A 57671-nucleotide genomic window follows, 5' to 3' on the forward strand; every position below is an offset into this window, starting at 1 on the left:
GAATCGTTAAGCTGCCGCCTTCTTCAATATTACGGGCAGCCCCGAAGAAACGCTTTGGACGGTGGAATGCTGCCGGGTCAATCCCCCCGGAAAGTGTCCGGCCGCTTGGCGGAATTACTAAGTTATAGGCACGCGCAAGACGCGTAATACTATCCATCAGGATGACCACATCACGCTTATGTTCGACCAAACGCATCGCACGGTCGAGTACAAGTTCCGCCACTTTAATATGGTTTTCCGGCACTTCATCAAATGTCGAACTAACCACATCCCCAGCAACCGAACGTTCAATATCGGTTACTTCCTCTGGACGTTCGTCAATCAACAGCATAATTAATTCGACTTCCGGATGATTCGTGGTAATGCTGTTGGCAATTTCTTTTAAGAGCATCGTTTTACCAGCCTTTGGAGGTGCAACGATCAATCCACGCTGCCCAAAACCAACCGGTGCGATGACATCCATAATCCTTGTCGAAAGATATTTTGGATTAGTCTCCAATTTCATCTGGCGGTTAGGATAAAGCGGTGTCAGGCCTGGGAAGTATACCCGTTCCTTCGCCGATTCCGGATCTTCCCCGTTCACGGCTTCTACGTGCAATAGTCCATAATAACGCTCATTTTCTTTCGGAGGTCGTACCTTACCGGAAACTTTATCCCCATTACGAAGGTCGAAGCGGCGGATTTGCGATGCAGAAATGTAGATATCTTCTGAGCTTGGCGAGTAATTGATTGGTCGTAGGAATCCAAATCCTTCTGACTGGATAATTTCTAAGACGCCTTCCATGAAAAAGTATCCCTGCTGTTCCGCGCGGGATTTCAGGATGGCAAAAATTAATTCTTTTTTTGTTAATTTGCTGTAGTAGGTCACTTTGTATTCGCGTGCCAGCTCATAAAGTTCCTTCAGCTTCATATTTTCTAAACTTGAAATTGTTAATTCCATTTGTGCACCACACTTTTATTTTTTTCAATCCGATGTTATTAAGAGAGTTGAGGAATAATGATAGAAGTAGAAATGAAATGAATAGAATTGCAGATATAATGCATAATAAAACAATTACTATTTTACCCTCTATGCAAAAAATTAATCAACTTATTTTTCTATTTTCGTTCATTGGGAATTTCTTCTTGTAGGATAATCCCTAATGGAGTGTAATAGGAGTTATTGGCAGTATTAAACTTGTCTTTTGATTTCCGTTCCAAGCGCGAGCGGTTCGCGGGCGTTCTAACACAGCCTGTAATTTAAGTGATGATGCCATGAAGGGTGCCTGACACCCAATTGGTGTCAGGCACCCTTACTTTTGGCACCATTTATTTAATCACTAGGTTTGGTTTTTTCTTTAAGCTGTGACGGCCTTCGACGAAGCGGACGGTGCCTGATTTGGCACGCATGACGATGGAGTGTGTTGAGCCGTATGAGCCTTTGAATTGAACACCGCGCAGTAATTCGCCGTCTGTGACCCCGGTTGCAGCAAAAATAGCGTCATCACCTTTTACCAGGTCTTCCATCCGGAGGACACGATTAACATCGAGTCCCATTTTGATGCAGCGCTCGAGTTCCGCATCACTTTGCGGCAGTAATTTTCCGATGATTTCACCGCCAAGACATTTTAACGCCACCGCTGAAAGAACGCCTTCAGGAGCACCGCCAGAGCCAAAGAGAATATCGACGCCGGTATTGTCAAAGGCAGTATTAATCGCACCTGCCACGTCACCATCGTTAATCAATTTGATCCGTGCGCCAGCCTCACGAAGCTGGGCAATGATATGCTCATGACGCGGACGATTTAAGACAGTCGCCACAACATCCTCAATATCTTTATTCTTCGCTTTGGCCACAGCTTTTAAGTTATCAAGAACAGACGCATTGATATCAATATGTCCGACTGCTTCAGGGCCAACCGCAATTTTTTCCATATACATATCAGGAGCATGAAGAAGATTTCCATGGTCTGCGACCGCTAGAACCGCTAAGGCATTCCAGCCGCCTGATGCTAAAATATTGGTGCCTTCGAGCGGATCAACCGCAACGTCAACACGCGGACCATAGCCTGTCCCTAGTTTCTCGCCAATATAAAGCATCGGTGCTTCATCCATTTCCCCTTCACCGATTACGACAGTCCCCTTCATTGGCACGGTGTCAAACACATCACGCATGGCCGAAGTCGCTGCACCGTCTGCCTCATCTTTCTTCCCACGGCCCATCCAGCGGGCTGAAGCAAGTGCTGCGGCTTCTGTAACACGGACAAGCTCCATCGTTAAACTTCTTTCCATCGTCTCCATCTCCCTTAAGTCTCTTTAGATGTCTCTTCAATTTCAGTAGCTTATAGTCAACGCCTAAGCTTTATCCATATGGTAAAAATCAATTATTTTTCATCTGTTCTACTTCTTCCTTCGTTAACGCTTCCCGCCAAACTGTGGCGCCGAGTCCATTTAGTTTTCCAACGAGGTCGCTGTAGCCGCGGTCAATGTGCTCGAGCCCGGTTACTTCGGTAATTCCCTCTGCCATCAGGCCTGCAATGAACAGTGCTGCTCCTGCCCTGAGATCACTTGCCTTCACTTTCGCCCCCTGCAATTGAACTGGACCATTGATGATGGCAGAACGACCTTCAACCTTAATGTTGCCGTTCATTCTACGCAGTTCATCAATATGCTTGAAACGGGCACCGTATATCGTGTCAGTAACGACACTTGAGCCGGTCGCTCTTGTCAAAAGGGTGGTAAATGGCTGCTGAAGGTCGGTCGGAAATCCAGGATAGACGAGCGTCTTGATATCGACGGCCTTCAATTTCGAAGACCCATCCACAAACACTTGGTCATCGCCAGACTCCACATGGACACCCATTTCTCGCAATTTGGCAATCAATGATTCTAAATGCTGCGGGATAACGTTGTCGATGAGGACACCCTCGCCCACTGCGGCCCCCAAAATCATATACGTGCCAGCTTCAATCCGGTCTGGAATAATCGTGTGACGGCAGCCATGAAGCGCTTCCACACCATCGATACGAATGACGTCCGTTCCAGCCCCTTTAATCTTCGCACCCATACTCGTTAACAATGTCGCGACATCAATGATTTCCGGTTCTTTCGCCGCATTTTCAATGACCGTCCGCCCTTTGGCGCGAACCGCTGCCAGCATGATATTAATGGTCGCACCCACACTGACCACATCAAGGTAAATACGGGCACCGCGAAGCTCGTCCGCACGCAAATAAATCGCACCCTGCTCATTGGTAATTTGAGCCCCGAGTGCTTCGAAACCTTTAATATGTTGATCAATCGGTCTTGGACCTAAATAGCATCCGCCAGGAAGGCCAATGACTGCCTTTTTAAAACGGCCAAGCATAGCACCCATTAAGTAATAAGAAGCACGGAGCTTTTTTACTTTCCCGTTTGGCAGGGGCATGGAAATCATGGTCGATGGGTCAACCGTCATCTCGTTATCAGAAAGCTGAACGTTACCGCCGATTTCTTCAAGGAGGTCCTTCAAGATTTCAACGTCTAAAATGTCCGGCAATCCCTCAATTGTCACTGGTGATTCCGCTAAAATGGTTGCAGGGATTAACGCAACAGCACTATTTTTCGCCCCGCTGATCCGAACCGTTCCCTTTAACGGATAGCCACCCGCAATTTTAAGTTTTTCCATATTCGACTCCCTTCTAAGCCCTGTAAGTCAAACGGTACAATCCGCTTATTACGAAATGAGGCTCTAGGTATATTTTTCCTGCATTAAAAGTCAAAATCCGACAACTTGTCTATCCTTTAGTTTACACCAAATTTTTATTTTCATGTATGGCAATTAAAAAAATTTACACGAAATGGGAATAATTATGCTTCTGTTCGGGAATTCCAATCTTTTAAGAAGCCTTCAATCCCTTTATCTGTTAATGGATGATGGAATAATCCCATTAATACTTTGTATGGAATGGTTGCAATATGAGCGCCTCGTAACGCTGCTTCTGTGACGTGAATTGGATTACGAATGGAGGCTGCAATGATTTCTGATTCAATGCCATGCACGTTGAAGATGTCTGAAATCGTTGAAATTAGATCTAAACCGTTTTGGCCGATATCATCTAATCTGCCTAGGAATGGAGAAACATAGGTGGCTCCAGCTCTTGCCGCAAGTAAGGCCTGGTTCGGACTAAAAATGAGGGTTACGTTTGTTTTGATTCCTTCTTGTGCAAAAGCATGAGTCGCTTTTAACCCATCTGGAGTCATTGGAACTTTTACGGTAATATTCGGAGCGATGGCTGCAAGCTCTCGGCCTTCTCGAATCATGCCTTCTGCATCAAGTGCAATAACTTCTGCACTAACAGAACCAGGGACAAGTGCCGTAATTTCTCTTAAGCGGTCGTGAAAAGAAACACCTTTTTCTCTAGCGACTAATGATGGATTAGTAGTTACACCTGCAAGTAATCCAAGGTCATGGGCTTCGCGGATCTCGTCTAAATTAGCTGTATCAATAAAAAATTTCATAATTAATCCCTCCATTTTCCGACTAAATATTCAAATTTCTTTTTACAGAATGAAACCGTCCTAATAGTACTACCAGGACGGTTTACATTTTATCATATTCTAGAACAAATATGAAATGTGGTTAGACATTTGCCATTGTTCGATTAAGCTTTACCTGCAGAACCGAATTCGCGGATTTTGCCGATAACTGTTTTTTTGATTGCATCGCGAGCTGGTCCTAAATATTTACGTGGATCGTACTCTTCTGGCTTCGCAGCTAATGTTTCACGTACTGCTTTTGCAGATGCGATTTGGTTTTCAGTGTTCACGTTGATTTTCGCTGTTCCAAGAGAAACAGATTTTTGGATATCTTTTAATGGGATACCAGTTCCGCCGTGAAGGACTAATGGAAGGTCAGTAATGTTTCCGATTTCTTCCATTTCAGCAAAACCAAGGTTTGGTTCACCCTTGTAAGGACCATGAACAGAACCTAAAGCAGGTGCAAGACAGTCGATACCTGTGCGTTTTACTAACTCTTCACATTCTTTAGGATCTGCGTAGATAACGCCATCAGCAACAACGTCGTCTTCCTGGCCGCCAACAGTTCCTAATTCCGCTTCAACAGACACACCTTTTGAATGTGCATAATCAACTACTTTTGAAGTAATTTCAATATTTTCTTCAAATGGGTGGTGGGAAGCATCGATCATAACAGATGTGAAACCTGCATCAATCGCTTCTTTACACTTATCAAAGCTTGAACCGTGGTCAAGGTGAATTGCTACAGGAACGGTAATTTTCAAATCTTCCATTAAGCCTTCAACCATTTTTACAACTGTTTTGAAGCCGGACATATAACGAGCTGCCCCTTCAGAAACACCAAGAATTACAGGTGAATTCTCAGCTTGAGCAGCTTGAAGAATCGCTTGTGTAAATTCTAAGTTATTTAAGTTAAATTGCCCAACCGCATAGCCTTCAGCTTTGGCTTTAATGAGCATTTCTTTCATGGAAACTAATGGCATTTCTATTCCTCCTTAAATTAGGCAGATATCTTTTCAATTCTAGTATTCCATATTAAGGTTTTCCCTCAATTTTACGGATTATGTATTCCTTGAAAAAGATAAACAACCAGTAAAAAGTTCATATGTATCATATCAAACCAGGGGGCGAAATGCCATTATTTAAATGCAGTTTTGTAAACTGTCATAATGAAAGCGCGCCCATTTTCACTGTAAGCACTTTCTTTATATTTCAAGGCCAAAAAACGAAATTTAATTCATTTTTTGGGGAATGTGTTTCCTAACAGCTGCGCGTATATCATCAATATCAAACGGCTTAGCAAAATGGGTAATCGCACCAAGATCCTTGGCCTCTTGAATCATATCCAGTTCACCATAAGCTGTCATAATAATGACGCGGATATCCGGGTCAATTACCTTCATTCGTTTTAAAATTTCAATTCCATCCATTCCAGGGATTTTCATATCCAATAGGACAAGGTCGGGGTCATGTTTTGTCACAATTTCAAGGGCCTGAATGCCATTGGCTGCCTGATATGTTTGATACCCCTCTTTTTGAAACACTTCATTTAGTAAAATTCTAATGCCAAACTGATCATCAACGATTAAAATTTTCTCTTTCATAACTCCACCTCTTCCTTGTTTACTTGATGCATTTTTATTATCCCACTTTTTATCACTTGTTATATTTCTCTATTTGGAAAATAATCTCCTGCAAAATTTCTCGGATTTTGTTAATATTTTTGCAATATCGAAAAAACGCTTATAATAAAAGGGTGAAAAGGAGGGTTTTTATGTTAAAAATGTTTACTACCCAATTAACCGGTTTGTTTAAACGGCTTGAAGAAAAAGAAGAATATTCGTTTGAAGATGGAGCCCGCTTGCTTGCCCAGGCACCGGTTGGCGATGGGTCTATATATATTTTTACTACAAAGGAAATGAAAGCGGTCGAGTTCGAGGCTTTGGAAGGGGCAGAACCGTTTTCGGGTGCCAAGATTTTTGACAGCGTTGAGGAATTAACCGAATCCGATCGTGTGTTGATGTTCACGCGTTATTCTAATGATGAGTCTGGACTTAAGCTTGCCGAACAGCTTCGCGAAAAAGGAATTCCATTTGTTGCGGTGGCGACCTCCGTTCCGGGTGGTGAACTCTTACAGGAATCAGCGGATCTCCTGATCGATTTGCGGATGACCAAAGCCTTGCTCCCAGATGATGAAGGAAATCGGTACGGATATCCCTCTTCGATGGCAGCTTTGTTCGTTTATTACGGCTTGAAATTTACGATTGAAGAGATTTTGGCAGAATATGAAGAGTAAAAGCGGGTTTTGAACCCGTTTTTTTATTGCCCTCGATTATTTCCCGGGGGGTAAACCTGGGGTTGTTCGACTTTTAAGGAATTTTGTACCATTTTGAGAACCTTTAGTTGATTTTTTGCAAGGTTATGTACAAGTTTTCCATACTTTTGTACAAATATTGAGGTGTTTTGTACAAATAGACAATTTTTGGAAATACACTTACTGGTGCCTGACACCAAAAAATGATACCAAAAAAATAAGGACCAGATAACTGGTCCTGAACACTACCTTATTTTTGCAATGATGCTTTAATAAAGTCACGGAATAACGGCTGTGGACGATTTGGTCTTGAGACAAACTCCGGATGGAATTGTGATGCCACAAACCACGGATGGTCCTTCAACTCAACAATTTCCACTAAGCGGCCGTCTGGGCTCGTGCCTGAGAAAATGAAGCCTGCTGCTTCCATGTCTTTACGGAAATGATTGTTAAATTCATAGCGATGACGGTGACGCTCATAAACAACCTCTTCGTCATACGCTTCAAACGCCTTCGTACCCTCAACAATACGAGCAGGATATAGACCTAGACGCAATGTTCCGCCCAAATCCTCCACATCTTTCTGTTCAGGGAGTAAATCAATGATTGGATAAGCTGTTTCCGGTACAAATTCTGCGGAATGCGCCCCTTCCAATCCAAGCACATTACGGGCAAATTCAATGGTTGCCAGCTGCATTCCTAAACAAATACCAAGGAACGGCTTCTTCTGCTCACGAGCATAACGAGTTGCTTCAATTTTCCCTTCAATCCCGCGGTCACCAAAGCCGCCTGGAACAAGAACTCCATCCACATCATCCAAAAGTTCCGCTACATTTTCACGGGTCACATCTTCTGAATTAATCCATTTGATTTCCACATCGGCATCAAACGCATAGCCTGCATGTTTCATTGCTTCAACCACAGAAATATAAGCATCTTGAAGTTCCACATATTTTCCGACTAGACCAATGCGTGTCTTGCTGGAAAGATGAGTTACGCGGTCTACGAGTATTTTCCACTCGGTCATATCCGCTTCTTTTACGGATAATTTCAAATGGTCACACACGATTTGATCCATGTTTTGCTCTTGAAGGGCAAGTGGAATCGAATACAGCGTGTCTGCGTCCATACATTCAATCACGGCCTTTGAATCAATGTCACAGAACAAGGCAATTTTATCCTTCATGTCCTGTGAAACCGGCATTTCTGTACGCACAACAATAATGTTTGGCTGAATACCAAGACTGCGCAGTTCTTTCACGCTATGCTGGGTCGGCTTTGTTTTCATTTCGCCCGCTGCCTTGATGTACGGAATTAATGTACAGTGAATGTACATTACATTTTCGGAACCGATATCGCTCTTGATTTGGCGAATCGCTTCAAGGAATGGAAGAGATTCAATGTCCCCTACCGTTCCGCCGATTTCCGTGATCACGACATCAGCATTTGTTTCTTTCCCGGCACGGAAGCAGCGTTCCTTAATTTCATTGGTGATATGCGGAATAACCTGAACTGTTGCCCCTAAATAATCACCGCGGCGCTCTTTCCGTAAAACCGTTGAATAAATTTTCCCGGTTGTTACGTTTGAATACTTGTTTAAGTTGATGTCGATAAAACGCTCATAGTGGCCTAAGTCCAAATCGGTTTCAGCGCCATCACCTGTTACGAACACTTCACCGTGCTGATAAGGACTCATCGTTCCCGGGTCGACGTTAATGTATGGGTCGAATTTTTGAATGGTTACATTCACGCCCCGATTTTTCAATAAACGGCCTAATGATGCTGCCGTAATTCCTTTTCCTAGTGATGACACCACACCACCAGTTACAAAAATATATTTTGTCATAAATATTTCCCCCTCTTATACAGTTTGTACATTATTCAGTTTGTTTAAGGGTTTTTGTAAAAAAATATTTTCCTTACGCCCGTAAAAAATGAAAAAACTCCGTGAAACATGAGTTTTTTGAACAATAAAAAACGCTCGCCTACTTGTGGTAGGGAGCGTATTATGAGTAAATAATGTATCGTCCTCTTTTTAAGGAGCCCAAAAAAGATAATACAAGGGCGTGAAAAAAAAGTCAAGTGGATTAATCTTTTTCGACTTCTTCCTCATCATCAAATTCTTCTTCTTCATCCTCAAGGTCATCGTCTAGATCATCTTCTTCATCCAATTCAATGTCAAGATCATCCTCAATGGCATCATCATCGTCGTCAAGATCAAGATCATCATCTTCATCGATATCAAGATCTTCTTCATCATCAAGTAGATCATCTTCATCGTCAAAGTCATCAAAGTCATCTTCAATCTCATCGACTTCATCGAAATCTTCGAGATCGTCTTCATCGACAACCTTCTTCGCCTTCTTCTTCTTCGGTTTCACAACGGCAACCACTTCTTCTTCAGCTGTATCGACTGGATACCAGACACGAAGTCCCCAGCGGTTACTTCCTAATGAAAGGAAACGGCCATCCACATTGATGTCGGTGTAAAATTGAGCAAGTCGGGAACGAACTTCATCATCAGAAATCCCTGAAGCTTGTTTAATTTCTTCTACTAGTTCATTAAAGGCAATCGGCTGTTTACTATTTTTCAAGTATTCATAAGCCATTTCCATTAGGGAAAATTCTTGTAATTCCTCTTTTGAGTATTGTGCTAAACTCAATATCGGCACTTCCTTTCTCTATTTAACACTCTTAAATGAGTGAATAACGGACTATCAATAAATTGATATATGATAGAAATGGAGAACTGTCTAGCTCCAGCTCCCTGCGACTAGTGTACTTCGCCCTCCTCCTACGATAAGTCAACATCGAATCGCTTACGCTCTTCGTGTTTCCTTTATCTCGTTCGGAGTGCTCCAGTCCATACGTCGCAAAACGGTCGCTTCCGCTTTTCTCGTAAAATTTGCATATTCTTCATTATAAACAAATTCTTCCGGTTTATGCTAGTGCTAGTGAGTTGTTTCATCTGAATTTTTATGGACGAGGTCTTTTTCCATCTTTTTTCTTTGCCTGCTTCTGCTTTTTCATCTCTTTCAGCGCTATCACTAGAAAGAAGATTGCTAGCAAGAAGAACGAGACTGCTCCCAACTGACGTTGATAGAGATAATTTAGCGGCCAGGCAAACACAACTAAAATGATTAAAATATAACTAAACCTCATTTGCTCCACCTGCCCAAATCCCTCGAAGTATGTACGCTAAATCATTATATAAGATTACCGCAAATAATAATATCTCATAAAAGGAGTTTTATTACAAAAATTGGTGTCAGGCACCATGTGTGCCTGACACCCTAAATGATAAGAAATAATTTTCGACTTTAAAAATTGGCCAGCTCCAGTGCCCTCGCGCTTTTCTTACATATTCCTGCGATATTGCCCGCCTACTTCGTAAAGGGCTCTGGTGATTTGGCCGAGGCTGGCGACTTGGACGGTTTCCATTAACTCGGCGAAGATATTGCCATTTTTGACGGCAGCTTCTTTCAAACGTTGCAATGCTTCTCCCGCCGACGCTGCATGACGCTCCTGGAAGGCACGCAGATTTTGAATTTGCAATTCTTTCTCCTCGTAAGACGCGCGCGCTAATTCCATATTATTAACATCTTCTTCTGACGGAGGATTTGGATTCAAATACGTATTCACACCGATAATCGGTAATTCACCTGTGTGTTTTTTCATTTCATAATACATCGATTCATCCTGAATTTTGCCGCGCTGATACTGGGTTTCCATGGACCCAAGCACACCGCCGCGATCATTCAAGCGTTCAAATTCCTGTAATACCGCTTCCTCCACTAAATCCGTTAACTCCTCCACAATAAATGATCCTTGGAGCGGATTTTCATTTTTGGATAAACCATGCTCTTTCGTAATAATCATCTGAATCGCCATCGCGCGGCGTACTGATTCCTCAGTTGGCGTGGTAATCGCCTCATCATAAGCATTCGTATGAAGGGAATTACAATTATCTTGCAACGCCATTAACGCCTGCAGTGTCGTCCGAATATCATTAAAGTCAATTTCCTGTGCATGCAGCGAACGCCCCGACGTCTGAACATGGTATTTTAATTTTTGACTTCGTTCGTTTGCCCCATATTTATCGCGCATCACTGTCGCCCAAATACGGCGGGCCACCCGGCCAATTACGGTATACTCCGGATCCAGGCCATTTGAGAAGAAGAAGGACAAGTTCGGTGCAAAATCATCAATCTTCATGCCGCGGCTCAAATAGTACTCGACATACGTAAACCCATTCGACAACGTAAACGCTAGCTGTGAAATCGGATTGGCGCCTGCTTCGGCAATATGATACCCCGAAATCGAGACGGAATAATAGTTGCGCACTTGATGGTCAATGAAATATTGCTGAATATCGCCCATCATCCGCAGTGCAAATTCCGTGGAGAAGATACATGTATTTTGACCTTGGTCTTCTTTTAAAATATCAGCCTGCACCGTACCGCGCACCGTACGGAGTGTATAGGCACGAACTTCCGCAAATTCCTCCACCGTTAACACCCGGCCAAGCTCGGCTTCCTTACGCTGCACCTGCTGATCAATCGCTGTATTCATAAACATGGCTAAAATAATCGGTGCGGGACCGTTAATGGTCATGGATACCGATGTTGACGGATGGCATAAATCAAAGCCGTCATACAGCTTTTTCATATCATCTAATGTACAAACACTAACGCCGCTTTCGCCGACCTTCCCGAAAATATCCGGACGGTGATCCGGGTCTTCACCATACAGGGTCACGGAGTCAAACGCCGTGCTTAAGCGTTTCGCCTCATCATCCTTCGATAAATAGTGGAAACGGCGATTCGTGCGCTCCGGTGTTCCTTCCCCAGCAAACTGGCGTTTCGGATCCTCGCCTTCGCGCTTAAACGGAAATACCCCAGCCGTATATGGGAATGAACCCGGGACGTTTTCCTGGTAAACCCAGCGAAGAATTTCCCCGTAATCCTTATACTTTGGCAGCACTACTTTCGGAATATCGAGCCCTGATAAGCTTTTCGATCTCAACACGGTAATAATCTCTTTATCACGGATTCTCGTCACGAACTTGTCGCCGGAATACGCTTCCCGCGTTTTTGCCCAGCCCTCAAGAATTTTTCGGGATTCAGGTGTCAGTTTTGCTTCCGTCTCTTGCTTAACCGCCTCTAACGCTGCAATCACTGCCGCATCGCTGACCGCTTCCATCGCCCCTTCTAACTGGAATAACTTCCGGGCAATCCCCGCCTGTTCTTCCGCTTTTCGGTGATAGCCGCGCACCGTTTCAGAAATTTCCCGTAAATAATAACGGCGGTCGGTTGGGATAATCACGTTCTGTTTTTCCACTAAGGCATCTTTAGTAAAATTGGTCACCCAGCCCGTGCCCATTTTATCGTTAATTTTTTCAATCAGCGCTGCAAACAAGCCATTTGTTCCCGGGTCATTAAACTGACTCGCAATCGTACCATATACCGGCATGTCATCAATGTCTTTTTCAAACAGCATATGGCTGCGCTGGTATTGCTTTTGCACCTGGCGCTTCGCATCCTCCGAGCCCTTGCGCTCAAACTTATTGATGACAATCAGGTCCGCAAAATCAATCATATCAATCTTCTCGAGCTGGGACGGCGCCCCAAACTCACTCGTCATCACATACAAAGAAACATCGCAAATCTCCGTAATTCCCGCATCTCCCTGACCAATCCCGCTCGTCTCGACAATCACGAGATCAAAGCCAGCGGCCTTCGTAACGGCAACCGCATCCTTAATGGCCAGAGAAAGTTCACTTTTGGAACTCCTTGTGGCCAGCGAGCGCATATACACGTTCGGGGAAAAAATCGCATTCATGCGGATTCGGTCCCCAAGCAGGGCTCCTCCTGTCTTTTGCTTTGTCGGGTCAACTGACAGAATCGCTACCTTTTTATCAGGCAGTTCATTAATAAAGCGGCGGATTAATTCATCGGTCAATGAACTTTTCCCGGCACCGCCCGTTCCCGTAATCCCAACGACAGGAATCTCTTTCTCGAGTGACTTCACTTGATCGAGCACTCGCTCAGCCGTTGCCGCTGCTTCATTCGTCCCATCGACATGAAGCTCCGCAATCGTGATCAGCTTTGCCACCGCATTGACATCCCCACTCGGCAGCTTCTCGATTTGATTGGCTACATCGTGCGGGACCGTCGCAAAATCGCACTCCTCCATCATCCGGTCAATCATGCCCTGCAGCCCCATCCTGCGGCCATCCTCAGGGGAGAAGATCCACGAAATCCCATACTCATGGAGCTCATCGATTTCACGCGGGATAATTACCCCGCCGCCGCCGCCAAAAATACGAATATTCGGCGCACCTTTTTCTTTCAACAAATCGTACATATATTTGAAATACTCGACATGCCCGCCTTGATATGAAGAAATTGCAATTCCCTGCACATCCTCCTGGATCGCCGCGTTCACGACCTCCTCCACCGAGCGATTATGGCCGAGATGGATGACCTCCGCCCCGCTCGCCTGCAGAATCCGCCTCATAATATTGATGGAAGCATCATGCCCGTCAAACAAACTCGAAGCTGTGACAAAGCGAATATGATGTTTCGGTTGATAATTCCCCATCGTTCTCCCCCTTTTTTTAGGCTGTATTAAACTTGGATGTTGATTTCCGCTCCAATCTGCATCGTCACCTGGTCAACATTACGACCTAGCCTGTGTTGACGTATGAATCCCGTGAAACAATTGCTCTGTTTGCAGTTCAATATATTCATCTAGTGTATATAATTTTTGAAGGGCCCAGCGCCGGAACGCCCACATTTGTCCCTCAACAATAATGTTATGGGAAATCAGTGCGATCTGTTTTTCCGATAACTCCAGTTCTCCATTTTCGACACAGCGGACCATTAGGCTCTCAAACATCACCGCCATTTCAATTTCTTTTTTCAGCACATATGGAAGGGCGTCCTTCGTCAGCGATTTGGCTTCTTGATACATGACCAGCACTTCATCCTGCATCTCATCCATAACCCGGAAATAATGCCCCACCCCAAGCTTCAGACTTGAAAGGGTGCCTTTTTTCTGCTCCAAATCCTGCTCAAGGCGTTCACTCACATGTTCATAAATGCTGTCACAGACGAGGTACAGGACATCTTCCTTCGAGCGGATGTATTCGTAGAGGGTCCCAATACTGAATCCTGCGGCTTTGGCGATTTCCCTCGTTGTCGTCCGGTGAAAGCCTTTTTCTTTAAAAAGGCTGACGGCCCCTTTAATCATTTGGTCCCGCCGTTTCTGAACAAGACGTTCATCCTTTACAGAAGCCAGTACTTCTCGTTTTTTTATCATGTTCTAACCCGCCTTACTTCGTGATCATCCGCGAGATCACAAGTCGTTGAATTTCTTGTGTGCCTTCATAGATTTGCGTAATTTTCGCATCGCGCATGAAGCGCTCCACTGGATAATCCTTTGTATAGCCATAGCCGCCAAAAATCTGAACAGCCTCGGTTGTTACCTTCATCGCCGTATCACCTGCAAATAACTTCGACATCGCCGACTCCTTGCCGTACGGCAGACCTTGCGACTCGAGCCATGCGGCTTGATACGTTAATAGTCGTGAGGCCTCAATCCCTGTGGCCATATCTGCGAGTTTAAAGGCAATCCCTTGATTTGCGACGATTGGTTTGCCGAATTGATGACGTTCCTTGGCATAGTCTGCGGCTGCGTCAAGCGCCCCTTGAGCAATCCCCACTGCTTGAGCAGCAATACCGTTGCGGCCGCCATCAAGAGTCATCATAGCAATTTTAAAGCCTTCGCCTTCTTCTCCGAGTCTGTTAGCAATTGGAACCTTACAATCTTCAAAAATAATTTCAGTGGTCGGTGAAGAACGAATTCCGAGTTTCTTTTCTTTTTTCCCAACTGAAAAGCCTGGGAAGTCGCTCTCGATAATAAATGCAGTGGTTCCTTTTTGTCTGCTTGAAGGGTCGGTTAATGCAAACACCACATAAATGTCCGCTACCCCACCATTCGTAATGAAAATCTTCGAGCCATTGAGAACATAATGATCGCCTTCACGACGGGCAGTCGTTCTCATTCCGCCGGCATCCGAACCGCTGCCAGGCTCTGTTAAGCCGTAGGCGCCAATTTTTGCCCCTTCTGCCATTGGGCGCAGGTAGGTTTGTTTTTGCTCCTCACTGCCAAATTTATAAATCGGCCAGCCCGCTAGAGAAGTATGGGCTGAGAGCATAACGCCCGTTGATGCGTCAACGCGGGAAAGCTCTTCTACTGCGATACAGTACGCCAGATAATCACTGCCAATGCCGCCGTACTCTTCCGGCCACGGAATCCCGGTTAAACCCAGCTCCGCCATTTTGTCAAAAATCTCGCGATCAAAGCGTTCTTCCTCATCGCGCTCCGCTGCCGTCGGAGCCACTTCATTCCGGGCAAAATCACGAACCATTTTCCGAATCATTTCATGTTCTTCAGAGAGTTTAAAGTTCATTTCAAGTCCTCCTAGTGGATATGTTTAAGGCTGTTTTCGCATATACGAGCCAGATTTATACATGCTTACTGATAACAATCCGTTGAATTTCACTTGTTCCTTCATAAATTTCCGTGATTTTTGCATCACGGAAATAGCGCTCGACCGGATAATCTTCGGTGTATCCGTAGCCGCCGAAAACTTGAATCGCTTCGGTGGTGACTTCCACCGCCGTTTTCGTCGCGAACAATTTCGCCATTGACGCTTCCAACGTACATTTTTTTCCATGGGTCCGTAAACACGCCGCACGATAGACTAATAGTTTCGCTGCTTCCACACTGGTCGCCATGTCGGCTAATTTAAAGCCAATCCCTTGTTGAGCGGCAATCGGCTTTCCAAATTGGTGGCGGTCCCCGGCATAGGTGGTTGCGGCTGACAGTGCGGCCTCAGCAATCCCAAGCGCCTGGGTCGCAATCCCGATGCGGCCGACATCAAGGTTGGCCATTGCAATCTTAAAGCCTTCGCCCTCAGCACCCAGCAGGTTTTCAGCTGGAACATGCATATCCTCGAACGTAAGTTGGACCGTTCTCGAGCCATGCAAGCCCATTTTCTTCTCATCTTTGCCGACGATAAAGCCAGGAGTATTTTTTTCAACAATAAACGCTGATATCCCCTTGCTGCCTAGTTCCGGATTTGTTTTCGCAAAAACGATATAAACATCGGCCTCGCCGCCGTTCGTAATGAACACCTTCGAGCCGTTGATGACGTAATGATCGCCTTTCTTGACGGCACGGGATTTTAAGCTGGCCGCATCCGATCCGGAACTCGGTTCGGTTAAGCAAAATGCACCGAGATACTCCCCTGAAGCCAATTTCGGCACGTATTTCTCTTTCTGCTGCTCTGTTCCAAAATAAAGGATCGGGTTTGTGCAGACTGAGGTATGCACAGAAAGAATTACCCCGATGGTAGCGCTTACTTTAGAAAGTTCATGGATTGCTAGGATATAGGAGGTGAAGTCCATCGCCGCACCGCCATATTTCTCAGGGACAGGAATCCCCATTAACCCAAGCTCCCCCATTTTGCGGAGAATTTCGCGCGGAAATTCTCCTCTTTCCATATTCTCAATGAATGGGGCAATTTCGCTGTTCGCAAAATCGCGGACCATTTTTCGCATCATTTCTTGTTCTTCGGTGAATGTAAGATTCATGGTGGTCTCCCCTTTGGAGGAATGTACTAGCGTGGTGCTCATCATTATCACGACCCCTTTTTCGAAGAAATGCTGTGTCTATTCGTACGTATAAAAACCGCGCCCTGATTTCTTGCCAAGCCAGCCTGCTTTCACATATTTGCGCAGGAGCGGACAAGGACGGTATTTGTCATCGCCAAAGCCTTGGTGAAGTGTTTCCATGATATAAAGACATGTATCCAAACCAATAAAATCAGCCAAGGTTAACGGCCCCATCGGGTGGTTCATGCCGAGTTTCATGACTTCATCGATCGCTTCCTTTGTAGCCACACCCTCATAAAGTGTATAAATCGCTTCGTTAATCATTGGCATCAGAATACGATTGGAAACAAATCCTGGGAAGTCATTGACTTCAACGGGTACCTTACTCAAGGTTTTGGTCATATCTTCAATCACTTGGTAGACTTCATCGGATGTTGCAAGACCGCGAATGATTTCAACAAGCTTCATAACCGGAACGGGGTTCATAAAGTGCATACCAATTACCTTTTCTGGACGCTTAGTGGCCGCCGCAATTTCCGTGATCGGCAATGATGAGGTATTGCTCGCGAGTATCGCGTGTGCTGGAGTAATTTCATCCAGCTGGGCAAAGATGTTGGTTTTGATGTTCATGTTTTCCACGGCAGCTTCGATGACGAGGTCGACGTCACGGGCATCATTTAGATCGGTGGACAGAGTAATGTTACTGAGAATTTCTTGTTTTTGCTCTTCTGTGAGGCGTCCTTTGTCAACGTTTCGTGTAAGTAGTTTATTGATTCCGGCTAGGCCGCGTTCCACAAACTCCTGTTTTAAATCATTAAGTACAACCATGTACCCTGCCTGGGCACAAACTTGAGCAATTCCGGAGCCCATTTGTCCGGCACCAATGACCATCAGCTTTGAAATCTTCATTTGATTCTATTCCCTCCAAGAAGGCCGGAAATGAGTCCGGCCTAGCATTTTTTATTTGGTATCTACTAATCTTAAAAACTATTATCCGCGCGGAACCTCGATCATCACCGCATCGCCCTGGCCGCCGCCGCTGCAAATTGCGGCAATTCCAAGTCCTCCGCCGCGGCGTTTTAATTCATGCATTAATGTGAGAATAATGCGTGCCCCGCTTGCCCCAATCGGGTGACCATAAGCGACCGCACCGCCATTAACATTGATCTTTTCTGGATCCAAGCCGGCAATTTTCCCACTGACTAAAGCAACCGCCGCAAAGGCTTCATTAATTTCAAATAAATCAACTTCATCTACTGTTTTGCCTGTTTTTCGTAACAGCTCATTAATGACAAGTCCCGGAGTTTTGGGGAAATCCTTTGCTTCCACCGCAACCGCCGCATGGCCGACAATCACAGCTTCAGCAGCACGGCCTTCGCGAGCCGCACGTTCTTCACTCATTAACACGATGGCGGCCGCACCGTCATTGACACCTGGCGCATTTCCTGCCGTAATCGTTCCCGTTGAATTAAATACCGGTGCTAATTTAGCCAAACGCTCTAAAGACGTATCTTTTCGCGGCGCTTCATCTGTCGCCACCACCACTGGAGCTCCTTTGCGCTGTGGAACCTCTACCGGAACAATTTCTTCCGCCAACTTCCCACTCTCTATCGCTTCAATCGCGCGCAGATGACTTCTAAGTGCCCACTCATCCTGTGCCTCACGGCTGATTTCCATATCTTGAGCCGCTTCGTTGCCATAAGTCCCCATGTGGACGCCAGTAAAGCTGCAGGTTAAACCGTCCTGAATCATTAAATCCTTCACCTGTGCGTCTCCCATGCGGAAGCCCCAGCGTGCTTTTGGAAGTACATATGGAGCATTGCTCATCGATTCCATCCCGCCTGCCACAATCACTTCCTCATCGCCGGCGCGGATGATTTGATCAGCCAACGTGACACTGCGCATTCCGGATGCACAAACCTTATTAATGGTTTCTGTTTTCACTTCCCATGGCAGTCCCGCATGCTTCGCCGCCTGACGCGATGGAATCTGCCCCTGTCCCCCTTGTAAGACCGTTCCAAGAATGACTTCCTCAACCTCTTCTGGCTTCACGCCCGCACGAACTAATGCCTCTTTTACCGCGATTCCTCCTAACTGTGAAGCAGTAAAGCTGCTCAAACCCCCTCCTAATTTTCCAAAAGGCGTTCTAACTCCGCTTAAAATAACCGTTCTTCCCATCTTTCACACACTCCCCTAATCATAATATTCAGATAAACTTTTATAAAAAATAATTCCGGTGACTGAACGCTCGCTCGGACACAAACAAAAAAGAAACGCAGTTCTCTGCTTTTTTAAAATGGTAATGTAAGCGTTTTATTTACAATTATATTTTACATAAAAAAGCGTAGAAGTTGAAATGTTTTACACAAAATTTTAAAAATTTTACGAATTAAATAAACAAATCAACTTCTACACTCCATCAAGACCTAAGCGACTTCACCACAAACCGCTTTTTCCAGCAGCTCTGCTACATCGTATGTTGATACCTTTTCTTCGACCTCTTTCGCCTTCGTTCCATCCGAGAGCATCGTTAAACAGTACGGACAGCCGGAGCTGATGACCGAAGGATTCACAGCCAGTGCCTGCTCGGTTCGAGCCACGTTAATGCGCTGCCCGGTTTCTTCTTCCATCCACATCAAGCCGCCGCCTGCACCACAGCACATCGCCTTCTCTCTGTTCCGCTCCATTTCAAGAAGTTTCACGCCTGGAATCGATTTTAGAATCTCACGTGGTGCATCATAGACATCATTATATCGCCCTAAATAACAAGAATCATGGAATGTAATTGTCTCATTTACCGCGTGTTTCGGTACGAGCTTCCCATCGCGAACCAGCTCATAAAGAACCTCGGTGTGATGGAACACCTCAACATCGGTTAAACCAAAATCAGGGTATTCATTTTTGAAAATATTATAAGCATGTGGATCAATCGTGACGATTTTCTTGACCTCTGCTTTTTCAAATTCCTCAATATTTTTCGTTGCCAGCTCTTGGAACAAGAATTCATTGCCGAGTCGGCGCGGTGTATCGCCAGAGTTCTTCTCTTTGTTTCCGAGGATGGCAAATTTAATGCCAGCTTCATTAAGCAGTTTCGCAAACGATAAAGCAATCTTTTGGCTGCGGTTATCGTATGAACCCATAGCACCGACCCAGAAGAGGTATTCAAATTCTTCGCCTGCCTTGTTCATTTCTTTCACAGTTGGTACATGAACATCCTCGCGGGCTTCCCGCCATGTTTCACGCTCTTTTCTATTCAAGCCCCATGGATTGCCTTGGCGTTCGATATTGGTCATCGCACGCTGCGCATCGGCGTCCAGTTTCCCCTCGGTTAACACTAAATAACGGCGCAAATCAATAATTTTATCAACGTGCTCGTTCATGACAGGACATTGATCCTCACAATTTCGGCAGGTCGTACAAGCCCAAATTTCTTCCTCCGTGATCACATCACCAATCAAGCTTGGGCTGTAGGCTGCAGCGGCTGCGGATTCCTTGGCGCCTTGGCCCGCTGACGCTAGGGCCAGTTGATTTCCCGTCGTATTCCCAAACGCAAAGGTTGGCACCCACGGCTGCTTAGAGGTAACAGAGGCACCATGATTGGTTAAATGATCACGCATTTTTACGATTAAATCCATTGGTGACAGCATTTTCCCTGTCCCCGTAGCCGGACACATATTTGTACAGCGGCCGCATTCCACACAGGCATAAAAATCGATCATTTGGTGCTGCGTGAAGTCCTCTAATTTTCCAACCCCAAACGATTCCTGGGTTTCATCTTCAAAATCAATCTTTTTCAATTTTCCTGGTTTATCTAAACGGTTAAAATACACATTCGCAGGTCCCGCAATTAAGTGGGCATGCTTGGATTGTGGTACGTACACTAAGAAGGTTAACAAGAATAATAAGTGCGCCCACCAGGCAATGTAGAAAATTACAATAGAGGCGGTTTCACCAATCCCTGAAAAAATAACTGAAATCAGCGAAGCAATAGGTTCAGTCCAAGACGTCCCTTCACCATGCCAAATAAGGCTCATTCCATTGCCTAGTAACACAGAAAGCATCAAGCCGCCGATGAAAATAAGAACCAGTCCCGATTTAAAGTTTCGTTTCAAGCGGACTAACTTTTCGACATACCGGCGGTAAAAAGCCCAGACAACGGCCACTAAAATCATCAGTGTGACGAGCTCTTGGAAAAAAGTAAACCCGGCATAAAGAGGTCCAAGTGGAAGATGTGCCCCCGGTTTAATCCCTTTGATAATAAAGTCAATGGCGCCAAATTGGACGAGAATAAATCCGTAGAAGAACATGACGTGCATAATCCCGCTTTTTTTATCCTTGAGCAATTTCTTTTGGCCGAACACATTGACCCAAATTTTGCGAAGCCGCTCTTTGACATTGTCATCGAACTCAACCTTTTTCCCAAGCTTAATAAATTCAATCCGGGTCTTGACTACATACACGAACAGACTGATTGCGTAAGCGGTTACAAAAAGAAACGCAATCAAGTTAACCCAAAGTAATCCATTCATAGTTATGCCCCTTTCCTTGTTATCCCCTAAAACGACTTTGAAAATAATTAATTTTCAGAATCTATACTTAACTCTATTATATTATGAATGAGCATTCAGTCAAATGATTTTTTGTTAAGTTGCGTTAACTTATAGAAAAGGATACTTTCGGTAAAACTAACGAAACTGATTGGAGGAAAGAACCCAGATGAATGTGGTACTCATGTTGAGCTTACTCCTTTTTCTCATCATTATTTGGATCGTTTTGGATTTTCATTTAGGTCGAAAGAAGCATCTTTCCATTGTCAGTAGAAGGGAAACGACCATTATTCATGGTGACATTGATATTTTTACGCATGGAAAAAAGTTGTTTGCCGACTATTTTCATGAACTTCGGAATGCAGACAAGCATATTCATGTGCTCTTTTATATTGTTAAAGATGATGCAATCAGTCAGGAATTTTTCTCGATTTTAAAAGAAAGAGCCCGTGCAGGGGTGGAAGTTCGGCTTCTCATTGACCGCCTTGGCAGCTGGAAGGTTAAAAAGGCGGTGATCCAGTCATTGCGTGAGGAAGGCATTCGCTTCGCTTTTAGCAATCATATTAGACTTCCCTTTCTGTTTTATTCTTCTCAGGTCAGGAATCACCGTAAGATTACGATTATTGACGGGGAAATTGGCTACCTCGGCGGCTATAATGTCGGCAAGGAATATATCGATGAAGATCCTTCCTTGGGGATTTGGCGCGATTACCATTTGAAAATTACCGGACAGAGCGTTAATTTTTTGCAGACGGAGTTTTTAATCGATTGGCGCGAATATGCGGGTGAGGATCTTATGAAGGATTCAGCTTATTTTCCTGTCTTGGCTGACGGTCAGGTTCGCCACCGATTTGTTCCGACAGAAGCCCAGCAGTTAGAACAAAATTATCTCACACTCATCCATCAGGCAAACGATTCGATCATCATTGGTTCGCCCTATTTTATCCCCTGTCAAAAAATCTTAGCGGCGTTACTCACTGCCTTAAAGCGCGGCGTTCATCTTAAGGTGATCGTTCCGTATGCAGCTGACCATCTGTTGGTCCAAGAAGGCTCGTTCCGCTATTTACGTAAGCTGATTCGAGCAGGTGCTGATGTTTTTCAATATAAAAAGGGTTTTTACCATGCGAAGACACTTGTAATTGATGACAAAATTTGCGATATCGGCACGGCTAACTTTGATAAAAGAAGTATGTATTTAAACAAGGAAATCAATTGTTATATTTATGACCCGGCCTTTATTGGACGTTTGATGGAGATTTTAGAAAAGGATATTGAGGACTCTGTTCCGCTGACTTTAGCGGCCCTAAACAAACCAAATCCGGTCCGTAAAATCAAAGAAGGCATCGCAGCGATCGTATCCTATTTTCTATAAGGTCTGTTGATTTCCGCTCCAATCAACATGGTTCCAAATTACCTTTTACAATGCCTTTTATTAAAGGAGTTATTTTTATGAAGATTCGGTTTGGTTATGTTTCACATGCGATTAGTTTGTGGGATGCTTCGCCGGCGAAGACGCTGACGTTTACTCGGTATCAGCAGCTAAACCCTGAGGAGCGCATGGAAAAGCTGCTTGAGGTAACGAGGCAGAACTTGAATCATACCCTGCGCATGCTCTACTACAATCTTGCTCATGAACTTGAACTGTATCGGATGTCGAGTTCGATCGTCCCGCTCGCGACCCATCCGGAGGTGAACTGGGACTTTGTGACTCCTTTTCGCACGGAATGGCTAGAGATTGGCGAGTTGGTGAAAAAAAAGAAATTAAGGGTCAGTTTCCATCCGAACCAGTTCACCTTGTTCACCTCACCGCAAACGAAGATTACCGAAAACGCGGTGGTCGATATGCGTTACCATTATCGTATGTTTGAAGCAATGGGCCTTGAGCAGGAAGGGCTGATTAATATCCATATTGGTGGTGCCTATGGTGATAAACAAAAAACTCTACCGCGCTTTCATCAAAATTTAACGACACTGCCTGCGCCCATTAAACAGGTTATGACATTAGAAAATGACGATAAAACGTACAATGCCGAAGAAACGTTAGCAGCCTGTGAAAAAGAAGCCATCCAGTTTGTGTTCGACTATCACCACCATATGGCCAACTTGTCCAAGACTTCACTCGAGGAACTGCTGCCGCGGATTTTCCGAACTTGGGAGCATGGGCATGGACCGCACGGCATCCCGAAGGTCCATATTTCCTCCCCAAAAAACGAGAAGGAATTCCGTTCCCATGCTGACTTCGTGGATCCGGAATTTATCATGCCGTTTTTGAACATGGTCCGCGAAATCGGGGCTGATGTTGATTTCATGATCGAGGCCAAAGCAAAGGATCAGGCGGCACTGAAATTAATCGAAGATCTGAGTAAGCTTCGTGGGTTTAAGCGGATAAGCGGCGGTGCGGTCGAGGTTAAATAAAAAGGCCATATAGAAAGAGTCTTCGAACACGCTCGAAGACTCTTTTTTTATTCCTCAATTAAGTTCATAACAGGAACGTCACGCTCATTGTCCGGATCATTCCGTGAATAAATTCTCGCTACTTTTGCCGCCTCATCCACATGTTGAATAATCACTGGCGTTCCCTCGTAGGTAACATGAATCATATCGGCCGATTCAGCAATTTCCTTGGCTCGTCCCACATTCATTGGTCTCATCCACTCCCTAGTTTTCATATCCCTACTAGTATTTGACAACAATTTGGTACTATTAATTTTTATGGACAAACCCATGAAAAAAGCCCCCTTACCGAAGTAAGAGAGCCATCAACATTTACATTTTTTCCGGAGCGGAAACCCCAATCAATGCCAGCGCATTGCGGAGCGTAATTTGCACAGACCGCACCAACCCGAGGCGCGCCTTAGTGCGCTCGATATGTTCAAGATCAAGCACCTTTTCTGCATTATAAAAACTGTGGAACGTCGACGCCAATTCTACGATATAGTTCGTAATCCGGTGTGGGACGCGCTTCACTGCGGCCTCCCCTACAGCTGCCGGGAATTCCCCAATCTTCTTCAATAAATCCATTTCCTTCTCTGATGTTACCAACGAAAAATCCGCATTTGCCGTCACTTGAACACCCTGCTCCTCTCCGGAACGCAAGATACTAGAAATCCGCGCATGGGCATAGTGAGCATAATAAACAGGATTCTCATTCGATTCCGACACTGCTAAATCCAAGTCAAAATCCATATGCGTATCCGAGCTGCGCATCGCAAAGAAATAACGCGTCGCATCGAGGCCGACCTCATCAACCAAATCACGCATCGTTACGGCTTTACCGGTCCGCTTACTCATCTTCATCTTCTCGCCATTTTTATAAAGGTGAACGAGCTGAATAATTTCCACCTCAAGAGTTTCACGGTCATAACCCAACGCCTGAAGCGCTGCTTTCATCCGCGGAATATAGCCGTGGTGATCCGCACCCCAAATGTTAATTAGCTTTTCAAACCCGCGGTCCAGCTTGTCCTTGTGATAGGCGATATCCGGTGTCAGGTACGTATATGAACCATCCTGCTTAATCAGCACCCGGTCTTTGTCATCGCCGAATTCCGTCGAACGGAGCCACGTCGCACCGTCTTCCTCATACACATACCCACTCGCACGCAGCGCCGCCAAAGCCTCATCAATTTTTCCATTCTTATAAAGCGAAGTCTCTGAATACCAAACATCAAATCCAACACGGAAATCCTCAAGATCCTGCTTCAGCTTCGCCATTTCATATTTCAGACCGTACTCACGGAAAAACTCTTGGCGCTCGTCTTCGGACACATGCACATACTTGTCCCCAAACTCCTCGGCCATCGTTTTCCCAATGCCAATAATGTCCGCACCGTGGTAGCCGCCCTCCGGCATCTCTTTTTCCAAACCTAGAGCTTGGAAATAACGCGCCTCCACCGACAATGCAAGATTATTAATCTGATTTCCCGCATCATTAATATAATATTCACGCGAAACATCAAAGCCCGCCTTGTCTAGAATATTACAAAGCGAGTCACCCACCGCCGCACCGCGGGCATGTCCAAGGTGCAAGTCACCCGTTGGATTCGCTGACACAAACTCGACCTGAATCTTCTGGCCGCCGCCAACTGTTGTTTCCCCGTACTTCTCCCCAGCATTCAGCACTGTCGGAATCAGTTCAGTTAAATAACTATTATTCATATAAAAATTAATAAATCCTGGACCAGCAATCTCGATTTTTTCAATCGATGCCTTCGAGTGATCGATATTCGCAAGCAGGGCCTCCGCAATCACACGCGGTGCTTTCTTTGCTACACGAGCCAGCTGCATCGCCATATTCGTTGAATAATCGCCGTGCGCCTTCTCCTTTGGTGTTTCCAGAATCACATCCGGAATTTGTTCCTCAGACGCCAGTTCCGCCTTCAGCACTGCCGCCCGAATCTCTTCTTTTAATTTACTTTGTACTTGTTCAACTATGTTCATTGTTATCCTCCTGAAAGGTAATTTCCAAATGGTATGTACCAGCAGGCTTCCCCTGCATCGAAAAATCATAAAGAATGTCAATCAAACCATCAGCATGCTCAATCCGTTTAGCCAGCGTGATCGTCTCAAAGGACCCAAACGGCATTTCATAACTGCCGCGCAGCTTCTTATGCAAGCGAAACGGCAAGCGCATCTTCACGGCACCACCGCGCAAAATCAGTGCCTCATCATCAGCCACCTTCACAATCGTCCGGACAGTGCCCTCATCCTGCACTTCTTCATACTTAAGAAACGAAGCACCGTCTTTTTCAAGATAGCGGCCAAACACCGCCAGCTCATACACTTCCTTGCCCCCCTGCTGATGAATCGTCGTTTTCACATTAATTTTCATCGGAATTTCAATCGTAGACAAACCTAATGGCACTTCCCTTTTTTCTTTTTTAAAAAGAATCTCTTTCATTCTTTGGAATGGTTCTAGTCCTCATAATTGACGTATCTGCTCTAATGCATACTTTTTCTATTATAAACATTGCTGGTGAACAAATCAAAAAATGCCTGACATCAAAAGTGTCAGGCACCAAAAACCACTTTTCTGTTTATTTCACCCATCCGAGGAGCATTTCACGGATTAACTTACTAGCGGTATTCGCTGTTTGCTCGGATGGATCATAAATCGGTGCCACTTCGACAAGGTCACCGCCGACGACGTTCACCTCGGAACGAGCAATCGCATGAATAGAAGCAAGCAGCTCTTTCGAGGTAATACCGCCGCAATCCACCGTTCCTGTGCCTGGTGCGTGCGCTGGATCAAGGACATCGATATCGATTGTCACATAGACCGGACGGCCAGCAAGTGTTGGAAGGATTTCCTTTAACGGCTCGAGCACTTCAAATTTAGAAATATGCATCCCATTTTCCTTCGCCCACACGAACTCTTCCTTCATCCCGGAACGAATCCCGAACGAATAGACGTTGCTCGGTCCAATGTGTTCCGCAATCTTGCGGATTGGGGTCGAGTGCGATAACGGTTCACCTTCATATTCCTCACGCAAATCTGTATGTGCATCAAAATGGATAATCGCTAAATCTGGATATTTTTTATACATAGCTTTCATAACCGGCCATGAAACTAGATGCTCTCCGCCCATACCAAGCGGGAACTTGCCTGCAGCAAGGACTTGGTCAACAAAGTCTTCAATCATGTCGATGCTCTTTTGCGGATTTCCGAATGGAAGCGGAATATCGCCTGCATCATAGTATTTTACCTCTTCTAACTCACGGTCAAGATAGGCACTGTACTCTTCTAAACCGATCGACACCTCGCGGATGCGGGCCGGACCAAACCGTGAACCCGGGCGGTAACTAACCGTCCAATCCATCGGCATCCCGTACAATACAACCTGACTCTCCTCAAAATTCGGATGACTCTTAATAAACACATTTCCTGAATACGCCTCATCAAAACGCATCTATGTATCCCTCACTCTCTATCTAGTACCTATTACGGTTCCTTAAATGATTATTGACGACCCTATGACCTCTTTTTCCCATCTTCGGTCGTTAAGACCATCTATCACTTCACCAAATCCCCAACAAATTTCGGCAGCACGAAGGCGGCTTTGTGCAGTTCTTTGGTATAGTATTTGGTTTCAATCTCATGGAAGCGGTCTTCGCTTACTTCTAATGGGTCATATTTCTTTGAACCGATTGTGAATGCCCACAAGCCGCTTGGATACGTTGGAATATTCGCGACATACAAACGTGTAATCGGGAAGATTTCGCGAACATCGCGTTGGACATTACGAATCAAATCCGCTTTGAACCATGGGTTATCAGACTGCGCCACAAAGATGCCGTCTTCCTTCAACGCCTTCGAGATTCCTGCATAGAAACCTTTAGTAAATAGATTCACAGCTGGACCGACTGGCTCAGTAGAATCGACCATAATCACATCATACTGATTATCACTGTTCGCAATGTGCATAAAGCCGTCATCCACCTGAACATCGACACGCGGGTCATCGAGCATGCCAGCAATCTCCGGCAAAAATTTCTTGGAGTACTCAATAACTTTGCCATCAATATCAACAAGCGTCGCTTTTTTCACGCTCGGGTGCTTTAACACTTCACGAATGACACCGCCATCGCCGCCGCCGACCACTAGGACATTCTCCGGATTCGGGTGTGTAAATAACGGAACATGTGCCACCATTTCATGGTATACAAACTCATCACGGACCGATGTCATCACCATGTCATCTAAAAGAAGCATATTGCCCCACTCTTCAGTTTCAATCATATCCAGCTTTTGAAACTCAGTTTGTTCTGTATGTAAGGTTTTATTTACTCTCATCGTGATTCCAAAATGTTCAGTTTGCTTTTCTGTAAACCAAATTGACATGCTTACCGCTTCCTTTCAACTGATCTCAGTTTTATACATACCAAGTAATCATTCAATTTTATAGTACCCAAACCATTGAATTACAAACACAAGAAAAAGTCTAGCAAAATTTAAATAAATAAACCAATAAATGTTTAAAAAGACTCTATTTTTTCAATACTATTACTATCTAATTTTTTAAAAACTGGAAAAAACGAGGCTGGCAAAAGCGCCTCCGCATTTCAAAAAGGGGTGGTGAACATCATGGAAATCATGACGGATCAAGGGTTTCGAAAGACCATTAAATATTTACGGGCAGTTATTATCATCAGTTTGATAGGCATGGTTTGTATGCTTATTCTCTTCCTCGGAATTCTTGCCTATGCAAAAATTCTAGGAGCACCACCGCTCGCTGTTCCGCAATCCACCTTACTCTTTGCAGATGACGGGACATTGATTGGCGAGAGCAACAGCGGACAAAAACGGTATTGGACCAATTTGAAGGATATTTCACCGGATTTGGTTGATGCGACCATCTCCATTGAAGATAAAAATTTCTACGAGCACCATGGCTTTGATTTTAAGAGAATCGCTGGTGCGCTGCTAGCCGATGTCCAAGCCCTTTCAAAAGTACAGGGTGCAAGCACAATCACTCAGCAGTATGCGCGAAATCTATTCCTCGAACATGATAAGACGTGGACGCGGAAGCTGCACGAAGCTTTTTATACCATCCGCATCGAGATGAATTATTCCAAAAAAGAAATTCTTGAAGGCTATTTAAATACGATTTACTATGGCAACGGTGCCTATGGGGTAGAGGCAGCCAGCCAATATTATTTTGGAAAAAAGGCAGCTGACTTGACGCTTGCTGAAGCAAGCATGCTGGCGGGGATTCCAAAAGGTCCGGGCATTTACTCTCCGCTGGCCTCAATGGAACATGCGAAAAGCCGTCAAGCGATTATTTTAAAAAGTATGGTATCTAATCATTACATCAATAAAAAGGACGCCCTCGATGCGGCGATGCAGCCTTTGACCATCGCAGGTACTCACAATAAGCAAAAAGTGAAGGTTGCCCCTTATTTTCAGGATGCCGTCAGAAATGCTTTGAAAAATCAATTGCATTTAGATGACCGCACGATTGCCCTCGGCGGATTAAAGGTCTATACTACGCTGAATCGCAAGCAGCAGGAAGCAGCAGAAAATCAAGTTCATAAATATGTAGCGAATCTATCAGAAATTCAAGTCGGTCTTGTTGCGATGGATCCCAAAAACGGCTATGTCAAAGCGATGGTCGGCGGCCGGGACTATGAAAAAAGTCCCTTTAACCGTGCCGTTCAAGCCATCAGGCAGCCTGGTTCAACGATCAAACCGCTTCTTTACTACGCGGCCCTTGAGCAAGGCTTTACACCATCATCGACGATGCGCAGTGAGTTTACGACCTTCCATTTTGATGATGGCCAGCCGGACTATACGCCGCATAACTTTAACAATAAATATGCCAACGGGGAAATCACCCTCGCTCAGGCTCTTGCTGTCTCCGATAATATTTTTGCCGTCAAAACGCATTTATTTTTAGGAGAAGAGACTTTGATCGAGACGGCGAAGAAATTCGGGCTTTCTTCAAAAATGGCACATGTACCGTCCTTGGCATTGGGGACTTCTGGTGTTCGCGTCATCGAAATGGCAAATGCTTATAGTCTGTTTGCTAATGGCGGGAAAAAGGTTCACCCAACCTTGATTACGAGAGTGGAAGACTACAATGGCAACGTGATTTATGAAAAAGAAGAAGAAACAGAAAAGGTGTTAGACCCAGCTAAGGCGTACGTGATGACGCAAATGCTGACGGGGATTTTTGATCCAAAACTTAACGGATATGCAAAAGTCACAGGCAGCACGGTCATCAATGATATTACCCGGCCTTATGCAGGAAAATCGGGCTCAACTGAAACCGACAGCTGGATGATTGGCTACTCCCCGCAGCTCGTGACAGCGGTTTGGGCAGGCTATGATATGGGAAAACCGATTGAGTTGGTAGCTGAAAAGACGTATGCGAAAAATATTTGGGCCAATTTTATGGAAGAGGCCCTCAAAGGCAAGCCAGTCAAGGCATTTAAGGCACCGAAGGAAGGGGTCAAAGGGGTATATGTCAACCCCGAGAATGGCAAATTGGCGACCAAGGATTGCCCGGTGCGCCGCTTCACCTACTTCGTCAGCGGTACCGAACCAACGGAATATTGCACCGAACATCTAGGCAATCACGAGGCACTGCCAGAGAAACATAAGAGCACGAAGAAAGTTCCTTGGTATAAGAAAATTATGCCGTGGACTTAGAAGAATACTTTATTAAAATAGAAAAGCTCCGGAAACTTCCGGAGCTTTTCTTGTCCTAGTAATACATTGTTTTTACACTCAATATGATACTATAATTTTCAAAAAAATTACAAGCATTAATTTCCTATTTTGCCAATAAACCCTGTTTGAGTTCATCCGTTGAGTTGTCCCACAAAACTTGATTATGATTACGTAAGAATTCCGCTAATACCCTTTTCGAATTCTCATCCATATCGTCGACAATGATCTGACGCTTCAGCGACTTATCCATGCGGTTGACGTGCTCGGGCAAGGATTTGTAGCCGCGCCGGATTTCGCGGTCAACGGTCATGAAGCAGGCCGTCACACCCGCGTAGTATGGGCCTTCTTCGTTGCGGTCAATCGTTACCCACACAAGCCAATACGGTTTTCCGTTCGGCACCTCTTCTTGATTTTTCAAAAATTTAATGCCCTTTTCCACGACGCTGCGGGCATGCATGGCACCGACATCAATCTCCGCTTCGCCAGCGTCGACATCAATGATGACAGGTGACACATTATCAAGACTCAAAGCACCTTTACCAAAGCCTTTATGGCCATCGGTCGGATCACTCTTGATGATATTAAAACCAAGCTTCTTTTTATTTTCTTCCATTAAATTCAAAACCTCCTAAAAAAACAACATCCTGAAGAATTGACTTAACCCATCCCATACCCACGGAATGACAACCGCAAATATAGGTTCGATCGTATAGCGATCAAGCGGGGTAAACACTAAAATTAGAAAAATCAACCCGCCATACTGTTCATATTGCGTCATTTTCGCGCGCACATGGTTCGGCGCTAAGTCCTCAATGATCCGGTACCCATCGAGCGGCGGGAATGGCAGCAAGTTAAAGATAAACAAAACAATATTAAGGCGGATAAAGATTTCCAGAAAATCATAAAAACTTTCAGACGGGGCTGCACCGAAACGGCTTAACCCGAATGCGACAACAAATCCGAGTGAAGCTAAAATCAGATTGCTGAGCGGCCCGGCAACAGAAACAAGAATTCCAGCAAGACGAGGCTTTTTAAAGAAAAAGCGATTCACCGGTACCGGACGGGCCCAGCCGAAGCCGGCAATAAATATTAAGATCGTGCCGATTGGATCAAGGTGTTTGAGCGGATTTAACGTCAACCGGCCTTGTTTTTGTGCGGTCATGTCACCGAATTTATAGGCAACGAACGCATGGGCAAATTCATGAAACGTAAAGGCAATCATCAGGGTAATTGCCAAATAAGGAATCATGCTTAACGGATAGGCAAGAAAATTAAAATTTTCCAACACCATATCTCCTTCCATCTCAAACGGATGCCACGTTTACATGTGCAGACTCCGTTTTCTATCTATCTATATTCCTTTTAGTATACATGAAACCGTTTAGAAAAAGAAAATCAAAAGTGTCATCGATTATTGCACTTTTCGTCGAATTATGGAACACTAACATAGAATAGCTGCAGCGTTCGTTTCGCGGCTTAATCACTAAATACATAATAACGGAGGAGGAAAAAAACATGCCATATGTAACAGTTAAAATGCTTGAAGGACGTACCGACGATCAAAAGCGTGCCCTAGTTACAAAAGTAACGGATGCAGTCAGCGAAACAACAGGCGCACCAAAAGAAGCCATCCATGTAATGATCGAAGAAATGAGCAAAAGCAACCTTGGAATCGCTGGCGTACGAAAAAGCGATCAATAAATAGAAAAGCGAAGATTTGGTGTCAGGCACCATGTGAAAATTTCACATGGTGCTTGACACCTTTTTAGTTCCTACAAAAACTTTATCTCGTCTTTTGGGCTTTCTAGCTTCAGTTTCTCTAGTTCAAGTTTCATTTTTTCGGTTTCGGCTAAATAATTTACGTGTTTAAGTTTTTCTAGCTCGAGTTCATCCTTCAGCATACCTGCCTTGATTTTTGACTGTTTCTGAAAATGGGTAGTAATAATGGCTGTAATCGGTATGCCAAATACCATAATGACTGCAATCGTTCCTGTCATTGCGGGAACCCCCTCAAATGTTATATTTTTTACCTCATTATCCAAATCATAACAAATCTCCATTCAAAAGAATAATTATTTTTCAGAAAATTGAATCAAAACAAAACTTACCATTAAAAGAACAAAAAACACCACCTGAACCATCACGTACGCACACGGTTCAAGCAGTGTTTATATACCTTATTATTGAATTTTTCTCTTTAACGATTCGATATACTGATAGGCCTCATCAATTTCCGCCTCAGTATAGCGCTGGCTTGCCTTTAACGTAAACACCTTGCCCGCCACTTCTTCTTTTGAAAGATTATCAAAATATAAAACCGTCGAGACCAATTCCAAGAATCTAGCATTCTGTTCATTCATATCAACGAGACAATCCTGCAAAAACGGCATGTCCACCTCATTCAAACTTAAAAACTCTTTCCCCGGCTCCGTCAAGGTATAGCGATATTGAAAATAGCCGCCCTTTTTCTCCTTCACCTCATTGAGAAAGCCCATATTGCAAAGCTCCTCAACCCGTAACGTCAACTCCTCTGAGTAGGGGCCATAAAAGTGAAACTGGAACCGTTCTTGAAAAGGAAATGCCACCTTTTTCGCAATATATATCATCTTTTGCAGCTTCTTACGCCCGATAATCTCACCGGAAACCATAACCGCTTGCATCAGTTTCGCATGATCATTTAACAACGTTCGTCATCTCCTACTCCATTTGGGTGTCAGGCACCAAACAACAATCACCAATCACCAATCGATCTATAACTCTAAAAGGGCACGGATTTGCTTTTTCACATTCTTTTTAGTCGAATCATCAAGAACAAAATCAGCCGGGTAATAGAGCTTGTGGTCGGTTCTTCTTTTCCCTGAAATCGCATCAACAATCTCCGATTCGCGAGAAAGCTCCCTCAATTCCCCATTTTGCATCAACAAATGAATCGGGAGCCGCTCTTCCTCCTCACCAGGACGATAGAAATCATACGGCAAATCCGACGAGGAATCGACCACCAAATAGTATTCAGGGTCCAACCCTGCCTTTTTGAATAAGGAACCTAGTTCAGCGAGCTTTTTGTATTCCTTTGCTGGGTCAAATTCAACAAACTTGAAGAGATTGCGGTTAACAAACCGCCGACAGAGGTCGCTTAAAACAGGATCTGACTCTTCCTGCCAAATTTGAAAATAATATAAAATCACCGATTCATCTAATTTTACATAGTCTTCTAAGGTTACTTTTTCATTGAAAATCGACGTAAAATGGATGGGTTCGTATTTAAAAGTATAGTTTTCTTCAAACAATTGCTTAGCGCGGTGGAGAATTTTTGTCAAAATAACCTCCGCACTGCGTGATACCGGGTGGAAATACACCTGCCAATACATCTGGTAGCGGCTCATAATATAATCTTCGACTGCGTGCATGCCGCTCTTCTTAATGACTACCTGATCTTCGCGCGGCCGCATCACCCTCAAAATACGTTCCATATCAAATTGACCATAGCTGACGCCGGTAAAATAGGCATCCCGCTGTAAATAATCCATCCGGTCGGCATCAATTTGACTGGAAATCATACTGACCACCAGCTTTTTCTCCGATGTTTTCGCAATCACTTCAGCTACTTTTTTAGGAAAATCTGGCCCCACACGCAGCAGCACGTTATTGACTTCGGTATTCCCTAAAATAATTTGCCGGGTGAACTCCTCATGGTCAAAATCAAATACTTTTTCAAATGAATGGGAGAACGGACCATGGCCAAGGTCATGGAGCAACGCGGCACATAGGGTCAACAGGCGGTCATCATCATTCCATTCCGGTCTCCCCGCAAACACATCATCAATTATGCGGCGGACAATTTCATAGACACCTAGAGAATGGTTGAAACGGCTGTGCTCTGCACCATGGAAGGTTAAAAATGTTGTTCCGAGCTGTTTGATGCGCCGTAAGCGCTGAAATTCCTTCGTTCCGATTAAATCCCAGATGGCCAGGTCACGTACGTGGACGTAGCGATGGACGGGGTCTTTAAAGACTTTTTCTTCACTAAGTTTTTCCGCCGAATAGGCCATAGACTTCCCTCTCCCTCGTAAACTTACTCCTGGCGTTAAAGAGCCTCATGCCCTTTACTTTATTATTTTCTATTATATCCCAAAAACCACCCTATTTTCAGCAAAATTCTACACGATTTTTCGACATGGATGGGGAAAAAAATCACCTGCGTTTATTAAACAGAGGTGATCATTTTAGTAAATTAGAAAGGTTCTATTAACTTTGATAATTGTCTAGCTTCAGCACCCAGAGACTAGTGGACTTCACTCTTCTCCCTTCGATAAGTCAACATCGAATCGCTACGCTCCTCGTGTTTCCTTTATCTTGGTCGAATCGCTCCAGTCCATACGTCTCTAAACGGGCGCTTCCGCTTTTCTAATCTTTTTATTCACTTTCTCCATTAATTCCTCTTCCGTTAATGCGGCAACGGGGCGGTTATTGACGAAGGCAAAGGTCTTTTTCCGGCCAGGTCCGCAGTAGGATTGGCAGCCAATTTTGACTTCAGCCTCAGGATCTAGTTCTTTTAACCGAGGGATCAATGTCTTTAAATTCACGGCCTGACAATCGTCGCATACGCGAAATTCATTGGACATGTAAGACACCCCTTTCTTAATAACTGTCTATTGCAATCTATATCTATAGTTTATCCAGCTTGGATAGCTTAAAACAACCGATTAACTCCTCTGGTATTTTACATTTTCTTGTTTTCGAATGCAAGTTGCAATCTTTACTAAACTCGTTAAAAAAATCTACTATCCTTGCAACCATTTTGGTATAAAGGTTCAAAAACTTGTCCATCCTAAGACTAGAACTTTTAAAAACTCGTCAAGAAGCATGGGCGGGTTCATCCAAAAACTAGAAAAGGGAGTTGAACATATGAAAGTTCGTCAAGACGCATGGACAGATGAGAATGATTTGCTTTTAGCCGAAACTGTCCTTAGGCATGTAAGAGAAGGAAGTACGCAGCTAAACGCTTTTGAAGAAGTAGGCGATAAACTGAATCGTACATCAGCGGCTTGTGGATTCAGATGGAATGCTGTTGTTCGTCATCGTTACGAAAAAGCACTACAATTAGCGAAAAAGCAGCGAAAACAAAGACAAAGAGTGTTAGGGAAAGAGCAAGGCGGCAAGAAAAAGCTGCTATATAGCCCGCCGCTCACTGGAGCACCGGAGTTTGATGCAATCCCAGCTCAAATGGACATGCCGCTGGAAACTAGCTTTGACATGCCAGATATGACAGCAGAGATGGCAGAGGAAACGTATGTAAACCCTTCTGCTTCGACACCATCACAAGCACCTGTTTATACCCAAGCACAGGTTCAAACACCAGCTCAAACCTATCGTCAGGTAAATAACACAGAGCTTTCGCTTGATTCCGTTATTACTTACTTGCAAAACTTTCATCATTCCAATCTGCAAAATGAAGCATTAAAAAGTGAGAATGAAAGATTAAAAAGAGAGTTGGCAGAAGTAAGACGCCAAAATGAAGAAATGGCCGCTAAAATTGAGGGTCTTGAGCAAAATACAGAAACAATTCAAGAAGATTACGAGACCTTAATGAAGATCATGAACCGCGCCCGCAAGCTTGTATTATTTGAAGAAGAAGAAAGACCGGCTACGAAATTTAAAATGGACCGAAACGGAAATTTAGAAAAGGTAGCTGAATAAAGAGCATTAGGGAGAAGAGCAAAAGCGCAACATCTCTTTGAAAAAAAGCCGTAAATCCGACTATTCGGGATTTACGGCTTTTTACATGGCGTTAATTTTTTCATTTCGGTCAATGACCCGTTGATAATAACCTGGAAATAACCCCAGCTCATACTCATTTAATGGACCCGCATACAAGAGCCCGCTGTGATCCTTTAACTGGTTTAGTAGACGGAGCATCACGTCGGCAACGGTAAGATCGGTTCCGAGCAATTCCGCAAGCGACGCCATAACCTCTGGAACAATTTCTGGGTATGCAAATTTCGTTTCTGCATCTTGTTTTGCTAGTTTATAAAATTCCCTCACCAGTTCGGCTCGCCTAGCGCCGCTGCCGTTCACACAGAGATATATCTGGACAGCGACCCCTTTTTTAAGACGGCGCTGCGAGATACCGGCAAACTTTTTCCCCGCAATGCTCAAATCATAACTTCCCGGGCAATAAGAACCGACAATTTCCCGAGCCTCAATCTGATGCGGGAAATCAGCAAACATATGTTGAATGAGCTGCCACATCGCATCATAGCCGCGATTAATATCAATCCCTTTTTCCGCCTCTGGAAAAATCAACGAGATATTGAGGACGCCTTCATCGAGAACAACCGCGAGGCCGCCGGAGTTTCGGACAATCACATGATAGCCCTGCTCCTGTAAAAACTGAATACCTGCTGGTAAAAATGGCAACTTAGTATCCTGAATGCCGAGAACGATCGTATTGTGGTGAACCCACGTCCTGGCTGTGGCTGGTGCCTGACCCGAACCAACGGAGGCACACAGGGTATCATCGGTCCCGAATGATTGCAATGCTTGAAAATGAATGCCCGCCGCTGATTGATCGATAATCCGCCATTGCGGCTGACGCAGTAATCCTTCCATTTCGGTGGCTCCTTGAGTTGAATTAATAGTTTTTAATAGGATTTATACAAAATCCGATAGTTATTATACAAAGTATTATACTTTATTTACGAAAATCATGATAATTTTACAAAGCCTCAGCACATTTATACAAAAATTGGTAAAACAAACCCAAAAAGGCCAATCCACCTTAACAATGGACCAGCCCTTCCTTGCAAACTAACTCTTATACCCCTTGTGCTGCTGTAATTAACGCCAGCTTGTAGACATCTTCTTCATTACATCCACGTGATAAATCGTTTACTGGAGCGTTTAAGCCTTGCAGAATCGGTCCAACTGCTTCAAATCCGCCTAAGCGCTGTGCAATTTTGTAGCCGATGTTTCCAGCTTCAAGGCTCGGGAAGATGAACACATTCGCATCTCCTTGCAGCGGAGAATCGGGTGCCTTGCTTTTTGCCACCGATGGAACAAATGCTGCATCAAACTGGAATTCCCCGTCTAAAACAAGCGATGGGTCACGACGCTTTGCCTCCGCGACTGCCTCAGCCACTCGCTCGGTTTCAGGAGATTTCGCTGAACCCTTCGTTGAAAAGCTGAGCATCGCAATGCGCGGTTCCATATCAAACATGTGAGCGGTTTTCGCACTTTCAATCGCAATTTCTGCTAAATCATTGCTGTCTGGAGCGATATTAATTGCACAATCAGCGAACACATACTTTTCATCCTCACGAACCATGATAAATACGCCGGACGTTTTCTTGACGCCTTCTTTTGTCTTAATGATCTGTAATGCTGGGCGCACTGTATCAGCCGTGGAGTGGGCCGCACCGCTGACAAGACCGTGTGCTTTATTTAAATAAACAAGCATAGTGCCAAAGTAGTTTTCATCAAGTAAAATTTTGCGTGCATCCTCTTCGGTTGCCTTCCCTTTTCGGCGGTCAACAAAAGCTGAAACCAGCTCGTCCATGCCCGCATAGCTTGCTGGGTCATAAATTTCTGCCTCATCTAAAGAAACGCCAAGCTCTGCTGCTTTCGCCTGAACCTTTTCGATATTGCCAATTAAAATCGGTGTGATCAGTTTTTCCTCTGCTAAACGGCTTGCCGCTCTGACAATCCGCTCATCTAATCCTTCTGGAAAAACAATTCTCAAATCACGGCCTGAAATTTTTTGCTTTAATCCTTCAAATAAATCACTCACTACTAAATCCTCCCTTAATCAACCTACATAAATTAGCATACTTTACCCTTTTAAAATTTCAATGATAAGACTCAAAGATAGCGTTTTCATCTAAAAAGTTTATGTTTTCAAAAAAATACGCGCTAGTTTTTATGATTTACTTTTCCCATGAAAAATATCCATTGATTTGCTTAGATAGGTTTATTCGCGCGCCACTGGGTCAAACTATGTTATAGTAAAGATTGTTAATAAGAAGAATGATTATTTAGGAGTGATTATAATGAGTGAAGCAGCAGTAACGCTAGATGGCTGGTATTGCCTCCATGATTTCCGGACGGTTGATTGGACAACTTGGAAAATGCTCCCTAGTGATGAACGCCAGGCCGCCATCCACGAGTTTTTAAGTCTAGTTGAGAAGTGGAATGCCACACAGGAACGTAAAGAAGGCAGTCATGCTTTATATACAATTGTTGGTCAAAAAGCCGATTTCATGATGATGATTCTTCGTCCAACGATGGAAGAACTAAACCAAATTGAAACCGAATTCAATAAAACAAAATTGGCTGAATTTACGATTCCTGCCCATTCTTATGTGTCGGTTGTCGAGCTTAGTAACTATTTGCCCGCTGGGGAGGATCCATACCAAAATCCACAAATCTTAGCGCGGCTTTACCCAGCGCTTCCTAAAACAAAGCATGTTTGCTTCTATCCAATGGATAAAAAACGTGAGGGTAACGATAACTGGTACATGCTGCCGATGGAAGAGCGTAAGAATTTAATGCGCAGCCACGGAATGATTGGTCGTACATACGCTGGAAAAGTGAAGCAAATCATCACCGGTTCCGTTGGTTTTGACGATTATGAGTGGGGCGTAACCTTGTTTGCAGATGACGTCCTTCAGTTTAAAAAGCTTGTCTACGAAATGCGTTTTGATGAAGTAAGTGCTAGATATGGAGAATTTGGCTCTTTCTTTGTGGGTAACATCTTAGAGGAAGAACGTGTAGCAAATTTCTTACATGTTTAATTTTAAAAGTTCTCAGCTGCGGCTGGGGACTTTTTTTGCTGTTCCTCCCCTGCTAGCTAGTCATATTTCTCTCCATGTGCTCATACTATTTAAACAGCGAGTCTTAGAAAGAACTCCATTAATCTCAGAGCTATTATTTTTCCTATTTGTAACCAATTTGGGATAAAGGAGTATTAATAGGAAGTTGTTCCACTCGTTTTATTCACTTTTTAGGAGGGAAAAGGATGAATCAATTCTACAATCCACAGGGCTTTCAGCCTTATACTGGAGCAGCAGAGCAACAACAGAGAGCTCAAGGGATGCCGGGGGGCGGGCAAAGTTTTTATCCAGCACCAGGTGCACAAGGATTCCCACAATTTCCGCCAGCCGGTGCCGGGGGCGGGGGGGCTGGCGCACCTGCAGGGATGGCTCCAGGCCAACTGCCACTTGAACAGTCATACATCGAAAATATTTTACGCTTGAATAAAGGAAAATTGTGCACTGTGTTTGCCACCTTTGAGGGCAATAACAAATGGAATGCAAAAGAATTTACGGGGATTATTGAAGCGGCAGGAAGAGACCATGTGGTTTTAAGTGACCCACAAGCCGGGACCCGTTGGCTTATCCCAATGGTTGCTGTCGATTATATTCAATTTCCAGAGGAAATTGAGTATGAATATCCATATGGCAGTTCCGCTCCAGCGACTTTCCCGCCAAGGTAAATCCTATGAAGCCAACACCAATTGACCATCAATTGGTGTTTATTTTTTTGGTTATGTTATATTGGCATGTTGATTTCCGCTTCAGGCGTTTCGCTCCAATCAACATGGTGCCAAAATCATCATAGCCGATTTTTTTGAGAGACAAAAAAAGACATCGGGCGCCCCCAATGCCTGTCTTTCAATTATAAATGTTTCACTGCTCCAACAACGATTAGGATCCATGCGGCTAAGAAACAGACCCCGCCAATTGGTGTGATTGCTCCTAGGATGCCGATTTTTGTTAAACTCAGCACATACAAACTTCCGCTGAAAAAAATAATTCCCGCCAGCATTAACCATCCTGACCAAGTGAATTGCGGGCTGGCGGTGGCTATTTTTCCAATTAACAAACCTACAATTAACATCCCGATTGCGTGGAACATTTGATACGTGACCCCTGTTTTCCAAATATCCAAATAATATGCATCGAGTTTATCCTTTAATCCATGGGCTCCAAAGGCGCCAAGCGCAACTGCGATAAAAGCATTGATGGCACCGACTATGATAAAAGCTTTCATGATAATATTTCCCCCTTTTAAAAATCAAACAATGAATCTCCGTTTGCTTCGTCTTCCATATCCAGTTTTTTGGGCTGCTGTATTGTTGGTGCTTGTTGTATGATGGGCTGATTCATCACAGGCTGTTGGTAGGCCTGGAACGAGACAGCCGGCTGAACTGCTTGTACTGGAGCGGCTGGAGCCTCACTCTTCCGCGCTGGTGTTTCATCTAGCAATAACTCACATAATGTTTTAATAGAGTAGACTTTTTCACGCATGCTTTCTTCTTTTGTACTGCTCTTCGCTAGTTTCAATTCCGCTTCTATTTTCGCTAATAGTTTTTGGACAGATATATTCACTTGTCTAGCACCTCTAATTTCAGTCTCGATTCTATTCTACATGAGTATCGCCTTTTTTTCGAAAAATTAGCCCGCAAAGTGATATCACACTTCGACATGATCTTCAATGTTTCACGTGAAACAAGTCGAACGCTGAAAAAATAACCCGCACCAATGACGGCACGGGTTCAAATTATCCTAAAATCCGCTGGTAAACTGATTTGGCATGTGTCAAATCCTTGGTGCCGTGAATGAGGGCGCGGCCATCTTGAAAAATAACCATCCGCTCTACGCCCATTTCAACCGAAACCAAATAAGGGTTGCCCTTCACCACATATCCTAGTGAACCAAGCTGACCAGCGAGGCGTTCTAACGAGATTTCACCTGCCGACGATGGGCGGATTTGCACGGTATCACGTCCGCACAGTACCGTCGTCTTCGTCATATTTTCCTGATCGAGATAGGGATAGGTCCGCTCCTCGCCGCAAGATAAGCAGCCGGCAAACTTCGCCTTCGACATCTTCAAGCTTGTATACTGATTTCTCCATAAATCAAAGCTGACAAAGGAAGTCCGGACCGCGTCCCAATCCTCCACCAACATCTTCAGCGCTTCCGCAGTCTGATGGGCAATGACCATTTGGACAGCTGGAGAAATGATTCCTCCTGTATCACAGGTCATCCCCTGGAGCGGAATAGAGCGCAACAAACAATTCAAACACGGGGTTTTCCCAGGAATCATCGAAAATGTCATCCCAAAGCTGCCGACACAGGCCCCGTAAATCCATGGAACCTTGTATTTTTGCGAGACATCATTCATCGCCATCCGCGTTTCGAAATTATCAGTTGCATCCATCATCACATCAACGTCCACAACAAGCTCTTCCAACAACTCAGGGGTAGCATCACCGATCATCGAGACCACTTCCACATCTGAGTTAATCGCACGCAGACGTTTCTCCGCCGCAGCAGCCTTGGGAAGTTTCTCAGCGACATCTTCTTCCGTATAAAGCTGTTGGCGCTGCAGGTTGCTGGCTTCCACATAATCGCGATCAATAATCGTAATCTTGCCGACACCTGCCCGAGTCAGCACCTCCGCACTTCCGGATCCTAAGGCCCCTGCCCCGATAATCAGCACATGCTTGCTGCGGATCTTTGCTTGTCCTTCTTTGCCGATCCCCGCAAAGAGGACCTGCCGTGAATACCGTTCGTCCATGCTGGTCAGCCCCCGCTTACAGGCGGAATAAAGGCAATTTCATCCCCCGCTTGAATCACTTCATCGTTTGCGGCAAACTCTTCATTGATGGCCGTCATCACCGTATCCATCTTTGGCAGATCATACTTAGCCGCTAACTCTGCCTTTAACTCCGCCACCGTCTTTCCACCGGCATCGACAGATAGGAACTCTGCACCGCCGACCGCATCACGTAAATGAGCAAAAAATAACACCTTATTCATTTAAGTCACTCTCCTCTGGCTTACCGCTCGGATAGGCAACTGTTTCGAGCTGATTTCCCATCCATGCTTCGCCTTCTTCCCAGTGTTCTTTCTTCCAGATTGGGACGATTTCTTTAATCCGTTCAATCGCATATCGGTTCGCCTCATAGGCATCAGCACGGTGCGGCGTCGAGACGGCAATAACCACGGCCACATCGGTGATATCTAAACGGCCGACACGGTGGGTGATAGCCACGCACGCACCTTCCCAGCGTTGTTCAATTTCCTTGCCGATTTGCGCCAACTTCTTAACCGCCATCGCTTCGTACGCTTCATAAATTAAAAATAATGTTTTTTTACCTTTGGTTAGTTCCCGAACCGTGCCGATAAACGTGGTAATCGCACCGGCATTACGCTGGACAACCTTATCTATGACCGCTTGAATATCGATTGGTTCTTTTGAAATTTCGTACATCATCGGTTTACACCCCTACCCCTAAGCACTTAGGCTCTGCATTTTTTGATCACTTGGTATCCACCAATTTCACCAATTATGTGAACCGTGTAGTCGGTCCCCTTTTTCCACCTTATCTATCTTCCGCCCACTTTTTAGCATCTTCGTACTCACTTGGGTGATTCATATTAAAAAAGACCCGCTCTAAATCGATGCTGCTGTATGCCTGAAGGTCTTTTTCTGTTACATACAGGACATTTAAGCGTTCAAGCAAATGTTTCATCCGAAGTTGTCCCGCTTCAATCATTTGTGCTGCCACGTCCGCTGCCCTTTTTTGAAAGACGGCAAACAATGGGTGCTGGACTCCATTAATGATTGGGATGACGGCATCAAAACCGCTGCTTTTTTTGACAAGCAGTTCGGCAAGTTCCGCGGAAGCAAACGGCATATCACAAGCTACGACAAAATTCGTTTCAAATGGAGATGCCAGCAGTCCTGCATGTACTCCTGCAAGGGGGCCCTGACCAGGATACAGATCTGAGACCATCTTCACTTCTAAAAATTGGTAGTCTTCAGGATGATTGGTTACAAGAATTATATCAATAAACGAAAGGTTTAGTGCATCTGCCATTCTCTCAATGTTCGTTTTCTCGTTTATTTTTAGAAGGGCTTTATTGGTGCCCATCCTGCTTGATTTTCCACCTGATAAAATAATTGCCCCAGCCTTCATCATCCCTGCACCCTCTTCATTTACATCAATATCCACGCCCACAGCTTGATAACCATTGTCCTGTGCCACATAATCCTAATGAATCGAGTTTAAATCCAGTAAGGCAGCTGTTGGCTTTTCAATATATTGGCGTGTAACAATAATTTTAATATAGCCATTACAACCTTCGCAAACTTGAATTTCAAACTGACCATATAGATCAAGCATTTTGTGACTCCTGTTAATTTTTGAAAAATGTTCTATAATAATTAAGAGTAAAAATTTAAGGAGGAGTACATACATATGACCATCAACAAAGTGATGACAATCGCTGGTTCTGATACAAGCGGCGGCGCTGGCCTACAAGCGGACTTAAAGACTTTTCAGGAACTTGGCGTTTATGGAATGACTGCAGTGACATCCATCGTGACAATGGACCCAAAAAACCATTGGCACCATAATGTTTTCCCTATTGCTGTTGATACGCTTGAGACTCAGCTTGAAACCATTCTTTCTGTTGGGATCGATGCGATGAAAACCGGCATGCTTGGCACTGTTGAGATTATTGAATTAGCTGCTCGGAAAATCGATGAAAACAAACTTGAACGTGTCGTGATTGACCCTGTTATGGTTTGTAAAGGTGAAGATGAGGTCCTAAATCCAGAAACTACCGATGCAATGCGTGAGTTTCTATTACCACGCGCCTTAGTCGTGACTCCTAATTTATTTGAAGCAGGACAGCTGGCTGGCATGAAAACCCCGCGTACTGTGGCGGAAATGAAAGAAGCCGCAGAAAAAATCCACGAACAAGGGGCCAAATTCGTGCTGATTAAGGGCGGCAGCAAGCTTGAATCAGAAGAAAAAGCCGTTGACCTGCTTTATGATGGAAAAGAATTTATGCTTTATGAGTCGGAAAAATTTGAAACGACCTACACTCATGGGGCGGGCTGCACCTACTCATCAGCAATTACAGCGGAATTAGCAAAAGGAAAATCCGTTTATGATGCGGTCGATGTCGCAAAGGAATTTATCACAGCAGCCATCCAGCAAGGTTTCCGTCTCAACGAATACGTTGGACCAACCTGGCATGGGGCTTACCGCAGTGGAGCGAAAGCTGTTACCGAGTACTGCGAAGATTGTGTGGAATAAGAAAGAGTCAAGAAGAGCCGATCGCTTGATCGGCTCTTCTTTTTTGAGGTCATTTGTTGGTGTCAGGCACCAGTTTCGCATTTTTTACCTGATTTTAGTATGATAGTTACATTATTAACTAAAATAGACATTAGACATAATCTCAAAATTAATGATGGGAAAGGAGGCTTCATTTTGGAACTTATTGATGTAAAAGGTGCACAAGATGCCATTAACAGCTTTGCTAATAAAGATGTCTATATTCACCTTGAAACGACCAACGGTGCCTATGCTTCACATAACGATCAAAGCTTCTTTTCAGCCGGTGCATTCATCCGCAATGCCCTTGTCCATTATGAGTTAGGGAAAATAACAGGGAATGGCCCGTTTCGGGTTGGGTTAAAGATTCAGCTTGGCTGGATTTACGCAGAAGGGATCACTCATTACGAAATTGATGAGAACAACCGTCTCTTATTAGCCGGTCACGACCATGATGGAAAACTAGCGGTTGCCTTGGAGATTTCCAGCACCCCTTTTGAATAAGAATGCAAGGCCCGAAAGGAGAAGAATTTATGGAAAAAGAACGCCAAGTATTGGTTGTTTTCCCTCACCCTGATGATGAGGCATTTGGGGTGTCAGGCACCATTGCCACCCATGTGCAGAACGGAACCCCTGTTACCTATGCCTGTTTAACGTTAGGTGAAATGGGACGCAACATGGGAAATCCTCTGTTTACCAATCGTGAAAACTTGCCGAAGATTAGAAGAGAAGAATTGAAGGAAGCGGCACGGGTACTGGGCATTCAAGACTTGCGCATGCTCGGATTCCGCGATAAAACGATTGAATTTGAAGATGAAGAGAAACTTGCCAATCAAATGTTAGCCTTGATCGAGGAAGTTAATCCTTCTCTTATTATTACGTTTTATCCAGGCTACTCGGTCCACCCGGACCATGATGCCACTGGTGCGGCGGTCGTTCGCGCGGTTGAAAAAATGAGCCCAGCCGCACGGCCAACCTTACACTGTGTCGCATTCTCAAACAATTGTGTTGATGAGCTCGGGGAACCAGATATTCTCAATGACATCAGCCCTGTTGCCAAAACAAAAATGGCAGCCATCCAGGCGCACCGTTCGCAAACCGAGCAAATGTTTATCGGAATGGAAGAGAAATTAAAAAACCAAGACCCGCAAGTGATGAAGTGGATTAATAATGAACGGTTTTGGACCTATAAATTTGATAAGTAACCGAAAGCCCCTCATAGTGAAGGGCTTTTTTTCTATGTTAATATTCCCGATGCAGCAGGGTACAAAGCGTGCACCAATCACGTATGATAATTTTACGTGATTTCATATCAATGATCCCATCTTTTTTTAACTTGGAGAAAACGCGGCTGACACTTTCCCGGGTGGTTCCGACCACGGTGGCAAATTCCTGAATGGTCAAGGGAATCTCTATATCCCATCTGTTCAGGCCATTATTAAATTTATTACCGAGGCGCTCTAATGTCTTAACAGTCTTCGCATACACATCGAGCAAAGCCACGTCTCGTAATTGCGAGGTCATTTCCCGGAGCACATCACTCATATAACTAATCATTTGAATCGATAATTCCGGATGGTTGAACAAATCCCGCTCAAGTTCCAATTTATTTAAAAATAAGACTCTTCCGTCCTGAAGCATGGTCGCAGTTGCCGGGTAGTATTCTGTCCTTTTTGTAAACAAACAGGCTTCTGCAAACACATCCCCTTGTTGCTTCACACAAACAATAATTTCATTCCCCTGTTCATCCTGCTTCGTTAACTTCACTGCACCGGTATGAACAAAATAAACCCCCTTGGCCACTTCGGCTTCCGAAATGATCCTTTCCCCTTTTTTCAACTCGAGTGTATGAATCCTTTTTTCAATAATCGCTAGTGACTTCTCCGATAAATCCTTAAAGATAACAATTTTCCGAAGTAAATCCATTTGGGCAACCTGTTGATAGATTGCTAGATTCGGCTCTTTTAAACAATCAACTTGAATCATCCTTTTCACCACCCTTTTTAAAAATCCCCTTTTGATGAACACTTACTTTTATTGTAAAGAACTGCGTCACTTGATGTAGTGACGAATTTCACAAAACGTTCATCTTTTCAAATCACGTAATACTAAGCCCTTTCACAAAACGTTCAAAAACTATAACAAAGGTGTGCGGTAGGTCACATTTTTCTGACATGGAAGTGTTTAGGATGAAGATGTTCATTTGAGAAAAAAGGAGGGAAAAAGATGAATAAAGCCATTATCAGTTTTGTTATTTGTACATTACTCGGCTTTGGATTAGGTTACTTAGTGTTTGGCGTGATCATGGGGGATTCCGCAAAACAGCCTCAAGTGGCACAAACAGAAACGAAAGAGACGACAGAAACTTCTGCTGCAAAAGAAGAAACAACGACCGACTCAAAAGAAGCAACAACGGTTTCCGCCAATGAAGATAACATCCTTAACAAGAAAGGCTGCCTCGGCTGCCACAGTGTTGAATCTCTAAAAATTACGGGTGGAGCAGTTGGCCCAGATCTTTCCCAAGCGTTTGTAAACGTAGAAGGCAAGCATGGCAAGCCGATTGAAGAATTTTTAAAAGCGCCTACTTCTGCTGTCATGTCAGGCGTGATTGGGAAAAACCCATTATCCGACGAAGAACGTAAGCAAGTATTAGACCTACTTAAACAAGCCTCTGAAAAATAAAAAAGGTGGTGTACATAATGAAAAAATGGATTCCGATTGCATCGGGTCTCTTAGCCGGGTTTGTCGCAGCAACGATTACGTTTGCAGATTTCTCAGCTAAGACAGACACGCAAGCAGCGTCAAGCACAAAGAGCGATGCCGAAAAGGTATATGTCCCATTCGGCCAAAAAGATGATTACTATCTATTTGCTTCCGGCGGCCACTCCGGTCAAATGTTTATTTATGGGGTGCCATCCATGCGTCATATTCGAACAGTTCCGGTCTTCTCGCAGGATTCGGCTACAGGATACGGCTTCGATGAACACTCGAAGAAATTAATGGGCGGTTATACATGGGGAGACCTACATCACCCGGCCTTCTCTGAAACAAAAGGTGACTATGACGGGAAATACATGTTTGCAACCGATGTTGGTAACAGCCGTGCGGCCGCGATGGACTTAAAAACATTTACCGTGAAAGATATCATTAACGTTCCAAATACAAGCGGACCGCACTGTGCGGCCTTCGTTACGGAAAATACCGAGTATATGTTCCTGCCGACTCGCTTCGCCGTGCCGCTGCAGCACAAATACGAATCACTAGATGATTACAGTACAAAATATCGCGGCGTGATGTCTGCTGTCACATTTGATCAAAACAAACAAAAGCTAAATATTGGTTACCAAGTTGCCCTTCCACCATGGTCCTATGACCTTTCTGATGCAGGTAAAAAAGAATCAGCGGATTGGGCGGTTATGACGACTTATAATACCGAGGAGTCAACAACGAACCTTGAAATTAATGCTTCACAAGCAGACCGTGACTATATTGTTCTTTTCAACTGGAAAGAGCTTGAGAAAATGGTCAAGGAAGGCAAGTACGAAAATGTGGGCGGTCAGAAAATGATCTTCCCTGAGAAGCAAAAAGGCGGCATTTATTTAATTCCAGTCGCAAAATCACCACATGGTGTCGACGTAACACCAGATGGCAAGCACTTTATCGCTTCCGGAAAATTAGCGCCAACCATGACAGTCTTCTCGTTTGAAAAAGCATTTAAAGCTGTCGCAAACAAAGACTTCGCTGGTGAACGCAATGGGATTCCAGTCCTTAATTACAAATCTGTGATGGAAAGAGAAGTTAACCCTGAAAATGCCTTAGGACCACTACACACTCAATTTGATGACAAAGGCATGGCCTACACAACAATGTTTATTTCTTCGGAAATTGTGAAATGGAATCCAAAAACAGGTGAAACATTAGATCGTGTCCCTGTTCAATATTCTCCAGGACATTCTGTTGCCGCAGAAGGTGACACGGTTGCACCTGACGGAAAATATATCATTGCCTTAAATAAGATTGCGAAAGACAGCTATTTATCCGTTGGACCTTCTCATCCGGAATCGATGCAGTTAATTGATATCAGCGGTAAGATGAAGATCATCCAATCAGCACCAGTTAACCCAGAACCACACTATGCCCAAATGATTAAAGCGGATAAAATCAAAACAATTGAAGTCTATCCGAAGGACACAAAGAATAAGGAAGCTGTTTACAAGCAGAGCGATACAAAAATCGTTCGTAATGGTAACAAAGTCGATGTATATGGTATCGCGATGCGTTCGAAATTCATCTTTGATGCCAAAGCAAAACGTCCTGATGTGATCGAAGTAAATGAAGGAGATCATGTGACGATTCATCTGACAAATATTGATTTCGATGAAGATATTACCCACGGATTTGCCATCAACAGCTATAACTTAAACATGGAAGTCCAGCCGGGACAAACCAACACAATGGAATTTGTCGCGAATAAAGCAGGAACCTACCCACTTTATTGCACAAACTTCTGTTCTGCGCTGCACCAAGAAATGACCGGTTACTTCCTTGTCAAACCAAAACAGTAATTTAAGCAATATGTTGGTGATGGGTATCAATGAAAAAGATTGATACCCTTCTCCGTTTACTACCGATTTCATTAAAAAGGCGATGTTAACATGACGAGTAAAACCAAAAAATTATCAGTAGTTTCTTCATTATTACTTGTTACTTCAACTATTTTAATAGTCATCTCACTATTTTTCCCATGGTGGAAAATGGTCTTTGTTGCTCCTCAATATCCAGAAGGGCTAAATATCATCGTGTACCCGAATAAGCTCGCAGGGGAAATTGATATCGTGAATGGACTTAACCACTATATTGGTATGGCGAACTTCAGTGAAAAAAACTTCCCTGAATTAGCGTATTTACCTTATTTAGTTGGAGGATTAGCGGCTCTTACGCTTTTAACCGCCCTGCTCCGAAAAAAATCCGTTCTTTACGGATTGATTGGCCTATTTGTGATTGGCGGCGGACTCGGTGTATATGATCTTCACCATGCTTTGAAAAAGTTTGGCACCAATCTAAGTCCTGAAGCTCCGATCAAAATGGATCCGTTTGTTCCGCCTATTTTAGGTCATAATACGGTGGCGAATTTCCAAACCAACAGCCTGCTTGGCCTCGGAACATATTTGGTGATCGCTGCGTTTATTCTCTTACTCATTCCGTTATGGAAGGATCGAAAGTAAATGAAAAAACTTGCGCTCGTATCTTTCATTTTTTCTCTATTGCTAGTCATGAGCCCTGAGAAAAAGCTGGCAGCCGAACCATTACAAGCAACTATCGACAGCCTGAAAGAAGGGGCGGTCCTCCAGCTTGAAAATAAAACGTACTCGGGCAATATTGTCATCAACAAACCGATAACGATCATTGGCTCAAAAAAGACGGTGATTAAAGGAGACGGATCGGGCAATGTCATTTCCATAAAAGCCCCTAATGTGAAACTGAGCCATCTAACCGTCATGCATGGAGGGATGAACCGGAACTCTGCTGAGGAGTACGCGGCCATTAAGATTTACACAAACAACAATGTCGTTGAACACATCAGCATCCGCGACTCCTTTCACGGCATTTATTTAAGCCAGGCGCACCATAATACCATTCGTTCCAACCAGATTAAGGGCCTGGGCAAAGGCGAAATTGCCGCCCAGGGAAATGGGATTCACGTTTATTATGCCAATGATAATCGGCTTGAAAAAAATACGATTGAAGGCACCCGTGACGGGATGTTCTTTGAATATGCCAACAACAATAAAAGCTATGAAAATAATATTAGCCACACAAGATATGGCTTGCATTACATGTATTCCGACGAAAACATTTTCAAGAAAAATATATTCACGATGAATACCGGCGGGGCCGCGATTATGAACTCAAACCATTTGAAACTCGAGGATAATCAATTTCTCGTGAACTACGGCAATCAATCCTTTGGATTACTATTACTCCAAGCCAATGACAATGATATTGCCGATAATACCTTTTATATGAACCAACGCGGTATGTATATTGATCAAGCAACAAGAAATGACTTTCGCCACAACAAAATCGTTCAAAACCAAATCGGAATTGAACTGTGGTCGAGTTCCAATGACCAAGTTTTTACCTTAAACCAAATTACCGAAAATACGATTCCTGCTGTAACTCTTGGCGGCAATAGTGAGAATAATTCCTGGAGCAAGGATGGCAAAGGGAATGACTGGGGCAGCGCGTTCCCGATCACCGATTTAGACCAAGACCACATTGGGGATTTTCCAATAACCTATCGTTCTTCTTTATACCAATTAATTGAAGACCAAGAATTATCCTATTTATTTTTAAAAAGTCCCGCATTGAAGATTTATGAAAAAATGAACGCGGCTCTATCAAAGGAAGCCATCATGTTTCATGACCCACACCCGCTAACAGCGTCAAAAGGAACGCCTTCGAAAGCAATTATCCTTATTGCCACCTTGCTTATCGTGGGGATTTTACTAAAGGGGAGACACCTACTATGCATTACATTTGGAAGGAATGGAAGGAAAATATAAGAGGAAAAGGACTTTGGCTAAGTTTAAGTATTATTGTTCTGATTTCAATTGCAATTTTATTTCGTTCCTCAGCCCTTTCATTTGATAAAGGCTTTTATGTGCTCTTAATCAACCTGTTCGATACGATTATCTATTTTATTCCAATTCTATGCTTATTTATCGGGGCATTCTCGATCTTTCAAGAAAAAGAACAAAAGACTTTGATTATGCTGCTGACAAAGACAGACCATTTCGGAAGCTTCCTAATCAAAAAAAGCCTGGGGCTCTATACCGTTGTCCTAGTCCCGCTGATTACGTGGTTTTTCATTTATTTATTACTATTAAAATTTAACTTCCAACTTGATATGAAAAGTTATTTCATCTTTGTAACAGCGATTGTTTGCATGGGCCTTGTGTTCTTGCAAATGGGTGCCGCCATCGGCAGTATCAGCCGCTCGAGGATGCAGATATTAGGTTTTACGGTCTTTGTTTGGTTCTACTTTTTCTTCTTACATGATTTTATCTTGCTGTCGTTCTTGTCCGATGTGACGCACGAAAATGTGAAACTATTTTCTTCGGTCTACTTTTTAAATCCACTTCAGGCTGTTCGAATGTTTTTAGAAACAGGCACGGGGGTATATTCCTTCGGTCATATGTCGAGACTCTTACAAGCGTTTATGTGGACAAAGCCTGCCTTCTTCCTGCTTGGAAATCTATTGTTCTGGCTCACCGCTTCATTTTCCACAGCGATTGTATTCAATCGTAAGGAGGGATACGAATGATCAACGTCAAGAATTTAAACCAATCATTCGGAAAAAAAACAGTCTTGGATTCCATCAATCTAGACATTCACCGGAATGAAATTTGTGCCCTGGTTGGCCGAAACGGTGCCGGGAAATCGACATTTATCAATAGTTTGCTTGGATTACTGCCAGTCAAGCAAGGAGAAATTTTAATAAATGGGATTGCCGTGAACAAGAAAAATGAGGAGTGGAAAAGAGCAATCGCCTATCTGCCGGAAAAATTTATGCTTTATCCGATGCTGACCGGATTGGAAAATATGACGTTCTTCGCCGAGGCGGTAACGAAGACCGCCAACCAGGAACGAATCGAGCAGGTACTTCGCTCGGTCAGCCTGTGGGACGACCGCCATGAACAAGTCAAGAAGTACTCGAAAGGAATGCTGCAGCGCCTTGGTTTAGCAATCACCCTTTATCAAGATTCCAGCCTGCTGATTCTTGATGAACCGACGAGCGGTATTGACCCGCTCGGAAGAAAAGAAATTTTAGATGTACTCCATTCCCTTCAGGATAAAACGATTCTGCTGTCCTCGCACCATCTGGACGAAATCAAACAGATTTGTACCCATGTAGCATATTTGGAAAATGGAAAAATGAAGAAATATAAAGTAGATGAGTTTTTACAAACTCATAATTTAGGAGGAATCAGCTCATGAAGATACGGATAATATTCGCCATCCTTCTTCTGGTTGCCGTGATGGCAGGATGCAGTTCAGACCCTGACTATAAAGTGGACGTCACGAAGGATCTTTATTTCGTTAAGGATACAGCCATGCCGTTTGAAGTAAAAGTAACCGAAAATAAGAAAGCCGTAAAAGGGCTAGATGTATCTGCTCACCTAGCAATGACGGAAATGGATCATGGCAGTTATGATGTCAAGCTTGAGGAAGGGAAAAATGGCACCTATACTGGCAAAGTGAACTTGCCGATGGGCGGGAAATACGAGGCTGCGTTTACGCTTGAGAAAGACGGAAAGAAGACGGAAAAAGTTATTGAACTGAACGTGACCAAACCAAAAGGAGTTGCCAAGGTTAATGGCCAGTGGATCACTGATGAGGACGTCAGCTTTTATAAGTTCATTAACCAATTGCAGCTGGCCATCAACCGTGAGAGCGCACAGAAACAATATAAGGGCGAGCAGTTAGAGGAAGAACTAACATATTTAGAGGCACAGGAAAAAACACTTGAAGATAAAAATCAGCTATTAACACAAATCATCCGCCTCCGGGCGATGGCTCTACTCGCGGATGAAAAGGGTCATAAAGCAACCGAGACGGAAGTAGATGCAGCCCTTAGCAAAGCACGCGGACAATATAATCAATTTGAGTCCGCTAAAAAGCTGATCAACGAGTACGGAGAAGAGAAATTTTGGGCAACAGAAAAGCAGCAGTATCAAATGATCGTCATGTCCCAGAAGGTCCAAAAGGACTTAGTGACCAAGGCCAAAAAAGAAAACCCTAAAGCCGGCGAACAAGAAATCTACTACCAAGCCCAAAAAGATTACGAAGAACTCCTAGTTTCACAGGTGAATTCATTAAAAATTGAGATTATGTAAAAACAAAACCTAAAGGGTGTCAGGCACCATGTGAAATAATATTCACATGGTGCCTGACACCCTTACTTACAACTTACAACTTATATTACTTCATGTATCGCCTTTGCTACGCCGCTTTCTACATTGGTGTCTGTAATTACATCACAAAGAGATTTGATTTCGTAATTGGCATTTCCCATCGCCACAGATCTGCCTGCTTTTTCAAACATCGATACGTCATTATAATTATCACCAATCGCCATCGTTTCCGCTAAATCTATTCCTCTTGCTTTTACAAACGATTCAAGTGCAATTCCCTTTTGAGCCTCACGATTCGTGATTTCGAGGTTTTCATGACCGGAAGAAGCGATAGCAAGTTCTTCTAAGTCTGCTAATGCTTGATTTGCCGCTTCTAATTTTTCCCCATCAAACGAGAAGACAAGAAATTTATAGATTTGATACTGATCATTCGCAAACAGTTGTTCATAATCTTCAATTGTTTGGACTAAGCCATCATGGATTCTTGCCCCTGCTGCTTCAATGATCTCAGCTTGATTGGCTTCTGGGTTCGCACTCATCACGATATCAACTAGAATGGAAACGGCCTTAGCGGGATCAATCGTGAAGGCACCCTGATTTGTGTAAACTTCGAAATACACGTCCTTTTCTGCAAGTCTTGCAGCAACCTCTCGAGCTAATTGTTTCCCAATCGGCGTCGCTGAAAGGACATCCCCCTCTTCGGAACGTACTTCCGCGCCATTCACACAAATAACCGGGCAGGTTAAGCCCGCCTCAGAAAGTACGTAAGTAGCCTCTTGATACGACCGGCCTGTCGCGACCACCACTTCAACGCCTTGTGACTGCGCTTTTAAAATAGCTTCTTTATTCGCTGAGCTGATTTGTTGAACCGAATTCAATAATGTCCCATCCATATCTGTTGCAATACATTTAATCATGCTGTTCACCCTCTATCCCTTTTCATTATTGCTATTTTAACAGATAATCTAATACATTATCTCCCAGATGCTCAACCTAAATACTTACTTCCTTCCCGAACACTTAACGGTGCTAGCTTTGTCGCCTCGATAAATTTTTTCACGGAAGCAGGATTGGACTTTGAATATTCCCGTAATGCCCAGCCAATGGCCTTTTGGATAAAAAATTCCTTACTGTCTGCATTCAGACGTATGTATTGATAAAGAAGCTCTTCATTCGTGTTCTCTTTATACTTTAATTGAAAAAGAAGTGCCGCCCTGCGCATCCAAAGGTAATCATGGGTCGCCCAGCTATCAATCGTTTCTGCGACGACGTCAGGAAACCTTTTGGCAATTTCCCCAACCGGTTTGGGAGCAATTGCATCAACCGTATCCCACCACGATTTCGTTTGAATCAATTCTTCCATAAATGGTAAATCACTTTTCTCCAGCCTTTTCAGCGATTTTTCCATATAAACCAATCCAGTATATTGGTATTCACGTTCATCCTTCGCCCAAAGTTCGCGAATAAATGCTTGGTTAAACGACTCCTTTAACAATCCTGTATCTTGAAAAAATTGCTTCTCCAGCACACTTCGATCAGGCTTCTTGATGCCAAGGAAGGGGAAGTGGTCTTTCATGTATTTCTTCATCGGTCCTGCATTTGCTTCGTTGCGATTCTTTTCAAATAGTTGTGTTAACAAATCGATCTTTGACTGCATTCAATCATCCCTTCAAAAAATACTCACCAGCTATCTCATCATTCAACTATTACCTTTATTTTACCTGAATAAACAACATACTCGAAAGCAAACTAAACCATAGTGAAAAGGAGGGATCAATGATGACGAAGAAATACAACAAAGGCAGCAAGAATCAAAACTCCCCGCAAGCAGGACAATCGGAAGCTGAATTTTCCAGCGAATTTGTCAGCGGTGATAACAGCAAAGGAAATAAGCGCAACAAGGGGCAAAGCAGCAAAACAAATCCACATTCTTAGAATGAAAATAAGAACTGCCCATTTTTTCAGGGCAGTTCCTATTTGTTAGTGGCAACTAAATGAACGGATTCTATTTAAGTCCGTTCCATAATATACCCAGTGGTTTCCACTCCAGCGATACCCGCCGATTGAGTTTCTGCCCACGTAGGTTGGATAATACCAGAAGCTACTTCCATTTCTTAGCCAAATATAGGTATAACGGTACAGGCAGTGCCTAATTCCTCCTGGGTCAACCGCATATAAGCCAACTGATTCTTGTGGAATAAAGGCTGGCGGTGGTGCAGTCGGGGCACTGCCATAATGTGGACCGCCTCCATATGGCGGTTGATATCCTCCCCCATGCGGCGGTGGCTGGTGGCCTCCTCCGTGCGGAGGCGGTTGATATCCTCCCCCGTGTGGCGGCGGCTGATGGCCTCCCCCGTGTGGTGGCGGCTGGTGGCCTCCCCCGTGCGGCGGCGGCTGATGACCTCCTCCGTGCGGCGGTGGCTGGTGGCCTCCCCCATGCGGCGGCGGCTGATGACCTCCTCCGTGCGGCGGCGGTTGATGGCCTCCTCCGTGCGGCGGCGCTTGTGTTTGTTGCCGAAGGGTGTGTTCATAAGGAGAATTAGGCATTCTACCATGACCCTGAGGGTAATTGAAATGATCCAAGGTTATTAGCCCCTTTTATTTAATTTTCCCTTTAACGTATGCGCCGTGCCTAATTTGGTGAGAAGTATCATTAAAAGTTTTGTTACTCTACTTTACTCGCTGCTAACTCCCTGATTTCCTCGGCTATTTTGTTCTGGATTCCTTCAACAACGGAAAAGTCCATCGCTGCAATATAGATTTCCTCCAGCTCATCATGAAGTTCCTTTGCCCGCGCTAAATAAGAGATTGCCTCGTTCATCTTATTTTTATAATTGGTTGAGATTTTAGTAATGATCTCTTCAAAAATTTCATCTGTCCCTGGAGCGATTAGTAATTCATACATATCGATGATTTCATCGCCGTCTCGGCTTGGGAAGTACTCATGTGGTGCCGTGCTATCAAAAATCGCAATTCCAAGCTCCCTGAAAATAACCATATCAAGGCTGTGCGGGTCAAAGCCGCAATGGTAAACCTCAACATCCACCCCTCTGACTTCAGCCGCTGCCGCAAGCTTCTTCAGCATCGTGGATTTACCAGAGCCTGGGCGCCCTTTAATGAAATAACGTTTTGGAATCTCTTCGGTTAAATTCGGAACATAATCGACCGCTCCCTTAGGCGTTGCTGCCCCTAAAAAGCGATGACGGATATCTGATTTTTTACTAAGCTTCATTTTTCCAAAAAAGGAATCAATTAATTTGGTCGTTAATTGATCGGCTTTCTTAAAATCCATGCTGTTGATATAGATCTTTTCCCAATCATCATGTATATCCAATGCTTCCTTAAACGTATCATAGGCCTTATGAAAGGACTGGCTGATTTGATTGGTTAACTTCAAGATGGTACTTTTATGGGTCGCTAAGGCACGAGCATTCCAAGCTGTGCCGAGGTTAATATACTCATCCACTGCACCTGGTGCTTTGGGTTCAATCACATGCGGGGCAGTTCCATCGACAATTCCCACCTTTAACGCCGGGATTAACACGCCATCAATGGAATTATTATCAGAAGAACAATGTAAGAATTCAACATCATAGCCCTTTTCAAGCCACTCATTGCCGATCTTTTTCATGAGTGAGGATTTACCTGTTCCTGGTCCGCCTTTTAGAATAAATAACCGGTCTAGATCTTGAAGATTGGAATCATATAAATTATGGAAACCTCTAGCTGTATTACCGCCAGCAAAGTAATTTTTAATTTTTCCTGTCACTGAGCAACACTCCCTTTTATCGTGACACTCGTAAGATAATTTCACCCTATCTTATGCGATTGCCACCTATAGGTGAGTGCCTAGGAAAAAAATCTTACTTAATGATTGGGACAATGTCAGCTTTTGTGACCTCTTGCAAGCTGGAAGGGGCTAAAGCAATTTGGACACCAATTTTCCCGGCACTGACAATGATGGTATCCAGATCCCTTGCTTGTTCATCTATAAATGTCTTATACTCCTTTTTCATACCAATTGGTGAACAGCCGCCGCGGATATATCCTGTCCATTTCTGAATATCCTTGACGGGGAGCATTTCCATATTCTTTTCACCAGCTGCCTTTGCCGCCCTTTTTAAATCCAATTCTTCAGCAACCGGAATAACAAAGACATAAATATTCTTGCTGACGCCCTGTGCCACGAGCGTCTTATAGACTTCCTTAGGATCCCTGCCTACTTTTTCGGCTACAGAGACACCGTCAATTTTTCCGTCTTTATGATCATAGGTAAGCATGTCATAGCTGACCTTTTTTGCATCTAAAATGCGCATCGCATTCGTTTTTGCTTGTGCCACGTTATCATTCCTCCCTGACTTTGAAGACTCTAAACTAGTTTCAAGCATACAGGTTTAGCAGGATTTACACAAAAT

61 protein-coding genes (1 of these 61 cut by a window edge) are annotated in these 57671 nt (G+C 44.1%); 19 read left to right on the forward strand and 42 right to left on the reverse strand.

All coding sequences use genetic code 11. The features are described from left to right. The 6 genes from rho to ACE198_RS02590 all read right to left on the reverse strand — a co-directional run. On the reverse strand, positions 1-940 hold the 5' portion of the coding sequence (gene rho / locus ACE198_RS02565; protein WP_375374615.1) for a transcription termination factor Rho. The gene continues 326 nt to the left of window position 1, outside the view; the window shows 940 of its 1266 coding nt (coding positions 1-940); its start codon is at positions 938-940; its stop codon lies off the left edge, out of view. A gap of 368 nt (positions 941-1308) precedes the next feature. After that, on the reverse strand, positions 1309-2271 hold the full coding sequence (gene glpX / locus ACE198_RS02570; RefSeq protein WP_026568197.1) for a class II fructose-bisphosphatase: 963 nt from the start codon (positions 2269-2271) through the stop codon (positions 1309-1311). 88 nt (positions 2272-2359) lie between these two features. After that, the gene (locus ACE198_RS02575; RefSeq protein ID WP_375374616.1) at positions 2360-3646 is read right to left on the reverse strand and encodes a UDP-N-acetylglucosamine 1-carboxyvinyltransferase; all 1287 of its coding nucleotides are present in this window, start codon (positions 3644-3646) and stop codon (positions 2360-2362) included. A 182-nt stretch (positions 3647-3828) separates the two neighbouring features. After that, complete coding sequence (gene fsa, locus ACE198_RS02580; RefSeq protein ID WP_251459557.1) at positions 3829-4479, reverse strand: fructose-6-phosphate aldolase; 651 nt, start codon at positions 4477-4479, stop codon at positions 3829-3831. Positions 4480-4622: 143 nt separating this feature from the next. Beyond that, positions 4623-5480, reverse strand: a complete 858-nt coding sequence (locus tag ACE198_RS02585) for a class II fructose-bisphosphate aldolase (RefSeq protein ID WP_375374617.1) — start codon at positions 5478-5480, stop codon at positions 4623-4625. A gap of 249 nt (positions 5481-5729) precedes the next feature. After that, positions 5730-6101 carry a response regulator gene (locus ACE198_RS02590; RefSeq protein WP_026568193.1) on the reverse strand — a complete coding sequence of 124 codons (372 nt, stop codon included), beginning with the start codon at positions 6099-6101 and terminating at the stop codon, positions 5730-5732. Positions 6102-6271: 170 nt separating this feature from the next. On the opposite strand from ACE198_RS02590, the gene ACE198_RS02595 reads away from it, so the two are divergent. Beyond that, complete coding sequence (locus tag ACE198_RS02595) at positions 6272-6793, forward strand: DUF2529 domain-containing protein (protein ID WP_375374618.1); 522 nt, start codon at positions 6272-6274, stop codon at positions 6791-6793. A 268-nt stretch (positions 6794-7061) separates the two neighbouring features. Here ACE198_RS02595 and ACE198_RS02600 read toward each other — a convergent pair whose 3' ends face one another. The 10 genes from ACE198_RS02600 to ACE198_RS02645 form a co-directional block, all read right to left on the reverse strand. Next, positions 7062-8657 (reverse strand): CTP synthase, encoded by a 1596-nt coding sequence (locus ACE198_RS02600; protein ID WP_375374619.1) that lies wholly within the window; start codon positions 8655-8657, stop codon positions 7062-7064. A 241-nt stretch (positions 8658-8898) separates the two neighbouring features. Continuing rightward, entirely contained in the window at positions 8899-9474 is a 576-nt protein-coding gene (gene rpoE / locus ACE198_RS02605) for a DNA-directed RNA polymerase subunit delta (RefSeq protein WP_375374620.1), read from the reverse strand. 313 nt (positions 9475-9787) lie between these two features. Then, the gene (locus ACE198_RS02610) at positions 9788-9973 is read right to left on the reverse strand and encodes a hypothetical protein (RefSeq protein ID WP_375374621.1); all 186 of its coding nucleotides are present in this window, start codon (positions 9971-9973) and stop codon (positions 9788-9790) included. A 195-nt stretch (positions 9974-10168) separates the two neighbouring features. After that, positions 10169-13414 (reverse strand): fused isobutyryl-CoA mutase/GTPase IcmF, encoded by a 3246-nt coding sequence (icmF, locus tag ACE198_RS02615; RefSeq protein WP_375374622.1) that lies wholly within the window; start codon positions 13412-13414, stop codon positions 10169-10171. A gap of 78 nt (positions 13415-13492) precedes the next feature. Continuing rightward, positions 13493-14131, reverse strand: coding sequence for a TetR/AcrR family transcriptional regulator (locus tag ACE198_RS02620; protein ID WP_375374714.1), 639 nt, complete (start codon positions 14129-14131; stop codon positions 13493-13495). A gap of 16 nt (positions 14132-14147) precedes the next feature. Then, positions 14148-15287 (reverse strand): acyl-CoA dehydrogenase, encoded by a 1140-nt coding sequence (locus tag ACE198_RS02625; RefSeq protein WP_375374623.1) that lies wholly within the window; start codon positions 15285-15287, stop codon positions 14148-14150. A gap of 55 nt (positions 15288-15342) precedes the next feature. Further along, complete coding sequence (locus ACE198_RS02630; RefSeq protein WP_375374624.1) at positions 15343-16473, reverse strand: acyl-CoA dehydrogenase; 1131 nt, start codon at positions 16471-16473, stop codon at positions 15343-15345. 78 nt (positions 16474-16551) lie between these two features. Next, positions 16552-17403, reverse strand: coding sequence for a 3-hydroxybutyryl-CoA dehydrogenase (locus ACE198_RS02635; RefSeq protein ID WP_375374625.1), 852 nt, complete (start codon positions 17401-17403; stop codon positions 16552-16554). A gap of 81 nt (positions 17404-17484) precedes the next feature. After that, a complete protein-coding gene (locus tag ACE198_RS02640; RefSeq protein WP_375374626.1) occupies positions 17485-18672 on the reverse strand; it encodes an acetyl-CoA C-acetyltransferase in 1188 nt (395 codons plus the stop codon). Positions 18673-18920: 248 nt separating this feature from the next. Continuing rightward, positions 18921-21023, reverse strand: coding sequence for a heterodisulfide reductase-related iron-sulfur binding cluster (locus ACE198_RS02645; RefSeq protein ID WP_375374627.1), 2103 nt, complete (start codon positions 21021-21023; stop codon positions 18921-18923). Between the two features lie 187 nt (positions 21024-21210). Between ACE198_RS02645 and cls the strand changes: the two genes are divergently transcribed. Continuing rightward, complete coding sequence (cls, locus tag ACE198_RS02650; RefSeq protein WP_375374628.1) at positions 21211-22413, forward strand: cardiolipin synthase; 1203 nt, start codon at positions 21211-21213, stop codon at positions 22411-22413. Positions 22414-22490: 77 nt separating this feature from the next. Then, complete coding sequence (uvsE, locus tag ACE198_RS02655) at positions 22491-23456, forward strand: UV DNA damage repair endonuclease UvsE (RefSeq protein ID WP_375374629.1); 966 nt, start codon at positions 22491-22493, stop codon at positions 23454-23456. A 47-nt stretch (positions 23457-23503) separates the two neighbouring features. Here the strand turns inward: uvsE and ACE198_RS02660 are convergent, their stop codons facing one another. The 5 genes from ACE198_RS02660 to speE all read right to left on the reverse strand — a co-directional run bounded on the left by ACE198_RS02660 (position 23504) and on the right by speE (position 27879). After that, positions 23504-23683: an H-type small acid-soluble spore protein gene (locus ACE198_RS02660; protein ID WP_098571655.1), complete on the reverse strand. Its 180-nt coding sequence runs from the start codon at positions 23681-23683 to the stop codon at positions 23504-23506. A gap of 124 nt (positions 23684-23807) precedes the next feature. Beyond that, complete coding sequence (gene argS / locus ACE198_RS02665) at positions 23808-25478, reverse strand: arginine--tRNA ligase (RefSeq protein WP_098571559.1); 1671 nt, start codon at positions 25476-25478, stop codon at positions 23808-23810. Beyond that, complete coding sequence (locus tag ACE198_RS02670) at positions 25465-25890, reverse strand: YwiB family protein (RefSeq protein ID WP_257148404.1); 426 nt, start codon at positions 25888-25890, stop codon at positions 25465-25467. Before ACE198_RS02670 ends, argS begins: the two co-directional genes overlap by 14 nt. A 184-nt stretch (positions 25891-26074) precedes the next feature. Beyond that, positions 26075-26947: an agmatinase gene (gene speB / locus ACE198_RS02675; protein ID WP_098571561.1), complete on the reverse strand. Its 873-nt coding sequence runs from the start codon at positions 26945-26947 to the stop codon at positions 26075-26077. A gap of 104 nt (positions 26948-27051) precedes the next feature. Further along, positions 27052-27879, reverse strand: coding sequence for a spermidine synthase (speE, locus tag ACE198_RS02680; protein WP_098571562.1), 828 nt, complete (start codon positions 27877-27879; stop codon positions 27052-27054). Positions 27880-28122: 243 nt separating this feature from the next. Here speE and ACE198_RS02685 point away from each other — a divergent pair, with 243 nt between their 5' ends. Then, positions 28123-30189 carry a transglycosylase domain-containing protein gene (locus ACE198_RS02685; RefSeq protein ID WP_375374630.1) on the forward strand — a complete coding sequence of 689 codons (2067 nt, stop codon included), beginning with the start codon at positions 28123-28125 and terminating at the stop codon, positions 30187-30189. A 124-nt stretch (positions 30190-30313) separates the two neighbouring features. Here ACE198_RS02685 and ACE198_RS02690 read toward each other — a convergent pair whose 3' ends face one another. Then, positions 30314-30823, reverse strand: coding sequence for a YwhD family protein (locus ACE198_RS02690; RefSeq protein WP_375374631.1), 510 nt, complete (start codon positions 30821-30823; stop codon positions 30314-30316). A gap of 15 nt (positions 30824-30838) precedes the next feature. Continuing rightward, positions 30839-31459: a site-2 protease family protein gene (locus tag ACE198_RS02695; protein ID WP_251459741.1), complete on the reverse strand. Its 621-nt coding sequence runs from the start codon at positions 31457-31459 to the stop codon at positions 30839-30841. Positions 31460-31704: 245 nt separating this feature from the next. Between ACE198_RS02695 and ACE198_RS02700 the strand changes: the two genes are divergently transcribed. Beyond that, positions 31705-31911, forward strand: a complete 207-nt coding sequence (locus tag ACE198_RS02700) for a 2-hydroxymuconate tautomerase (RefSeq protein WP_375374715.1) — start codon at positions 31705-31707, stop codon at positions 31909-31911. A gap of 71 nt (positions 31912-31982) precedes the next feature. On the opposite strand, the gene ACE198_RS02705 is transcribed toward ACE198_RS02700, so the two are convergent. The 4 genes from ACE198_RS02705 to ACE198_RS02720 all read right to left on the reverse strand — a co-directional run bounded on the left by ACE198_RS02705 (position 31983) and on the right by ACE198_RS02720 (position 34832). After that, the gene (locus ACE198_RS02705) at positions 31983-32207 is read right to left on the reverse strand and encodes a hypothetical protein (protein WP_251459590.1); all 225 of its coding nucleotides are present in this window, start codon (positions 32205-32207) and stop codon (positions 31983-31985) included. Positions 32208-32390: 183 nt separating this feature from the next. Beyond that, entirely contained in the window at positions 32391-32894 is a 504-nt protein-coding gene (locus tag ACE198_RS02710) for a YwgA family protein (RefSeq protein ID WP_098571568.1), read from the reverse strand. 66 nt (positions 32895-32960) lie between these two features. After that, positions 32961-34259, reverse strand: coding sequence for an HD domain-containing protein (locus ACE198_RS02715; RefSeq protein ID WP_098571569.1), 1299 nt, complete (start codon positions 34257-34259; stop codon positions 32961-32963). Between the two features lie 333 nt (positions 34260-34592). Beyond that, on the reverse strand, positions 34593-34832 hold the full coding sequence (locus tag ACE198_RS02720; protein ID WP_098571570.1) for a YuzB family protein: 240 nt from the start codon (positions 34830-34832) through the stop codon (positions 34593-34595). 283 nt (positions 34833-35115) lie between these two features. On the opposite strand from ACE198_RS02720, the gene ACE198_RS02725 reads away from it, so the two are divergent. Next, on the forward strand, positions 35116-35907 hold the full coding sequence (locus ACE198_RS02725) for an RsfA family transcriptional regulator (RefSeq protein ID WP_251459593.1): 792 nt from the start codon (positions 35116-35118) through the stop codon (positions 35905-35907). Positions 35908-35988: 81 nt separating this feature from the next. Here ACE198_RS02725 and lipL read toward each other — a convergent pair whose 3' ends face one another. Beyond that, positions 35989-36819, reverse strand: a complete 831-nt coding sequence (lipL, locus tag ACE198_RS02730; protein ID WP_098571572.1) for an octanoyl-[GcvH]:protein N-octanoyltransferase — start codon at positions 36817-36819, stop codon at positions 35989-35991. Positions 36820-37024: 205 nt separating this feature from the next. Further along, positions 37025-37996 (reverse strand): phosphate acetyltransferase, encoded by a 972-nt coding sequence (gene pta / locus ACE198_RS02735; protein WP_098571573.1) that lies wholly within the window; start codon positions 37994-37996, stop codon positions 37025-37027. A 259-nt stretch (positions 37997-38255) separates the two neighbouring features. Between pta and hemQ the strand changes: the two genes are divergently transcribed. Together hemQ and gerQ are read left to right on the forward strand one after the other, a co-directional pair. After that, entirely contained in the window at positions 38256-38999 is a 744-nt protein-coding gene (gene hemQ / locus ACE198_RS02740) for a hydrogen peroxide-dependent heme synthase (protein ID WP_098571574.1), read from the forward strand. Positions 39000-39223: 224 nt separating this feature from the next. Beyond that, positions 39224-39700, forward strand: coding sequence for a spore coat protein GerQ (gerQ, locus tag ACE198_RS02745; RefSeq protein ID WP_251459595.1), 477 nt, complete (start codon positions 39224-39226; stop codon positions 39698-39700). Between the two features lie 182 nt (positions 39701-39882). Here the strand turns inward: gerQ and ACE198_RS02750 are convergent, their stop codons facing one another. From ACE198_RS02750 to ACE198_RS02780, 7 genes are all read right to left on the reverse strand, one after another. Then, the gene (locus ACE198_RS02750; RefSeq protein WP_098571575.1) at positions 39883-40257 is read right to left on the reverse strand and encodes a DUF423 domain-containing protein; all 375 of its coding nucleotides are present in this window, start codon (positions 40255-40257) and stop codon (positions 39883-39885) included. A gap of 17 nt (positions 40258-40274) precedes the next feature. After that, complete coding sequence (locus ACE198_RS02755) at positions 40275-40595, reverse strand: YwdI family protein (RefSeq protein WP_251459597.1); 321 nt, start codon at positions 40593-40595, stop codon at positions 40275-40277. Between the two features lie 172 nt (positions 40596-40767). After that, a complete protein-coding gene (locus tag ACE198_RS02760) occupies positions 40768-41787 on the reverse strand; it encodes a thiazole biosynthesis adenylyltransferase ThiF (RefSeq protein WP_098571577.1) in 1020 nt (339 codons plus the stop codon). 5 nt (positions 41788-41792) lie between these two features. Continuing rightward, positions 41793-42029, reverse strand: coding sequence for a molybdopterin converting factor subunit 1 (gene moaD / locus ACE198_RS02765; RefSeq protein WP_098571578.1), 237 nt, complete (start codon positions 42027-42029; stop codon positions 41793-41795). Then, positions 42022-42486, reverse strand: a complete 465-nt coding sequence (locus tag ACE198_RS02770; RefSeq protein WP_098571579.1) for a molybdenum cofactor biosynthesis protein MoaE — start codon at positions 42484-42486, stop codon at positions 42022-42024. The genes moaD and ACE198_RS02770 overlap by 8 nt, the downstream gene beginning before the upstream one ends. A gap of 109 nt (positions 42487-42595) precedes the next feature. Continuing rightward, positions 42596-43261, reverse strand: a complete 666-nt coding sequence (gene mobA / locus ACE198_RS02775) for a molybdenum cofactor guanylyltransferase (protein WP_375374632.1) — start codon at positions 43259-43261, stop codon at positions 42596-42598. A gap of 6 nt (positions 43262-43267) precedes the next feature. Further along, positions 43268-43399 carry a hypothetical protein gene (locus ACE198_RS02780; protein WP_375374633.1) on the reverse strand — a complete coding sequence of 44 codons (132 nt, stop codon included), beginning with the start codon at positions 43397-43399 and terminating at the stop codon, positions 43268-43270. Between the two features lie 75 nt (positions 43400-43474). Between ACE198_RS02780 and pdxK the strand changes: the two genes are divergently transcribed. The 3 genes from pdxK (at position 43475) to bshB2 (ending at position 45543) form a co-directional block, all read left to right on the forward strand. Then, complete coding sequence (gene pdxK, locus ACE198_RS02785; RefSeq protein ID WP_251459601.1) at positions 43475-44320, forward strand: pyridoxine/pyridoxal/pyridoxamine kinase; 846 nt, start codon at positions 43475-43477, stop codon at positions 44318-44320. Between the two features lie 174 nt (positions 44321-44494). Then, positions 44495-44842 carry a YojF family protein gene (locus ACE198_RS02790; RefSeq protein WP_375374634.1) on the forward strand — a complete coding sequence of 116 codons (348 nt, stop codon included), beginning with the start codon at positions 44495-44497 and terminating at the stop codon, positions 44840-44842. A 29-nt stretch (positions 44843-44871) separates the two neighbouring features. Then, positions 44872-45543 (forward strand): bacillithiol biosynthesis deacetylase BshB2, encoded by a 672-nt coding sequence (gene bshB2 / locus ACE198_RS02795; RefSeq protein WP_375374635.1) that lies wholly within the window; start codon positions 44872-44874, stop codon positions 45541-45543. A gap of 37 nt (positions 45544-45580) precedes the next feature. Here bshB2 and ACE198_RS02800 read toward each other — a convergent pair whose 3' ends face one another. Then, entirely contained in the window at positions 45581-46324 is a 744-nt protein-coding gene (locus tag ACE198_RS02800; RefSeq protein WP_375374636.1) for a Crp/Fnr family transcriptional regulator, read from the reverse strand. Between the two features lie 240 nt (positions 46325-46564). Between ACE198_RS02800 and ACE198_RS02805 the strand changes: the two genes are divergently transcribed. The 7 genes from ACE198_RS02805 (at position 46565) to ACE198_RS02835 (ending at position 53238) form a co-directional block, all read left to right on the forward strand. After that, positions 46565-47020 (forward strand): cytochrome C, encoded by a 456-nt coding sequence (locus ACE198_RS02805; protein ID WP_098571582.1) that lies wholly within the window; start codon positions 46565-46567, stop codon positions 47018-47020. Between the two features lie 17 nt (positions 47021-47037). After that, positions 47038-48903 (forward strand): Sec-dependent nitrous-oxide reductase, encoded by a 1866-nt coding sequence (gene nosZ / locus ACE198_RS02810; protein WP_375374637.1) that lies wholly within the window; start codon positions 47038-47040, stop codon positions 48901-48903. Between the two features lie 90 nt (positions 48904-48993). Then, a complete protein-coding gene (locus ACE198_RS02815) occupies positions 48994-49563 on the forward strand; it encodes a hypothetical protein (RefSeq protein WP_375374638.1) in 570 nt (189 codons plus the stop codon). Continuing rightward, the gene (nosD, locus tag ACE198_RS02820) at positions 49564-50904 is read left to right on the forward strand and encodes a nitrous oxide reductase family maturation protein NosD (RefSeq protein ID WP_375374639.1); all 1341 of its coding nucleotides are present in this window, start codon (positions 49564-49566) and stop codon (positions 50902-50904) included. Then, entirely contained in the window at positions 50868-51665 is a 798-nt protein-coding gene (locus ACE198_RS02825; RefSeq protein ID WP_375374640.1) for an ABC transporter permease, read from the forward strand. The genes nosD and ACE198_RS02825 overlap by 37 nt, the downstream gene beginning before the upstream one ends. Continuing rightward, positions 51662-52339, forward strand: coding sequence for an ABC transporter ATP-binding protein (locus ACE198_RS02830; protein WP_375374641.1), 678 nt, complete (start codon positions 51662-51664; stop codon positions 52337-52339). Before ACE198_RS02825 ends, ACE198_RS02830 begins: the two co-directional genes overlap by 4 nt. Next, complete coding sequence (locus ACE198_RS02835) at positions 52336-53238, forward strand: FixH family protein (RefSeq protein WP_375374642.1); 903 nt, start codon at positions 52336-52338, stop codon at positions 53236-53238. The genes ACE198_RS02830 and ACE198_RS02835 overlap by 4 nt, the downstream gene beginning before the upstream one ends. An 80-nt stretch (positions 53239-53318) precedes the next feature. Here the strand turns inward: ACE198_RS02835 and ACE198_RS02840 are convergent, their stop codons facing one another. Together ACE198_RS02840 and ACE198_RS02845 are read right to left on the reverse strand one after the other, a co-directional pair. Beyond that, the gene (locus ACE198_RS02840) at positions 53319-54173 is read right to left on the reverse strand and encodes a Cof-type HAD-IIB family hydrolase (protein ID WP_375374643.1); all 855 of its coding nucleotides are present in this window, start codon (positions 54171-54173) and stop codon (positions 53319-53321) included. 71 nt (positions 54174-54244) lie between these two features. Then, positions 54245-54913, reverse strand: coding sequence for a DNA alkylation repair protein (locus ACE198_RS02845; RefSeq protein ID WP_375374644.1), 669 nt, complete (start codon positions 54911-54913; stop codon positions 54245-54247). 122 nt (positions 54914-55035) lie between these two features. On the opposite strand from ACE198_RS02845, the gene ACE198_RS02850 reads away from it, so the two are divergent. After that, positions 55036-55191 (forward strand): hypothetical protein, encoded by a 156-nt coding sequence (locus ACE198_RS02850; RefSeq protein ID WP_375374645.1) that lies wholly within the window; start codon positions 55036-55038, stop codon positions 55189-55191. Between the two features lie 45 nt (positions 55192-55236). Here ACE198_RS02850 and ACE198_RS02855 read toward each other — a convergent pair whose 3' ends face one another. From ACE198_RS02855 to ybaK, 3 genes are all read right to left on the reverse strand, one after another. Beyond that, positions 55237-55839 carry a hypothetical protein gene (locus ACE198_RS02855; protein ID WP_375374646.1) on the reverse strand — a complete coding sequence of 201 codons (603 nt, stop codon included), beginning with the start codon at positions 55837-55839 and terminating at the stop codon, positions 55237-55239. An 82-nt stretch (positions 55840-55921) separates the two neighbouring features. Then, a complete protein-coding gene (locus tag ACE198_RS02860; RefSeq protein ID WP_251459615.1) occupies positions 55922-57025 on the reverse strand; it encodes a PRK06851 family protein in 1104 nt (367 codons plus the stop codon). Between the two features lie 94 nt (positions 57026-57119). After that, a complete protein-coding gene (ybaK, locus tag ACE198_RS02865; protein WP_375374647.1) occupies positions 57120-57596 on the reverse strand; it encodes a Cys-tRNA(Pro) deacylase in 477 nt (158 codons plus the stop codon). Positions 57597-57671: the final 75 nt, after the last annotated feature.

Origin of the sequence: Neobacillus sp. KR4-4 (assembly GCF_042136325.1) — a bacterium.
Classification (GTDB): Bacteria; Bacillota; Bacilli; order Bacillales; family Cytobacillaceae; genus Neobacillus.

What these genes read in the sequence shown, in the direction of transcription:
- glpX (WP_026568197.1), bottom strand. Translation starts at nt 2,271, where the DNA reads ATGGAAAGAAGTTTAACGATGGAGCTTGTCCGTGTTACAGAAGCCGCA.
- ACE198_RS02575 (WP_375374616.1), bottom strand. Translation starts at nt 3,646, where the DNA reads ATGGAAAAACTTAAAATTGCGGGTGGCTATCCGTTAAAGGGAACGGTT.
- fsa (WP_251459557.1), bottom strand. Translation starts at nt 4,479, where the DNA reads ATGAAATTTTTTATTGATACAGCTAATTTAGACGAGATCCGCGAAGCC.
- ACE198_RS02585 (WP_375374617.1), bottom strand. Translation starts at nt 5,480, where the DNA reads ATGCCATTAGTTTCCATGAAAGAAATGCTCATTAAAGCCAAAGCTGAA.
- ACE198_RS02590 (WP_026568193.1), bottom strand. Translation starts at nt 6,101, where the DNA reads ATGAAAGAGAAAATTTTAATCGTTGATGATCAGTTTGGCATTAGAATT.
- ACE198_RS02595 (WP_375374618.1), top strand. Translation starts at nt 6,272, where the DNA reads ATGTTAAAAATGTTTACTACCCAATTAACCGGTTTGTTTAAACGGCTT.
- ACE198_RS02600 (WP_375374619.1), bottom strand. Translation starts at nt 8,657, where the DNA reads ATGACAAAATATATTTTTGTAACTGGTGGTGTGGTGTCATCACTAGGA.
- ACE198_RS02610 (WP_375374621.1), bottom strand. Translation starts at nt 9,973, where the DNA reads ATGAGGTTTAGTTATATTTTAATCATTTTAGTTGTGTTTGCCTGGCCG.
- icmF (WP_375374622.1), bottom strand. Translation starts at nt 13,414, where the DNA reads ATGGGGAATTATCAACCGAAACATCATATTCGCTTTGTCACAGCTTCG.
- ACE198_RS02625 (WP_375374623.1), bottom strand. Translation starts at nt 15,287, where the DNA reads ATGAACTTTAAACTCTCTGAAGAACATGAAATGATTCGGAAAATGGTT.
- ACE198_RS02630 (WP_375374624.1), bottom strand. Translation starts at nt 16,473, where the DNA reads ATGAATCTTACATTCACCGAAGAACAAGAAATGATGCGAAAAATGGTC.
- ACE198_RS02635 (WP_375374625.1), bottom strand. Translation starts at nt 17,403, where the DNA reads ATGAAGATTTCAAAGCTGATGGTCATTGGTGCCGGACAAATGGGCTCC.
- ACE198_RS02640 (WP_375374626.1), bottom strand. Translation starts at nt 18,672, where the DNA reads ATGGGAAGAACGGTTATTTTAAGCGGAGTTAGAACGCCTTTTGGAAAA.
- ACE198_RS02645 (WP_375374627.1), bottom strand. Translation starts at nt 21,023, where the DNA reads ATGAATGGATTACTTTGGGTTAACTTGATTGCGTTTCTTTTTGTAACC.
- cls (WP_375374628.1), top strand. Translation starts at nt 21,211, where the DNA reads ATGAATGTGGTACTCATGTTGAGCTTACTCCTTTTTCTCATCATTATT.
- uvsE (WP_375374629.1), top strand. Translation starts at nt 22,491, where the DNA reads ATGAAGATTCGGTTTGGTTATGTTTCACATGCGATTAGTTTGTGGGAT.
- ACE198_RS02660 (WP_098571655.1), bottom strand. Translation starts at nt 23,683, where the DNA reads ATGAATGTGGGACGAGCCAAGGAAATTGCTGAATCGGCCGATATGATT.
- argS (WP_098571559.1), bottom strand. Translation starts at nt 25,478, where the DNA reads ATGAACATAGTTGAACAAGTACAAAGTAAATTAAAAGAAGAGATTCGG.
- speB (WP_098571561.1), bottom strand. Translation starts at nt 26,947, where the DNA reads ATGCGTTTTGATGAGGCGTATTCAGGAAATGTGTTTATTAAGAGTCAT.
- speE (WP_098571562.1), bottom strand. Translation starts at nt 27,879, where the DNA reads ATGTCAATTTGGTTTACAGAAAAGCAAACTGAACATTTTGGAATCACG.
- ACE198_RS02685 (WP_375374630.1), top strand. Translation starts at nt 28,123, where the DNA reads ATGGAAATCATGACGGATCAAGGGTTTCGAAAGACCATTAAATATTTA.
- ACE198_RS02690 (WP_375374631.1), bottom strand. Translation starts at nt 30,823, where the DNA reads ATGGAAGAAAATAAAAAGAAGCTTGGTTTTAATATCATCAAGAGTGAT.
- ACE198_RS02695 (WP_251459741.1), bottom strand. Translation starts at nt 31,459, where the DNA reads ATGATTCCTTATTTGGCAATTACCCTGATGATTGCCTTTACGTTTCAT.
- ACE198_RS02705 (WP_251459590.1), bottom strand. Translation starts at nt 32,207, where the DNA reads ATGACAGGAACGATTGCAGTCATTATGGTATTTGGCATACCGATTACA.
- ACE198_RS02715 (WP_098571569.1), bottom strand. Translation starts at nt 34,259, where the DNA reads ATGGCCTATTCGGCGGAAAAACTTAGTGAAGAAAAAGTCTTTAAAGAC.
- ACE198_RS02720 (WP_098571570.1), bottom strand. Translation starts at nt 34,832, where the DNA reads ATGTCCAATGAATTTCGCGTATGCGACGATTGTCAGGCCGTGAATTTA.
- ACE198_RS02725 (WP_251459593.1), top strand. Translation starts at nt 35,116, where the DNA reads ATGAAAGTTCGTCAAGACGCATGGACAGATGAGAATGATTTGCTTTTA.
- lipL (WP_098571572.1), bottom strand. Translation starts at nt 36,819, where the DNA reads ATGGAAGGATTACTGCGTCAGCCGCAATGGCGGATTATCGATCAATCA.
- hemQ (WP_098571574.1), top strand. Translation starts at nt 38,256, where the DNA reads ATGAGTGAAGCAGCAGTAACGCTAGATGGCTGGTATTGCCTCCATGAT.
- gerQ (WP_251459595.1), top strand. Translation starts at nt 39,224, where the DNA reads ATGAATCAATTCTACAATCCACAGGGCTTTCAGCCTTATACTGGAGCA.
- ACE198_RS02750 (WP_098571575.1), bottom strand. Translation starts at nt 40,257, where the DNA reads ATGAAAGCTTTTATCATAGTCGGTGCCATCAATGCTTTTATCGCAGTT.
- ACE198_RS02760 (WP_098571577.1), bottom strand. Translation starts at nt 41,787, where the DNA reads ATGGACGAACGGTATTCACGGCAGGTCCTCTTTGCGGGGATCGGCAAA.
- moaD (WP_098571578.1), bottom strand. Translation starts at nt 42,029, where the DNA reads ATGAATAAGGTGTTATTTTTTGCTCATTTACGTGATGCGGTCGGCGGT.
- ACE198_RS02770 (WP_098571579.1), bottom strand. Translation starts at nt 42,486, where the DNA reads ATGATGTACGAAATTTCAAAAGAACCAATCGATATTCAAGCGGTCATA.
- ACE198_RS02780 (WP_375374633.1), bottom strand. Translation starts at nt 43,399, where the DNA reads ATGCTTGATCTATATGGTCAGTTTGAAATTCAAGTTTGCGAAGGTTGT.
- pdxK (WP_251459601.1), top strand. Translation starts at nt 43,475, where the DNA reads ATGACCATCAACAAAGTGATGACAATCGCTGGTTCTGATACAAGCGGC.
- bshB2 (WP_375374635.1), top strand. Translation starts at nt 44,872, where the DNA reads ATGGAAAAAGAACGCCAAGTATTGGTTGTTTTCCCTCACCCTGATGAT.
- ACE198_RS02800 (WP_375374636.1), bottom strand. Translation starts at nt 46,324, where the DNA reads ATGATTCAAGTTGATTGTTTAAAAGAGCCGAATCTAGCAATCTATCAA.
- ACE198_RS02805 (WP_098571582.1), top strand. Translation starts at nt 46,565, where the DNA reads ATGAATAAAGCCATTATCAGTTTTGTTATTTGTACATTACTCGGCTTT.
- nosZ (WP_375374637.1), top strand. Translation starts at nt 47,038, where the DNA reads ATGAAAAAATGGATTCCGATTGCATCGGGTCTCTTAGCCGGGTTTGTC.
- ACE198_RS02815 (WP_375374638.1), top strand. Translation starts at nt 48,994, where the DNA reads ATGACGAGTAAAACCAAAAAATTATCAGTAGTTTCTTCATTATTACTT.
- nosD (WP_375374639.1), top strand. Translation starts at nt 49,564, where the DNA reads ATGAAAAAACTTGCGCTCGTATCTTTCATTTTTTCTCTATTGCTAGTC.
- ACE198_RS02825 (WP_375374640.1), top strand. Translation starts at nt 50,868, where the DNA reads ATGCATTACATTTGGAAGGAATGGAAGGAAAATATAAGAGGAAAAGGA.
- ACE198_RS02830 (WP_375374641.1), top strand. Translation starts at nt 51,662, where the DNA reads ATGATCAACGTCAAGAATTTAAACCAATCATTCGGAAAAAAAACAGTC.
- ACE198_RS02835 (WP_375374642.1), top strand. Translation starts at nt 52,336, where the DNA reads ATGAAGATACGGATAATATTCGCCATCCTTCTTCTGGTTGCCGTGATG.
- ACE198_RS02840 (WP_375374643.1), bottom strand. Translation starts at nt 54,173, where the DNA reads ATGATTAAATGTATTGCAACAGATATGGATGGGACATTATTGAATTCG.
- ACE198_RS02845 (WP_375374644.1), bottom strand. Translation starts at nt 54,913, where the DNA reads ATGCAGTCAAAGATCGATTTGTTAACACAACTATTTGAAAAGAATCGC.
- ACE198_RS02850 (WP_375374645.1), top strand. Translation starts at nt 55,036, where the DNA reads ATGACGAAGAAATACAACAAAGGCAGCAAGAATCAAAACTCCCCGCAA.